Annotated in this window: 57 protein-coding genes and 2 pseudogenes (1 of these 59 only partly in view); 23 read left to right on the top strand and 36 right to left on the bottom strand. The window is 60.2% G+C overall.

Features of this window, described 5'->3' with window-relative positions:
* Together VE934_RS01340 and VE934_RS01335 are read left to right on the top strand one after the other, a co-directional pair.
* Window positions 1–112 carry the 3' portion of a helix-turn-helix domain-containing protein gene (locus tag VE934_RS01340; RefSeq protein WP_324883552.1) on the top strand. 491 nt of this gene lie to the left of the window's left edge, so 112 of the gene's 603 nt are visible here — the last part of the coding sequence; its start codon lies beyond the left edge, outside the window; the stop codon is at window positions 110–112.
* 210 nt (window positions 113–322) lie between these two features.
* On the top strand, window positions 323–1,240 hold the full coding sequence (locus VE934_RS01335) for an alpha/beta fold hydrolase (protein WP_324883550.1): 918 nt from the start codon (window positions 323–325) through the stop codon (window positions 1,238–1,240).
* On the opposite strand, the gene VE934_RS01330 is transcribed toward VE934_RS01335, so the two are convergent.
* From VE934_RS01330 to VE934_RS01265, 14 genes are read right to left on the bottom strand one after another with little or no spacing between them, the layout of a single operon-like run.
* The gene (locus VE934_RS01330; protein WP_324883548.1) at window positions 1,227–2,264 is read right to left on the bottom strand and encodes a tripartite tricarboxylate transporter substrate binding protein; all 1,038 of its coding nucleotides are present in this window, start codon (window positions 2,262–2,264) and stop codon (window positions 1,227–1,229) included. The two genes, VE934_RS01335 and VE934_RS01330, sit on opposite strands and share 14 nt — an antisense overlap.
* A 12-nt stretch (window positions 2,265–2,276) precedes the next feature.
* Complete coding sequence (locus VE934_RS01325) at window positions 2,277–3,242, bottom strand: hypothetical protein (RefSeq protein WP_324883546.1); 966 nt, start codon at window positions 3,240–3,242, stop codon at window positions 2,277–2,279.
* Window positions 3,226–3,837: a 2-dehydro-3-deoxy-6-phosphogalactonate aldolase gene (locus tag VE934_RS01320; protein WP_324883544.1), complete on the bottom strand. Its 612-nt coding sequence runs from the start codon at window positions 3,835–3,837 to the stop codon at window positions 3,226–3,228. The genes VE934_RS01325 and VE934_RS01320 overlap by 17 nt, the downstream gene beginning before the upstream one ends.
* Window positions 3,838–3,854: 17 nt before the next feature.
* Entirely contained in the window at window positions 3,855–4,802 is a 948-nt protein-coding gene (locus tag VE934_RS01315; RefSeq protein ID WP_324883542.1) for a 2-dehydro-3-deoxygalactonokinase, read from the bottom strand.
* Window positions 4,803–4,805: 3 nt separating this feature from the next.
* Window positions 4,806–5,780, bottom strand: a complete 975-nt coding sequence (locus VE934_RS01310; protein WP_324883540.1) for a tripartite tricarboxylate transporter substrate binding protein — start codon at window positions 5,778–5,780, stop codon at window positions 4,806–4,808.
* A 12-nt stretch (window positions 5,781–5,792) separates the two neighbouring features.
* Window positions 5,793–6,959, bottom strand: coding sequence for a mandelate racemase/muconate lactonizing enzyme family protein (locus VE934_RS01305; protein ID WP_324883538.1), 1,167 nt, complete (start codon window positions 6,957–6,959; stop codon window positions 5,793–5,795).
* On the bottom strand, window positions 6,959–7,846 hold the full coding sequence (locus tag VE934_RS01300) for a dihydrodipicolinate synthase family protein (RefSeq protein ID WP_324883536.1): 888 nt from the start codon (window positions 7,844–7,846) through the stop codon (window positions 6,959–6,961). The genes VE934_RS01305 and VE934_RS01300 overlap by 1 nt, the downstream gene beginning before the upstream one ends.
* Window positions 7,843–9,027 carry a mandelate racemase/muconate lactonizing enzyme family protein gene (locus VE934_RS01295; RefSeq protein ID WP_324883534.1) on the bottom strand — a complete coding sequence of 395 codons (1,185 nt, stop codon included), beginning with the start codon at window positions 9,025–9,027 and terminating at the stop codon, window positions 7,843–7,845. The genes VE934_RS01300 and VE934_RS01295 overlap by 4 nt, the downstream gene beginning before the upstream one ends.
* A 13-nt stretch (window positions 9,028–9,040) precedes the next feature.
* Complete coding sequence (locus VE934_RS01290) at window positions 9,041–10,117, bottom strand: sn-glycerol-3-phosphate ABC transporter ATP-binding protein UgpC (protein ID WP_324883532.1); 1,077 nt, start codon at window positions 10,115–10,117, stop codon at window positions 9,041–9,043.
* Complete coding sequence (locus VE934_RS01285) at window positions 10,104–11,072, bottom strand: dihydrodipicolinate synthase family protein (RefSeq protein WP_324883530.1); 969 nt, start codon at window positions 11,070–11,072, stop codon at window positions 10,104–10,106. The genes VE934_RS01290 and VE934_RS01285 overlap by 14 nt, the downstream gene beginning before the upstream one ends.
* Window positions 11,069–11,884 carry an SDR family NAD(P)-dependent oxidoreductase gene (locus VE934_RS01280; protein ID WP_324883528.1) on the bottom strand — a complete coding sequence of 272 codons (816 nt, stop codon included), beginning with the start codon at window positions 11,882–11,884 and terminating at the stop codon, window positions 11,069–11,071. The genes VE934_RS01285 and VE934_RS01280 overlap by 4 nt, the downstream gene beginning before the upstream one ends.
* Entirely contained in the window at window positions 11,881–12,720 is an 840-nt protein-coding gene (locus tag VE934_RS01275) for a carbohydrate ABC transporter permease (protein ID WP_324883526.1), read from the bottom strand. Before VE934_RS01275 ends, VE934_RS01280 begins: the two co-directional genes overlap by 4 nt.
* A 3-nt stretch (window positions 12,721–12,723) precedes the next feature.
* On the bottom strand, window positions 12,724–13,653 hold the full coding sequence (locus tag VE934_RS01270) for a sugar ABC transporter permease (RefSeq protein ID WP_324883524.1): 930 nt from the start codon (window positions 13,651–13,653) through the stop codon (window positions 12,724–12,726).
* Window positions 13,650–14,933, bottom strand: coding sequence for an ABC transporter substrate-binding protein (locus VE934_RS01265; RefSeq protein ID WP_324883522.1), 1,284 nt, complete (start codon window positions 14,931–14,933; stop codon window positions 13,650–13,652). The genes VE934_RS01270 and VE934_RS01265 overlap by 4 nt, the downstream gene beginning before the upstream one ends.
* A gap of 163 nt (window positions 14,934–15,096) precedes the next feature.
* On the opposite strand from VE934_RS01265, the gene VE934_RS01260 reads away from it, so the two are divergent.
* Window positions 15,097–16,845, top strand: a complete 1,749-nt coding sequence (locus VE934_RS01260; RefSeq protein WP_324883520.1) for an SMP-30/gluconolactonase/LRE family protein — start codon at window positions 15,097–15,099, stop codon at window positions 16,843–16,845.
* Window positions 16,846–17,061: 216 nt separating this feature from the next.
* Window positions 17,062–18,390 carry a solute carrier family 23 protein gene (locus VE934_RS01255; RefSeq protein WP_414693793.1) on the top strand — a complete coding sequence of 443 codons (1,329 nt, stop codon included), beginning with the start codon at window positions 17,062–17,064 and terminating at the stop codon, window positions 18,388–18,390.
* 6 nt (window positions 18,391–18,396) lie between these two features.
* On the opposite strand, the gene VE934_RS01250 is transcribed toward VE934_RS01255, so the two are convergent.
* Window positions 18,397–18,738, bottom strand: coding sequence for a hypothetical protein (locus VE934_RS01250; protein ID WP_324883516.1), 342 nt, complete (start codon window positions 18,736–18,738; stop codon window positions 18,397–18,399).
* 184 nt (window positions 18,739–18,922) lie between these two features.
* Window positions 18,923–20,206 carry an AsmA-like C-terminal region-containing protein gene (locus tag VE934_RS01245; RefSeq protein ID WP_324883514.1) on the bottom strand — a complete coding sequence of 428 codons (1,284 nt, stop codon included), beginning with the start codon at window positions 20,204–20,206 and terminating at the stop codon, window positions 18,923–18,925.
* A gap of 130 nt (window positions 20,207–20,336) precedes the next feature.
* Between VE934_RS01245 and VE934_RS01240 the strand changes: the two are divergent.
* Window positions 20,337–20,760 (top strand): annotated as a pseudogene (locus VE934_RS01240) (hotdog fold thioesterase).
* Window positions 20,761–20,840: 80 nt separating this feature from the next.
* On the opposite strand, the gene VE934_RS01235 reads toward VE934_RS01240, so the two are convergent.
* Window positions 20,841–21,407 carry a cob(I)yrinic acid a,c-diamide adenosyltransferase gene (locus VE934_RS01235; RefSeq protein WP_324883512.1) on the bottom strand — a complete coding sequence of 189 codons (567 nt, stop codon included), beginning with the start codon at window positions 21,405–21,407 and terminating at the stop codon, window positions 20,841–20,843.
* Between the two features lie 162 nt (window positions 21,408–21,569).
* Between VE934_RS01235 and VE934_RS01230 the strand changes: the two genes are divergently transcribed.
* Window positions 21,570–21,923 (top strand): EF-hand domain-containing protein, encoded by a 354-nt coding sequence (locus VE934_RS01230; protein ID WP_324883510.1) that lies wholly within the window; start codon window positions 21,570–21,572, stop codon window positions 21,921–21,923.
* A gap of 109 nt (window positions 21,924–22,032) precedes the next feature.
* Window positions 22,033–23,457, top strand: coding sequence for an FAD-binding oxidoreductase (locus VE934_RS01225; protein WP_324883508.1), 1,425 nt, complete (start codon window positions 22,033–22,035; stop codon window positions 23,455–23,457).
* 114 nt (window positions 23,458–23,571) lie between these two features.
* On the opposite strand, the gene VE934_RS01220 is transcribed toward VE934_RS01225, so the two are convergent.
* From VE934_RS01220 to VE934_RS01175, 10 genes are all read right to left on the bottom strand, one after another.
* Window positions 23,572–24,138, bottom strand: a complete 567-nt coding sequence (locus tag VE934_RS01220) for a hypothetical protein (RefSeq protein WP_324883507.1) — start codon at window positions 24,136–24,138, stop codon at window positions 23,572–23,574.
* Window positions 24,139–24,277: 139 nt separating this feature from the next.
* On the bottom strand, window positions 24,278–24,586 hold the full coding sequence (locus tag VE934_RS01215; RefSeq protein WP_324883505.1) for a hypothetical protein: 309 nt from the start codon (window positions 24,584–24,586) through the stop codon (window positions 24,278–24,280).
* 510 nt (window positions 24,587–25,096) lie between these two features.
* Window positions 25,097–26,023: a ParB/RepB/Spo0J family partition protein gene (locus tag VE934_RS01210; RefSeq protein WP_324883503.1), complete on the bottom strand. Its 927-nt coding sequence runs from the start codon at window positions 26,021–26,023 to the stop codon at window positions 25,097–25,099.
* A 24-nt stretch (window positions 26,024–26,047) separates the two neighbouring features.
* The gene (locus tag VE934_RS01205) at window positions 26,048–26,599 is read right to left on the bottom strand and encodes an RBBP9/YdeN family alpha/beta hydrolase (protein WP_324883501.1); all 552 of its coding nucleotides are present in this window, start codon (window positions 26,597–26,599) and stop codon (window positions 26,048–26,050) included.
* 86 nt (window positions 26,600–26,685) lie between these two features.
* The gene (locus VE934_RS01200; RefSeq protein WP_324883499.1) at window positions 26,686–27,471 is read right to left on the bottom strand and encodes a ParA family protein; all 786 of its coding nucleotides are present in this window, start codon (window positions 27,469–27,471) and stop codon (window positions 26,686–26,688) included.
* 31 nt (window positions 27,472–27,502) lie between these two features.
* Complete coding sequence (locus tag VE934_RS01195; RefSeq protein ID WP_324883497.1) at window positions 27,503–28,129, bottom strand: LysE family translocator; 627 nt, start codon at window positions 28,127–28,129, stop codon at window positions 27,503–27,505.
* A 71-nt stretch (window positions 28,130–28,200) separates the two neighbouring features.
* Window positions 28,201–28,866, bottom strand: coding sequence for a 16S rRNA (guanine(527)-N(7))-methyltransferase RsmG (rsmG, locus tag VE934_RS01190; protein WP_324883495.1), 666 nt, complete (start codon window positions 28,864–28,866; stop codon window positions 28,201–28,203).
* A complete protein-coding gene (gene mnmG, locus VE934_RS01185) occupies window positions 28,866–30,842 on the bottom strand; it encodes a tRNA uridine-5-carboxymethylaminomethyl(34) synthesis enzyme MnmG (protein WP_324883492.1) in 1,977 nt (658 codons plus the stop codon). The genes rsmG and mnmG overlap by 1 nt, the downstream gene beginning before the upstream one ends.
* A gap of 2 nt (window positions 30,843–30,844) precedes the next feature.
* Window positions 30,845–31,336: a type II toxin-antitoxin system VapC family toxin gene (locus VE934_RS01180; protein WP_324883490.1), complete on the bottom strand. Its 492-nt coding sequence runs from the start codon at window positions 31,334–31,336 to the stop codon at window positions 30,845–30,847.
* Window positions 31,330–31,572, bottom strand: a complete 243-nt coding sequence (locus VE934_RS01175) for a type II toxin-antitoxin system Phd/YefM family antitoxin (RefSeq protein ID WP_324883488.1) — start codon at window positions 31,570–31,572, stop codon at window positions 31,330–31,332. Before VE934_RS01175 ends, VE934_RS01180 begins: the two co-directional genes overlap by 7 nt.
* 101 nt (window positions 31,573–31,673) lie before the next feature.
* Here VE934_RS01175 and VE934_RS01170 point away from each other — a divergent pair, with 101 nt between their 5' ends.
* Window positions 31,674–32,264 carry an NAD(P)H-dependent oxidoreductase gene (locus VE934_RS01170; RefSeq protein WP_324883486.1) on the top strand — a complete coding sequence of 197 codons (591 nt, stop codon included), beginning with the start codon at window positions 31,674–31,676 and terminating at the stop codon, window positions 32,262–32,264.
* Window positions 32,265–32,376: 112 nt separating this feature from the next.
* A complete protein-coding gene (locus tag VE934_RS01165; RefSeq protein ID WP_324883484.1) occupies window positions 32,377–33,147 on the top strand; it encodes a class II aldolase/adducin family protein in 771 nt (256 codons plus the stop codon).
* Between the two features lie 24 nt (window positions 33,148–33,171).
* Here VE934_RS01165 and VE934_RS01160 read toward each other — a convergent pair whose 3' ends face one another.
* From VE934_RS01160 to VE934_RS01150, 3 genes are read right to left on the bottom strand one after another with little or no spacing between them, the layout of a single operon-like run.
* Window positions 33,172–34,017: a transglutaminase family protein gene (locus tag VE934_RS01160; protein ID WP_324883482.1), complete on the bottom strand. Its 846-nt coding sequence runs from the start codon at window positions 34,015–34,017 to the stop codon at window positions 33,172–33,174.
* Window positions 33,998–34,306 (bottom strand): hypothetical protein, encoded by a 309-nt coding sequence (locus VE934_RS01155; RefSeq protein WP_324883480.1) that lies wholly within the window; start codon window positions 34,304–34,306, stop codon window positions 33,998–34,000. Before VE934_RS01155 ends, VE934_RS01160 begins: the two co-directional genes overlap by 20 nt.
* 33 nt (window positions 34,307–34,339) lie before the next feature.
* Window positions 34,340–34,525 carry a DUF1328 domain-containing protein gene (locus VE934_RS01150; RefSeq protein ID WP_324883478.1) on the bottom strand — a complete coding sequence of 62 codons (186 nt, stop codon included), beginning with the start codon at window positions 34,523–34,525 and terminating at the stop codon, window positions 34,340–34,342.
* Between the two features lie 190 nt (window positions 34,526–34,715).
* Between VE934_RS01150 and VE934_RS01145 the strand changes: the two genes are divergently transcribed.
* Entirely contained in the window at window positions 34,716–35,960 is a 1,245-nt protein-coding gene (locus VE934_RS01145; RefSeq protein WP_324883694.1) for a YbfB/YjiJ family MFS transporter, read from the top strand.
* Here VE934_RS01145 and VE934_RS01140 read toward each other — a convergent pair.
* Window positions 35,942–37,047 (bottom strand): annotated as a pseudogene (locus VE934_RS01140) (alkene reductase). The gene VE934_RS01145 and the pseudogene VE934_RS01140 overlap by 19 nt on opposite strands.
* A 99-nt stretch (window positions 37,048–37,146) precedes the next feature.
* Here VE934_RS01140 and VE934_RS01135 point away from each other — a divergent pair.
* Together VE934_RS01135 and VE934_RS01130 are read left to right on the top strand one after the other, a co-directional pair.
* Window positions 37,147–38,463, top strand: coding sequence for a hypothetical protein (locus VE934_RS01135; RefSeq protein ID WP_324883476.1), 1,317 nt, complete (start codon window positions 37,147–37,149; stop codon window positions 38,461–38,463).
* A 266-nt stretch (window positions 38,464–38,729) separates the two neighbouring features.
* Window positions 38,730–39,272: a Spy/CpxP family protein refolding chaperone gene (locus VE934_RS01130; protein ID WP_324883474.1), complete on the top strand. Its 543-nt coding sequence runs from the start codon at window positions 38,730–38,732 to the stop codon at window positions 39,270–39,272.
* Between the two features lie 78 nt (window positions 39,273–39,350).
* Here the strand turns inward: VE934_RS01130 and VE934_RS01125 are convergent, their stop codons facing one another.
* Together VE934_RS01125 and VE934_RS01120 are read right to left on the bottom strand one after the other, a co-directional pair.
* Window positions 39,351–39,893 (bottom strand): hypothetical protein, encoded by a 543-nt coding sequence (locus tag VE934_RS01125; RefSeq protein WP_324883472.1) that lies wholly within the window; start codon window positions 39,891–39,893, stop codon window positions 39,351–39,353.
* A gap of 174 nt (window positions 39,894–40,067) precedes the next feature.
* Window positions 40,068–40,538 carry a hypothetical protein gene (locus VE934_RS01120; protein ID WP_324883470.1) on the bottom strand — a complete coding sequence of 157 codons (471 nt, stop codon included), beginning with the start codon at window positions 40,536–40,538 and terminating at the stop codon, window positions 40,068–40,070.
* A gap of 330 nt (window positions 40,539–40,868) precedes the next feature.
* On the opposite strand from VE934_RS01120, the gene VE934_RS01115 reads away from it, so the two are divergent.
* The 6 genes from VE934_RS01115 (at window position 40,869) to VE934_RS01090 (ending at window position 48,624) form a co-directional block, all read left to right on the top strand.
* Window positions 40,869–41,732: an endonuclease/exonuclease/phosphatase family protein gene (locus tag VE934_RS01115; RefSeq protein ID WP_324883468.1), complete on the top strand. Its 864-nt coding sequence runs from the start codon at window positions 40,869–40,871 to the stop codon at window positions 41,730–41,732.
* 134 nt (window positions 41,733–41,866) lie between these two features.
* Entirely contained in the window at window positions 41,867–43,153 is a 1,287-nt protein-coding gene (clsB, locus tag VE934_RS01110; protein WP_324883466.1) for a cardiolipin synthase ClsB, read from the top strand.
* Between the two features lie 7 nt (window positions 43,154–43,160).
* Window positions 43,161–44,171 carry a lysylphosphatidylglycerol synthase domain-containing protein gene (locus VE934_RS01105; RefSeq protein WP_324883464.1) on the top strand — a complete coding sequence of 337 codons (1,011 nt, stop codon included), beginning with the start codon at window positions 43,161–43,163 and terminating at the stop codon, window positions 44,169–44,171.
* 153 nt (window positions 44,172–44,324) lie between these two features.
* Complete coding sequence (locus VE934_RS01100; RefSeq protein WP_324883463.1) at window positions 44,325–45,791, top strand: putative DNA modification/repair radical SAM protein; 1,467 nt, start codon at window positions 44,325–44,327, stop codon at window positions 45,789–45,791.
* Window positions 45,782–47,428, top strand: a complete 1,647-nt coding sequence (locus VE934_RS01095; RefSeq protein WP_324883461.1) for a UdgX family uracil-DNA binding protein — start codon at window positions 45,782–45,784, stop codon at window positions 47,426–47,428. The genes VE934_RS01100 and VE934_RS01095 overlap by 10 nt, the downstream gene beginning before the upstream one ends.
* Window positions 47,429–47,673: 245 nt before the next feature.
* A complete protein-coding gene (locus VE934_RS01090; RefSeq protein ID WP_324883459.1) occupies window positions 47,674–48,624 on the top strand; it encodes a substrate-binding domain-containing protein in 951 nt (316 codons plus the stop codon).
* Between the two features lie 106 nt (window positions 48,625–48,730).
* Here VE934_RS01090 and VE934_RS01085 read toward each other — a convergent pair whose 3' ends face one another.
* Window positions 48,731–49,309 (bottom strand): NnrU family protein, encoded by a 579-nt coding sequence (locus VE934_RS01085; protein WP_324883456.1) that lies wholly within the window; start codon window positions 49,307–49,309, stop codon window positions 48,731–48,733.
* Between the two features lie 259 nt (window positions 49,310–49,568).
* Complete coding sequence (locus VE934_RS01080) at window positions 49,569–50,027, bottom strand: hypothetical protein (protein WP_324883454.1); 459 nt, start codon at window positions 50,025–50,027, stop codon at window positions 49,569–49,571.
* A gap of 176 nt (window positions 50,028–50,203) precedes the next feature.
* Here VE934_RS01080 and VE934_RS01075 point away from each other — a divergent pair, with 176 nt between their 5' ends.
* The gene (locus VE934_RS01075) at window positions 50,204–50,677 is read left to right on the top strand and encodes a MerR family DNA-binding transcriptional regulator (protein ID WP_324883452.1); all 474 of its coding nucleotides are present in this window, start codon (window positions 50,204–50,206) and stop codon (window positions 50,675–50,677) included.
* The gene (locus VE934_RS01070; RefSeq protein ID WP_324883450.1) at window positions 50,674–51,129 is read left to right on the top strand and encodes a PaaI family thioesterase; all 456 of its coding nucleotides are present in this window, start codon (window positions 50,674–50,676) and stop codon (window positions 51,127–51,129) included. Before VE934_RS01075 ends, VE934_RS01070 begins: the two co-directional genes overlap by 4 nt.
* A 118-nt stretch (window positions 51,130–51,247) precedes the next feature.
* Here VE934_RS01070 and VE934_RS01065 read toward each other — a convergent pair whose 3' ends face one another.
* A complete protein-coding gene (locus tag VE934_RS01065; protein WP_324883448.1) occupies window positions 51,248–52,486 on the bottom strand; it encodes a Fic family protein in 1,239 nt (412 codons plus the stop codon).
* Window positions 52,487–52,822: 336 nt separating this feature from the next.
* Here VE934_RS01065 and minC point away from each other — a divergent pair, with 336 nt between their 5' ends.
* The 3 genes from minC (at window position 52,823) to minE (ending at window position 54,769) form a co-directional block, all read left to right on the top strand.
* On the top strand, window positions 52,823–53,590 hold the full coding sequence (gene minC / locus VE934_RS01060; RefSeq protein WP_324883446.1) for a septum site-determining protein MinC: 768 nt from the start codon (window positions 52,823–52,825) through the stop codon (window positions 53,588–53,590).
* 85 nt (window positions 53,591–53,675) lie between these two features.
* The gene (gene minD / locus VE934_RS01055) at window positions 53,676–54,491 is read left to right on the top strand and encodes a septum site-determining protein MinD (protein ID WP_324883444.1); all 816 of its coding nucleotides are present in this window, start codon (window positions 53,676–53,678) and stop codon (window positions 54,489–54,491) included.
* Window positions 54,492–54,496: 5 nt separating this feature from the next.
* Window positions 54,497–54,769 (top strand): cell division topological specificity factor MinE, encoded by a 273-nt coding sequence (minE, locus tag VE934_RS01050; RefSeq protein WP_077592906.1) that lies wholly within the window; start codon window positions 54,497–54,499, stop codon window positions 54,767–54,769.
* Window positions 54,770–54,817 lie beyond the last annotated feature (48 nt).

Raw genomic sequence — 54,817 nt, 5'->3', positions numbered from 1 at the left:
CAACGCCCTGATACTGGGCTCATTGCACGATGCCCGGTTTCTGCGGGATCCGCGCGCTGCCGAGAGAGCCCAGGCCACCTGGCAGCGGCTGATGAAAAGTTACCAGACTTGATGGTTCACGTGATGCCCCACAAGGGCTTTTTGTTGGTCTATATTTCGCACGATCGTGCGAAGAAAGGAAGTTGACATGTTGCTGCTTATTTCCGGTATCGCATTGGCCGCCCTGGTGCGCGTCGTGCACGCCGCCATCCAATCTCTGAGTGCGCTGCCCAAAAGCAATCGGGACTGGATCTGGTACTGAACACCTTGCAGGAGAACCACCATGACACGAACCTCACTTGAGACAACCGCCGCATACTACGCGGCCAACCCCACGACCCGACTTTTCCGCTGGGGGCTGGGCGCCTCGCAGCGGCTTTGGCCCACGCTGGCTGTTCGCGCAGCATCGCGTCTGTTCGCCACGCCTTTACCGCCCAAATGGCTGAATCGCCGCCGCACCTGGGGGCCTGACTGGCGCATCGAAGCTTGGCCATTTGAAAACGCCAGCCTCACCATGTACTCGCGCCCCATCGCGCCTCACGGCCCGGTGGTTTTGCTGGTGCACGGCTGGGGTGGCCACGCGGGGCAGATGCTTGCACTGGCCGACAGCTTGCAGGCCAAAGGGCTGAGACCTGTGATCCTGGAGCTGCCAGCCCACGGCCGCAGCGCAGGCTCTATCAGCACATTGCCGCAGTTTGCGCGCGCCATTGAATATGCGGCGGCCCGCTTGACCCAGCAGGGGCACGGGCTTTATGGCCTGGTGGCCCATTCGCTTGCAGCCAATGCGACCGCCTACGCCGTGAGCCGCGGTCTGCCGGTGAGCAAGCTGGTGCTCATGGCGCCACCGGCGTCACCGTACGAATACACACGGCTGTTTGCCCATGTATTTGGTTTGAGTGAGAAGACACGCGCCGCCATGCAGCGGCGCGTTGAAGCACGCGAAGGCATTTTGATGCCGCTTTTTGAGCCAGCGGCAGTCGGGCCGCGCATCCAGCAACCCACGCTGGTGGTGCACGACCGGCGCGACAGCATCAACCGCTTTGCCGACGGTGAGGCCTATCGGGACGCCATTGGCAATGCGCAACTGATCGCAACAGATGACCTGGGCCACCGGCGCATCCTGAAAGATGAAACCGTGGTTGCGCAAGTCGCCGGCTTTATCAGCGACACCACCGGACAGATACCCGTCATTCAGCCTTGATGCCCGCCGTCTTGATCACGGACTTGTACAGCTCGATATCGTCCGCGATCACTTTTGCAAAATCCTTTGCGCCTGAGCCGACGCGAATGACGCCGCGGTCCCTGAGCTTGGCCTCGGTTTCGGGCTGACGAAGAAAAGCCTGGATCTCAGCGCTGAGGGTGGCGATGATTTTGTCGGGCGTGCCTGCCGGGGCCATCACACCGTGCCATGCCTTGACCTCATAGCCGGACACGAACTCGCTGATCGACGGCAGGTTGGGGGCGAAGAAAGCGCGCGTTGCGGTGGTAACGCCCAGCGCGCGCAATTTTCCGCTTTGAATATGCGGGCCTGACGTGGATTGAGCATCTAGCGCCACGTCAATCTGCCCGGCCAGCAAATCGTTGAGCATGGGCGCCGATCCTTTGTACGGCACATGAACCATGTTGGTACCCGTCTTGATCATGAACAACTCCATGCCGATATGCAGAGAGGTGCCCGTTCCGGACGAACCATACGAGACCTTGCCGGGATTAGCCTTCAAATACGCGACCAGCTCCGGCAGGGTTTTGGCGGCAATCTTGTCTGCGTTGACAACCAGCATGCTTGGCGTGACGCCGACAAGGCTGATGGGAGCGAAGTCATTGATGGGGTGGTATGGCACCGTCAGCGGCTGCAGAGCCGGAAAAATGGCGTTGGCCGCAATGTTGCCCATGCCGATGGTGTAGCCGTCGGGCTTTGCCTTTGCCACTGCACTCATGCCAATGCTGGTACCCGCGCCCGGCCGGTTTTCGACGACCACGGGTTGGCCCCATTTGTTCTGGAGATGTTCTGCCACCATGCGCGACATCACATCGGCCACACCACCCGGCGCCAGCGGGACAATGAACTTGATGGCGCGATTGGGGTAAGGCGCTTCTGCAGTTGCAGGCTGTGCCTGAGCGGCCCCCGCCAGGGCGCCAAAAGCGGCGACGCTGATTGCGTTGACAAGCAATCGGCGGCGGGCGACAGGGATAAGCTTATCAAGGGAGAAGTTCGAGAGGTTCATGAGATTTGCCTTTCAGTGAATTAACGCGCGTTGTGAGGGCTTGGGAGTTGAAGTAACCGAAATTTCCATCCAGGCCTCAAACATGGCGTCGGGCTCCAGAAGGCGTACGCCATTTCGCTCCTTGTGCAGCGGCGGCAGACTGAATGCACCGGTGGCGTGCGACACAGGTTCCAGACAGATCCACGAAGCGCCATTCGGTCGGTAGACCACAAGGTGATCTAGCGATTCAGACGCAGCCATGGACACCTGCACATTTTTTGAAAGCCGCCGCAGCAAGGCCGGTGACTTCCAGGAATCAATGCAATGGTTTAGCTCAATGGCGTTGGCCAGCAGCCCCTGCCTTACATCGCCATGCGTCAGGCTCGCAAGGGGCACCACCCGGGAGGGGACTCCTTCTGAATCCTGCGCCCAGACATCGCGCGCATCAAGATGGAGCGTGGTGTCGGCATCAGTCGCGAAGTATGGATGGAACCCCGCACCTACCGGCATAGGAAGAGCTGCGAGGTTATGTACTTGCAAATGGAAACGCGCTGTTGCGCCGCTCAGACTTATGGTTTGCACACATCGGTGCGCAAAAGGCCAGTGCGTGTCTGCCGCGTTGTCGTAAGCCAACCGCAGCTCGCAGGACTGCTGACTTACCACCTGCCAGGCCTTCCGCCAACCTACGCCATGTACCGGATGTACAACGCCCGGTCTGTTTAGAGGAATATTCATCAAACCTGCAGCACCCTTGTCCTCACCAACAAGAAGGTGCCCGCCAAAAAGCCGGTTGGAATAGGGAACCAGGGGAAAAGAGGCCGACAAAAATGGATCTGTGTTGCCACTCGCCGCTGGCCTGAGCACATCAACCACCGAGCCATCGGCATTCTTGAAAACCATGCGCTCATAGCAACCACCAACGCCCGGCCTCACGTCAAGCTCCAGCGCGACGCTGCTGAGCCTGAGCGTGCGGCCATGGGACTCAGAGAGGGCGTTCATTCTTCCAGGCATCGAGCAAGGCGCGCGCGCGTCGCCCAAGCTCGGGCAAAGACATCCCGGGAACATACAGCGCAGAGCCCAGCCCCACGCCCCGCACGCCGGCCAGACGGAATTGCTGCATGTTGTGCGTATCGACGCCCCCCACTGCGTAAAGGGCTGTGCCTGCCGGCAACACCGCATTCCATGCGCGTATGGATGCAGGGCCCAACACATCGGCTGGAAATACTTTGAGGGCATGGGCTCCGGCTTGAAGCGCCGCAAAGGCCTCTGACGCCGTCGCCACACCCGGCATGGAAAAAAGGCCGCGCGCGCGCGTTTGCTTGATGACGGCAACATCCATATTGGGCGACAAAATGAGCTGCGCGCCCGCCTCGGCAGCGGCATCCACATCACTAACTCCAAGCACCGTACCCGCACCCAGCACACAAGAATTGCAGATCTGATCGGCCAGTAGCCGGATGCTGGCCAATGCCTTGGGCGAGTTCAGCGGGATTTCGATGATGTCAATGCCTTCAGCCAACAGCACCTGTGCGACCTCAAGTACCTCGTGCGTCTGGACGCCCCGCAGGATCGCAACGGCGGGCTGAGCATTCATCCGTGCTTCCGCGGTGTTCATGACGCATCCCCCAACAGGCCAGCGGCCTGCGCAACAATCGTCTGGCCACGCGTGGTTGCATCGTCCGCTGCACGTGCGGTGGCGATGCCAATCAACTCAAAAGCCCGTTCGTATCGTTCGCACAGGCCGTCGTCGCCAATCAGGACGACTTCCCGCAACTCCGCGTCTTTGCACAAAGCCCTGGCTCCACCGAGCTCCAGCCCTATCAATACGCCCGAGAGATAGTCCGGCAAACCTTCGGGCGCGATACGTCCCATCAAGCCCGCCGTGCGGGCTGAAAAGATAGCGTGGGAAGCCTGTGCGTGTGCATTCACGCCAACCTTCACGCCGGCTACAAATGCATCAGGCCTGCTCTCACCAAACACCATGAGTCGCCCAAGAATTCCGTGCTTTGTGAGCAAGGCATACAACTCACCCGTCATGTAAGTCCTGAACCCGGTGATGGCCCCCTTCGCCCCCGTCCAGGCCCACTTGCTGTGCGTACCGGGCAACACTGCGACTGATCCGCTGGCCAGGCCGGCGCCCCAGATCTGTGTTTCTTCGCCCCGCATCACGTCAAACTGCTCACTCTCGTCCAGACAACGAAGACCGGGAACAATGTGCAACTGCCGGACAAGACCGCTGGTCTGCACTGCGGCGCCTTCAATATCAACGCTGACAAGCAGCCGGGCTGCCTCCCCGGCGCCAGCGGGACAGTCAAGATATGGGGCTTCCTTCCAGCCCTGGCGGCTGCCGATCATGCCGCTGGCAATTAGCGGGCAGGGATATTGCTGCATCCAGTCGGCACACAATGCAAGCAAGGCTTGCGAAAACGCGCCGTCGTTGACGGCCATGATGCCGCCGGGGGCGGAGCGCGTCTCCAGCGCGCTACCCTCTGCGTCAAGCAAGCTCGCACGAAGGTTGGACGTGCCCCAGTCAACGGCGATCAAAGATACCTGGCTCAAAATTTACTCCGGTTTGATGTTCAGATCCCTGACCATCTTGGTGTAGCGGGTCTCCTCGCGGCGCATGAGATCCGCGAGCTGTTCAGGAGTTGACGCCACTACCTCGGCGCCAAGTACGCCCAACCGCTCCTTGACTTCCGCGCTGTTGAGAATGACCGCACTTTCCTGGTTCAGGCGATCGATCACTGCCTTCGGCGTGCCAGCCGGTGCCAGCAGTGCACCCCAAGAGGTGGCCCCAAAGCCCGGCAACCCCGCCTCAGACACAGTGGGCACATCAGGAAGCAATCGTGAACGGGTTGCACCCGCAACCGCCAGCACTTTGAGCTTGCCGCTCTTGACGTGAGGCGATACGGACGCCAATGCATCAAACATCAACTGGGTGCGGCCAGCCATCAGATCTACGTGGGCTGCCGTACTGCCCTTGTAGGGCACATGCACCATATCCACACCAGCTGCCTGCTTGAACATTTCAGCAAAAAACTGCGGGTTGCTACCGCTGCCAGAAGACGCATAACTGAACGTGCCTGGCTTGGCCTTCGCCAAAGCAATTACCTCCGCCATGGTGTTGGCGGGCAAGATAGCCGGGACCACCAACACAAGTTGCACGTTAGCCGTGTGGATGATCGGGGTAAAGCTTTTGATCGGGTCATAGGCAAGCGCAGGAAACAGCGCCTTGTTCACCACGTGTGAGCTGGCCACGAACGCGAGCGTATAGCCATCTGCAGCCGCGTTGGCCACGGCCTCTGTGCCAATGGTGCCGCTGGCGCCCGCCCGATTCTCCACTGTGACCGGCTGCCCAAACTTCAGCGCCAGACGTTCCGCCAGGAGCCGCGCCGTGATATCCGAGGCGCCGCCCACTGTGTACGGCACAATAATTTTGATGGGGCGCTGCGGCCACGCTTGAGCAGTGGCGGCAAGTGGGGCCACGCAGCCAAGTGCGGTAAACAAAACTAAAAATCGGCGGGTGAAACCATGCATGGGATGCTCCGGTCAGTAAGAAGGTTTGGTAGAGAACCAGCCCGGTCGGGCACTGTCGAGGTAGGCACCACGAATCTCGCTGGCCTGGTAGCGCTCAATCTTGGTGAAATCGGGCGTCATGCCCAAGCCGGAACCTTGCGGTATGGCAAACACTCCGTTTTCTACACGCGGGGGCTCGCACACCACATCGTCAGACAGGTAATCCCGCTCCGAGTCAATGGAGATGGACATATTCGGAATACTTGCCGCAAGGTGGATATAAGCCGACTGCGAAAAGCCCAGCTCGCCCCCGCTGTGCAAGGTAACCGGAATGCCCACCGATTCAGCCACTGCAGCAGCCTTGATGGTTTGCCACATCCCGCCGATTTCGTGCGGGTCCAGCAAGATCACGTCGGCCGCTCCGCTGCGCACAATGTTGCCGACATCGGCCAGGGTGTATGCAGATTCATCAAGCGCAACCGGTACCGGCTGCATTTTTCGCAGCTCTGCGTGCCCTTGCACGTCGTCCAGTTCCAGAGGCTGCTCAATGTATTGCAGGTCATAGGCGCGCAGGCGCTCAAGCGTGCGGCGGGCTGTGCCCGGCGTCCATGCGCTGTTGACGTCGGCACGCAGGGGCATCGCCCCGACGGCCTTGCGTACGGCTTCGACATTGCTGATGTCCGAAGCGGCATCCATGCCAATCTTGACCTTGAAGCTGCGGTAGCCCGCGTCGGCAAACCGTTGGGCAGAAGCGGTCAGAGCGCTCGCATCGGTGCCAAACAGATACGCTGCCACCTCCACCTCGGACCGGAACACGCCACCCCATAAGGCAGAAAGGGTTTGACCCGCGACCTTTGCCTGCGCGTCCCACATGGCCATCTCTACCGCGGCCATGGCCATCACTGCGGCGCGCTTGTGGTGGTAGTAGCCCGCCCCAAACACGTGACGCGTGAAACGCTCCACATCTTGTGCGCGATGCTGCAGGGCTATCGGGAAAACGGTATGGACCAGTACCGGCTCAATAAATTCGAGCAGGCAAATCGTCTCCCCATAGCCCTTGACCCCATTCGCTAGCGTGATTTCGACCACCAGACGCGTGACCCCGGGGCGGCTCCCGGAGCCCCATTCCAAGGCCTGCCTGAAGGGCATGGCCACCTTCCAGTGGCGGCATTGAGTGATCTGCAGGGGATGCACGTCCATCAAAGCGGTCCCCAGCCTCGTGTCATGCGTTTGACCTCGCTGAGTCCAAACTCTGTCGGCTGGATTTCCGGGGCCCGTGCGTGCACCTCCTTGATGCCGATGCGCTCAGCAAAGAGTCGCTTGCCATAACAAAGCATGTTGGGCACCGAGTTCGTCATGAACAGGATCAGCGGCAACAACCGGGCGTGCAGCGCCTCGGCCTCTTCAACACGCCCATCCACCAGCAGCTGGTGCAACTTGATCTGATGCTCCAGGCAATCGGGCGCCGGCACCAAGCCGACGCAACCCGACAAGACATTCGAGATGTATTCCTTGCCACCATGCCCCGCAAAAACACCGTAACGACCTTCAGATGCCTTGATCACCTCGGCCACACCCAGCGCCGGACCCTCACCTTTGAGCATGGTGATATTCGGGTGCTCCGTACGCAGGCGCTGCAAACTGGCATTGGACAAGGAGACATCCATGTTCACCGGGTTGTTCTGAATCGCGACTGGCATGTCTAGGCCATCTGCCACCGTGCCGAGAAAGCGCACATATTCCGCCTCGGTGTAACCCTTGACGCCCGGAGGCTGCAGGATGACCCAGTCGGCACCGTGGTCCTTGGCCATCTTTGCAAATTCGCTCTGGCCGTGCAATGACAACTCACCCACGGTGACGGCATAAGGTACGCGGCCATTGATGGCCTGCCCCACCACTTTGACCAGGTGGGTGCGCTCATTGACGTCAAGCTTGTGAACCTCGGTAACCAACCCCAACACGGCAATGCCGTGTGCACCCGTGGCAATACATTTCTCGACCTGCAAACGCATCAGCCCATCGTCGAGCTTTCCGTTCTTGTCATAAAACGCATACAGGATCGGGTAGACGCCGGAAAACTGACTCATACAGACTCTTTCTTTTTAACAAATTGCCAAACACTTTCCGCGGGCTCAATTCCCAGACCAACCCCTTCCGGAAACACAAATGCCCCCGCCTCGCACCGCATCGTCGTTTTGACGTACTTGAGATTGCGGTCAAAGATCGAATGCTGGTACTCGTGCATCGGACAGTTGGGCAAGGCCGCTGTTGCGTGCAAACTGGCCGCCTGGAAAATGCCGATGCCAATGCTGGCGTGCGGAATCACCTTCATGTGAAACGCGTTGGCCATCCTGCAGATCTGCATGAACTGGCTGATGCCGATATGCCCCATCTCGGGCTGAATGATGGACATGGACCGGCGCTCCATGCGAGTGCGGTACTCGTAAACAGTGCGCCACTCTTCACCCAGGGCCAGCGGAACCTTGATGTTGTTGCCGACGTGTGCCTGTCCCTCGATATCTTCGGGCTGGCACGGCGCTTCCACAAAATACGGGCGGTAAGGCAGCAGCTGCTCAACCAGCTGAATGGCCTCTTGCGCGGTGAATTTCCAGTGCAGGTCCACCATGAGTTGGGCTTCGCTGCCAAGGCCCTCGCGCAGCGTGCGCATTTCGGTGACGATTCCGTCAAATGAAACTGCAGAGTGGTACTTGAAGGCGTTGAACCCACGTGCCTTGAAATCCCGGGCCAGCTCCAGCCGCGCGTCCAGCGTAGAGCCCGGCAGACCTGAGACATAGGCCGGGATGGACGTCATGCGTTGACCGCCCAACAGCTTGACGACAGGCTGACCGACCAGCTTGCCGAAAAGGTCCCACACTGCGATGTCGACGCCGGCAATTGAGTCGACGTAGTAGCCGCCAAAAAAGCCGCGGACACGCATCAGATCGTAAAGATCTTCCTGGATGACAACGGCATCACGGGGGTCGCGTCCCGTTATCACCGGGCCCAGAACGTCGTCAATGATGCTGGTCACGGCAGACGGTGCCACGATGCCGTAGGTCTCGCCCCAGCCCACCGTGCCATCCTCAGCCGTTATCTTGATCAAGACAGATTGATCGGTATCCGGATAGATGGATTTATTGCCCAAGCGGACGAGATAACCACGTGAGTTGATGCTCTCGCCGGGGCCCAGCGGCCCCATGTAAGGGGTATCACGCGGGATGGAAATAATGAAGGACTCAACCTTGCTGATTTTTGGAAAGTTTTTCATGAATGACATTGGATTAATTGAGCCGCCCGCCATCGGGTTCGAAAAGGTGCGCTTTGTCCGCGTCAAACCGGAGACCCACTCGCTCTCCCAATTCAACGGGTGAATCGCCGGGCGCTTTGGCGATGAGGGTCTTGTCACCGACACGGACATGAAAGTAACTTTCGCCACCGAGACGTTCGGCTACGACGACTTCCCCGGACAGCCCGGCGTCATGCTTGCTGCCGACGTGCAGATGCTCAGGACGCACGCCAACCACCACAGACTTGCCAAGTACGCCAGCGCTGGCACCAGCAACAGCGAGACGGGCTCCATCTTTCAGCAAAATTTCATGCTGCCCGGATCCGGATGCATGAGTGACACCCGAAAGGAAATTCATTTTTGGCGACCCGATAAAGCCCGCCACAAACTGATTGGCCGGTCGCGTGTAGAGGTCAAGAGGTTTGCCCACCTGCTCAATCAGACCATCCCGCAGCACAACGATCTTGTCCGCCAGCGTCATGGCCTCGACTTGGTCGTGCGTGACATAAACCACTGTGGTGTTCAGTTGCGACTTGATCTTGGCCAGTTCTATGCGCATCTCCACGCGCAGGGCAGCGTCCAGGTTTGACAGAGGCTCGTCAAACAGAAACATGCGCGGCTCCCGAACAATGGCCCGTCCTATGGCGACGCGTTGCCGCTGTCCGCCAGAGAGGTCTTTTGGTCTTCTGTCCAGCAGATGCTCGATCTGCAAGGTTTTGGCGGCCTTGGCCACTTTGTCCGAAATGTCTTTCTCCGGGACTTTTGCGATCTTCAAGCCAAAGCCCATGTTTTCCCGCACAGTCATGTGGGGATAAAGGGCATAAGACTGGAAAACCATGGCGATGCCGCGTTTGGCGGGCTGGTGATCCGTGACGTCTTCTCCATCAATCGTGATGGCGCCATCCGTGCACTCTTCCAGCCCCGCGATCATGCGCAACAAAGTGGATTTGCCACACCCCGACGGGCCTACAAACACGCAAAACTCACCGTCTTCCACGGTCAGGTTTACGCCATGAATGACCGTGGCATCCTGGAAGGATTTGACAATCCCCTTCAGCTCAAGCTGTGCCATTGGAAACTTTCTGTTGGTTAAAAATGCATGCGCGGGTTTTTGCTTCAGACAGCAAAAGGTCGCTCATGTCGTCCATAAAAAGGTCGACATCCTGTTGATCAATCTCATCAAGACGGGGGCCGGCCATGCGTTGATGACTGGATCCGATAAGGCTGCGCCGCAGGAGCACATACTTCGTGAGGGACCACCGAAAAATCGACTGAATGTTGAGAACCGGAAGCATCCGGCTGAAAATGTTGCGAACCTCTTCCAAGCGTCCCTGCCTGTGCGCGGCAAAGAGCGCCACATGGACTTCGGCCAGCTCGATGGCCGGCATGGTGCCGCAAGCCCCGCGCCTTAATTCGTCAGTGATGTAGCGTCCCCCTGCGCCGCCAAAAACGCCTGTGAGGGTTGAAGGTGCCCCGGCCCGGATGGCCGTCAGACGCTGGCCGCTGGGCAAGGTTTCTTCCTTGACATACGCAATGGCCGGGACTGCCTCCAAGACATCCACCACAGCCTGCGCTTCCAGCCCGGCGCCTACTGGCATAGGGACGTTTTGCAACATCAGCGGCACAGCCGGCACAGCTACTGCAAGAGCCTTGAAATAGTCAGCCTGCTGCGCTGTCGAGCCAAGATGTGGCGGCGCGGCCACCATCAGCGCGGCGGCGCCGTTTTTGACTGCGGCGCGGGCCAGGCGTTCGGTGACTGCCGCGTCACTCGATGACACACCCACAACAACCGGGACTCGCCCTGCCACCTCGTCCAGAACGACAGCGGTCAATGTTGACCGTTCATCTTCCGTCAGCGTGGAGACCTCACTGGCCACGCCGGGATAGGTCATGCCGTCCACTCCGCTGCTCAGCAGATAGCGCACCAGCGTTCGCAGGCCATCTGCGTCGGGCGTACCGTCTTCATGAAACGGCGTCGGCAAGACCGGGAAGACGCCGGTCAATGGGGGTTGTTCACGATTTGTCATGGCTTGTCGTTTTTTGAAAATTCCAGTGGCTGGCGCCCCCACCACGCACGGATCTTGGGCGACACCAACGCTGATGGTGAGAGAGAGGTCAGCCCCCCGTCTACAGGTAGATCAACGCCCGTCACAAATCCGGCCTCGTCAGAGGCAAGATAAACCGCCGCCATGGCCACATCCATCCCGACCCCCACCCGACCAATTGGATAAGCCTCCCGGTCCAGGCGCAGATCTGCTTCGGACCGACCTGCCAGGGTGCGTTCGGTCATGATTAGGCCTGGTGAAATGGCGTTGCAACGAATCCCGAAAGGCCCGTATTCAATGGCCATTTGTTTGGTCAGCGCATGTATGCCGCCTTTGGACGCGGTATACGCAGCCATGTTCGGGTTGGCCACGATCTGGTTGACCGAACATAAATTGACGATACTGCCGGCCCGCGCTTTCATCATGTGCGGGAGTACCGCGCGGCAGGCGCGAAACACCGAAGACAGGGCGGAGTCCACAGTGCTTTCCCACTCGTCATCCGTGCAGGCGTGCACAGGTCTTTCTGTATACGCAACCGCGTTGTTGACCAGAATGTCAATCGCGCCATAGCGTGTCATGGCCTGATTGACGATGGTCAGAATGGCTTTTTTGTCGGTGATATCGGCGACCTTGACCAAATGCTCCGGCAGCGCCTTGCGCAAGGCTGCGGCAGCGGCCTTGTCTTTTTCCACTGCCACAACCCTGCATCCATGCTCGGCAAAAGTTCTGGCAATGGCCTCGCCTATGCCGCGGCCGGCGCCTGTGACGATGGCAACCTTGTTGATAAGCCTCATGACTTGACTGCCCCGGCCGTCAGGCCCTGAATGAAGAACCGTTGCAGGAAGGCAAAGCCAATCACAATGGGCAAGGAGCTGACGATGGATGCCGCCATGGCCCCGCCCCAGTCACTCTTGCTTTCGCCGATGTAGTTCAGCAGCAGTCCGGGGCCGACGGTCCTGAGCTCAGGCGTGGTGATAAGCGTGAGCGAGAACAAAAGATCATTCCAGGCCCACATGAATGAATACAGACCCACCGTCACCAGAGCCGGCATGGCCAGTGGCAGGACGATACGGTGCAGGATGTAAAGCTCGCTTGCGCCATCTGCGCGGGCGGCTTCGATGATCTCTGTCGGAATGCCCACGAAGTAGCTGTAGAGCATGTAGGTGCCGCTGGGCAGAGCCAGGATCACATAGGCAATGATCAAGCCCACATGGGTATTGAGCAACCCGGCCCACTGGAGCAGCGGATACAGGCTGATCAACATCATGGCAAACGGAAACATCTGGGCTGAAAGCATCAGAAACATCAGTGATTTGCGTCCGCGATAGCGGAACTTTGCAAAGCTGTAAGCTGCATACGTGGCGAGGAACACCGTTAGCAGCGCGCCGCCACCTGCAGTGATCAGACTGTTTTTAAGCTGCACCAGAATGTCGCCGCGGCTGAACAGTTGCCGGTAGTTGTCCACAGTTGCGGAAAGCGGCCAGATCGTCGGAATCCGCACAAAAATTTCGCTCTCAGGCTTGATGGAAGTCAGCGCCATCCAGAGCAGCGGCAAGAACAGGAAGGCGGCGATCAGCGCAAAGATGGCCCAGAAAACCAGGCGCGCGCGCCATGTCAGAAGTATCAGCATTGCTCAGGCCTCCCGCTTGAAAAGAATACGCAGGTAGAACGTGGTCGGAATCGCGATCGTGATGAACCACAAAACGCCAACCGCGCACGCGGTTCCCATGTCCCAGTTCTGAAAGGCCTGTTTGTAGACTTCTACCGACAACATGGTGGTCGCCTTGATAGGGCCACCCTGTGTCAGCGCATAAATCACATCGAAGGTCTGAAGGTTGCCCATGGCGCCAAGAATGGTGACGATGATCATGGTCGGTGCCAGATGCGGCAGGATGACGTAGCGCAACACCCCAGCGTTGTGGCAGCCATCTACCCGTGCGGCATCCACCTGGTCTTGCGAGACGCCCTGCAAACCGGCCAGAAAGAAGGCCATGAAAAGCGGCACGGACAGCCAGGCTTTGGTGATGATCACGGCCGCCATGGCGCCGCGCTCTTCCGCAAGCCAGGTGATGGGCTCGCTGATCAGGCCAGCCTGTAACAGAGCAGCGTTAAGTACGCCGTATTGGCCGTTAAAAATCCACGCCGCAAGAAATGCCGTCACCGTGGTTGGCAACACCCAGGGCAAAAGAGATGCCGCCCTGATGAACACACGCCCCTTGAAGGTCTGGTTCATCATGAGCGCCCATGCAAGCCCCAGTACAAACGTCAACGCCGTGGTGACAACCACAAAGATGAGCGTGTTGAGCCAGACCGTCGCCGTGCCCGGATCGGACAACAGGCGCACAAAGTTTCCCAAACCGACAAAGACCGGCTGCTCCATGTCAATCGTGTACCGATACAGCGACAGACGCAGCGACTGCAGGAACGGAACCAGGATTACGGCTACGAACGCGATGAAGGCCGGCACCAGCAGCAGGATGCCGGTGCGTCGCTCATGCGCCTTCAAGCTCCTGCGTTGGGGCCGGGGCGATGCTTGCCCCACAGCCGGACTTTGTTGGTTCATGATTTTGCGGGGAGGACCATCTTGGCCTGCAGACGTTTGTCCATGGACTCAATTGCTGCCTGTGCCGATTTTTGACCCAGCAATGCACCTTGCACCTCTTCGCCCACGATGGTGGACAGCTCGGCAGAGTTGGGCCACATTGAAATTTCGTCGCGTGCGGCGTGGACTGAGCCTTTGACCCAGCCGGTGAGGTAGGAGTCGGTCATGAGCTTGGACAAGGCACTGTTTGTCACGGGGAAGAGCCCCTGCTCCTTGAAGTACTTGATCTGGCTTTCGTCGCTTAATGCCAGGTGGCTGACGAACCTGGCCTGTGGTGACTGCGCGTTGGGGACGCTCTTCCCGTCGCCCATCATGCTGAGCAGGTGGCCCCATGCAAATGCCTGAGGTGCATCGCCGGCACGAACCACTGGCGTGGCCATGGGCAGCACAAACTGATCAAAGTCCACGCCCTTGCCAGAGTTGTTGCGGGCAAAGCCGCGCGCCAACGGGGCATCCTGGTAGAAGCCGGTCTGGTTTTGCGCGTACATGCGCCGCGCATCTGGCCGGTCAATATCCTTGGCGGCCAACCCGTCTCGAACCAGATCCGTCATGAACCCGAGGGCGCGCACACCTGCAGCACTGTTGACGAGAACACGCCCCTTCTCATTGAAAAGGCGGCCACCGAACGTCCAGAGCCACACCTGAAAGTCAGGGCTCATGGAGTTGTTGTTCTTGGTGGACATGGCGTATGGGACGCTTTGCGGCTGCGACTTCTTGATCGCCTTCAGCGCTTCAATAAAGGCGTCGATGGTTTTCGGCGGTGCAGCGATGCCAGCATCTTTCAGAACTTTGGCGTTTGCCACCATGCCGATGGAGCCTGCAGTCCAGGGGATCCCCAGCTGCTTGCCCTTGTACTCACCCAGGCTCAAAACGCCGCCACTCATCTGTTTAGCCAGTTGCCCTTTGCCGTAGACCGCTTCGAGGTCCACCATTTTTCCGGTCGTCGCGAATTGCGGCAACCAGCGCTCGGCCAGTTGCACGACGTCCAGTGGCTGCCCGGAGCGCATGCGGAGCAGGATGTTTTGCTGCATCTGAGCCCATGGAAAACCGATGACCTCCAGCTTGGTGTCGGCGTTGGCCTTGCGGTAGGTCTCAAACATGGCGTCCAGCGTGGGCTTGCTGGCGGCTTCGTCCTGAGACCAGCCCACATAGGTCAGTGGTTTGGATTGGGCCCACAGATTGCGGCTTCCCACCAAAGATGTGGCGGCAGCGGCTTGGGTAAATTGACGTCTAGTTAGCATGCTTGTCTCCTATTTCTTCCATTGAATGGAACTTACTCGGAAAAGATATTGTGATGCCGAACATTTGTTCCACTTATTGGTACTAACCCTAGGCCATTGAAAGTTTTTTGGTTCCGTTTGTTGGTACTATTCCTCTCTGCTTAAAACAATTCGGGGCTCGACCTTGACAATCTCCACCCATTACGCCGAAAACTCCACGCCGTTCGCGCCAAGTAATGCAAGCGCCGCGGAGGCTGCCTCCGGCGCGGGTGTGGGTGTGCTGGAGAAAGCCATGGGCTTGCTGAACATCGTGTCGCTGGCGCCAGCTCCCATGACGTTCACTGAGCTGCTGAGGGCCGCATCCCTGCCGAAAGCCACGCTGCACCGGATCCTTGCCACGCTGATGCGGGAAGGCCTGCTGCGTCACGACCCCTACACCAAGAGTTACAAGCTGGGTTTCCGGCTGCTGGAGCTGGCGCACGAGGTGTGGAGCGACTTCGATCTGCGACTGGCTGCGCAAGATGAAATGGTGCGCCTGCGGGATTCGATTTCTGAGTCCGTCGTCCTGGCCGTTCTCGACGGTGAAAACATCGTCATCGTGACGTCCGAAGATGCCGGACGAGGATCCGGATTTACCTCCAAGGTCGGGCAGCGACTGCCTGCACACGCCACTTCCGCAGGCAAGGCCATCCTGGCGTATCTGGACCCCACGCGCCAGGCGGCCTTGCTGCAATCGCTCACGCTGACCGCATACACCAGCAGCACACTCACCACACTGAGTGCGCTGCGGGGAGAGCTGGACCTGACGCGCGCCAGGGGTTATGCCATAGATCGACTGGAGCACAACGAAAACGTGTTCTCGATGGCGGCGCCCATTTTTGATATTGAGGGCCGACCCTTAGGCGCAGTGAGCATCTTTTCAAGGCCCGACCGAATGAATGAGGCTCGCGCCCACGCGCTCTCGTCCAGCCTGATTGGCTCGGCTCGCACGATTTCGCACAACGCTGGCGGTCAATTCATGTCCATTGCACCCCGACCCACGCCGGAAGCGGAACGCCATTTCGACGTGGTCTGCGTGACCGAGACCCGGGCACTGCTGGGTGAGGGCCCCACATGGTCGCCGCGCGACGGGGCGCTGTTCTGGGTAGACATTCTCACCCCCGCCATTCACAGGTATGACGTGCAAACAGGCTCGGACGTCGAGGTCAAACTGGGCTCCATGGTCAGCGTGGTCATTCCCAAGGCCACGGGAGGCCTGCTTGTGGCAACCCCCACAGGCATCATGACTTTTGATGAGGCTTCCAAGTCACTCACATCGCTCTGCCACCCGGAGTCGGACCGGCCGACAAACCGCTACAACGATGGCAAGTGCGACCGGATGGGCCGCCTCTGGATAGGCACTCTTGACATGGGTACCGCCGCCAACCGGGGCAATCTGTTCCGGGTGGACCCGGATGGCACCTGGAAAAAAATGGACAGCGGCTTCACCGTTGCCAACGGACTTGGCTGGAGCCCTGACAACAAGCAGATGTACTTCACAGACTCGTCGCGGCGGACCATCTACACCTACGATTTCGATCTGCGGGCAGGCACCATCAGCAACCGCCGACCCCTGATCACCCTTCCCCCAACCGATGGCACGCCAGATGGATTGACCGTTGACGAAGAGGGTTGTCTGTGGGTCGCCATTTGGGACGCATGGCGTGTGTCCCGATACTCGCCCTCCGGCGAGGAACTGCTGAGAATCAGCATGCCGGTGCCGCGCCCCACCAGCTGCTGTTTTGGCGGCCCGCACCTCGACACGCTGTATGTGACCAGCGCGTCGGTCCGACTCAACGAGGAGGCGCTACTTGCCGCGCCATTATCCGGCTCGCTGTTCGCCATCAAGATACCAGGCATCAGAGGATTGCCGGACACCACGTTTGCCGGGTAGCGATCAGTTCCGGCACGCTGAAACATCAAATTGCCGTTTGCGCTGAGCCTGTCGAAGCCACCCTCAGGGCAAACGGATGAGAAACACGGACTTCACGGGGCCAAATCAATAACCGCACACCCCGGCTGAAACGCGGGAGGGACAGACCACCCCTTGTGTGGCACGTCCATTGCTCTTAGGATGGCGACACTTTACAAAGGAGGGGAACCCATGGCCATGCCTGAACCGACATCGACCTCAACCCAATCGCCAGAGCGAAAAGGCCTGTTTAACTGGACTGAGCGCAGCGGCGATGTGCTGCAGCAAGGCGGGGTCATCGGGCCCGACGAGCGGCTGCCCTGGCCGCAGACAGCGGTCATGGGCGTGCAGCATGTGATTGCCATGTTTGGTGCCACCGTGCTGGCGCCGATCCTAATGGGCTTTGACCCCAACATCGCCATCCTGATGAGCGGCGTCGGCACACTCATCTTTTTTCTGGTCACAGGTGGCAGGGTACCAAGTTATCTGGGCTCCAGCTTTTCGTTCATCGGCGTGGTCATTGCCGCAACCGCTTACGCGGGAAAAGGGGCCAATCCGAATATCGGCGTGGCGCTGGGCGGGATCATTGCGTGCGGCGTGCTGTACACCGTCATAGGCGCCATCGTGCAAGCTGTCGGCATCGGGTGGATCGAGCGCTTCATGCCGCCGGTGGTTACCGGCGCTGTGGTGGCGGTGATTGGCCTGAACCTGGCCACCATCCCGATCAAAAACATGGCAGCCAGCAACTTTGACTCATGGATGCAGGTGGTCACCTTTGTCAGTGTGGCGCTGGTAGCGGTGTTGACGCGAGGCATGGTGCAGCGGCTGCTGATTCTGGTTGGCCTGATTGTGGCCACCGTGATTTACGCCGTACTCACAAATGGTCTGGGTCTTGGCAAACCCATGGATTTGTCGGGCATCATGAGCGCCGCATGGGTTGGCCTGCCCGCATTTGCCGCGCCTGTTTTCAGCGCCAACGCCATGCTCCTGATTGCGCCGGTAGCGATCATTCTGGTGGCAGAAAATCTGGGCCACATCAAGGCCGTGACAGCCATGACCGGCAAAAACCTGGACCCTTATATGGGCCGCGCTTTTATTGGTGATGGCGTAGCCACCATGGTCTCCGGTGCGGCGGGCGGAACTGGCGTCACCACCTACGCGGAAAACATTGGCGTGATGGCCGCCACCAAAATTTATTCGACGGCGGTTTTTGTTGTGGCCGCCGTGATTGCGCTGGTGCTGGGTTTCAGCCCGAAGTTTGGCGCCTTGATTCAGGCAATTCCGCTGCCCGTGATGGGCGGGGTGAGCATTGTGGTGTTTGGCCTGATTGCTGTGGCCGGCGCCAAGATCTGGGTCGACAACAAGGTGGATTTTTCGGATAACCGCAACCTGCTGGTGGCGGCCATCACGCTGGTGCTGGGCACCGGGGATTTCACGCTGAAGTTTGGTGAGTTTGCGCTGGGCGGCATAGGCACCGCCACCTTTGGCGCCATCCTGCTGTACGCCCTGCTCAACCGCAAGCCCTAGGAGCCTTCAGCTCGGGGGCAACTGGTCCTGAGCTTCAACCAGTGCGGCCTTGGTCTCAGCCAGCTCGCGCTCAAGGCCTGCCCGCTCGTCAATCTCCTGCTCCAGCAGCTGATTGACCTGCGCCAGGTCATCCACCGATTCCTGGATTCTCGTTTCCAGCTCGTCGGTTCTTTGCAGAGCCTCGATCACTTCGCCAGTTTGCGCGTGGTCGGGGATTTCCTGTTTAAGAACAGTGTTGATCACCAGTAATTCATCTGCAGATTGCTTGACGGTTTCCCTGACCGCGTCGTTCTGGTCCAGCGCGGTCTCCAACGTTGACGGTACAGGCACGGTCTTTGTGAGCGACATGGCAAAAAGCCCAGGTTGAAATACAGTGATTACACCGCCCTGGCTTGCCTAACGCATGGCTTGGACGGAACTCCCTATGGTAACCATCTGTCCCCAAACGCGCTTGTAAAAATCTCAGCCCCGGGTCAATTTCGGGTAAAGAAACCCCTTGGTCGGCCCGGCCGGCGACCTCCCTCCCAGGCAATTAGCGGCTTGGCTTGTCCGAGGCCTTGCCCTTTGGAGCCGGTTCGGAGCTGAACAACTTGCCTATCGCCGCCCCAACTTTGGCGCCTATAGCGGTTCCCACGCCGGGCAACACGGCGGTTCCCACCACAGCGCCAGCGATGGCGCTACGGGGCACCGACACGTCAACTTTTTCCAGCGGGCCGCGAATCTCGATGGGTACACCTACCAGCCCGCTCACCAGATCGACGTCAAACGTCGCATCCACTTGGCGATTGGCGATTTTGGCTTGCCCCGTCGCAGTAAAGGCGCCCGATGTGGCCTTGACGCTGGTAAAAGTCACAACCATGCCGGCCGGCGTGTTTTGAGTGACAAGCTGGCCGGTCAGCGACTCCAATTGGGTTTTTCCCTGGCGCTCTTTGCCAAAGCTGCGGACCGCCTTGTCGATATCAACACGCAGGAATGCATCGCTGCCCATGGCGAAGCTGGTTTTGGTTTGCAGGGACTGGGCGATTTCACCCAGGGTGTCGCCGTTGGCAGACAAGGCAGTTTCGCCAGACGCCCTGCCCTCAATGATCGACCTGCGGTTGAAGGAGGCCAACGCATCGGCGACCTCGACCCCGCGCGGTTGCAGCTTGCCTTCCAGGCGGAGCCGGCCGTTGTCCCGGGTTTGCAGTTGCACCTCACCGTTGGCAGTACCGCCCCCTATGTTGATCAATGTGGTCCAGCGGTCCTCCTGGCCCTGGCGGGTCAGGGTCAAATCTGCCGGCGATGCAGCACCTGACCTGCGCACTTGCGCCAGGCGTGGACGCCAGTTGGGGTCAAAGTCGGCCTCTCCTTCAAACACAAGCTCCCTGCCGTAGCGTGAGACCCAGGTCACATCACGGAAAACCAGCCGTGCCAGCGGGATAGCAACGCCGTCCAGGGAGGCGGCGGTTTCCGGGTTTTTGTTCAGTCCCCTTAAAGAAAGCTGGGGCAACACGGCGCCATCCAGTTCGGCGCTGTCCACTTGCAGGCGCCCGTCCATAAGGGCCGCCACGCTGGGGTAAATGGTCAGTTTTTTGACTGAAATGGGTTTGGGTTGCTCGGTTGCGGCGTCTTGAAGCACCACGGCCGGGGTGGGGAACAGCCGCCAATTCACGGCTCCTACCTTGACGGGTACGCCGAGGCGGGTTTGCAATTCTTTGGAAGCCCGGCCCGCCAGGTCCTCGTTACTGGGCAGCAGAAGTGCGACAAGCAGCCAGAGCCCGGCAATCAAGGCCAGGAACACGCCCGCAGCCACCATCCATTTTTGTCCGCGTCGCATGCCCGCCTTTCGATTGTCTGCCGTCACCGGCTGTCACTTTGTTGTATTGCCAGCTTAGTCTCAACAGGCAACCGGACATGTAGGCGGCGTTCTCTTTATAGTCAGAGCATTCAAGCCAACTGGAGTCGCGATGTCGATCTGGAAAAAGCCCCTCTCTGTGGAAATTCTTTCCTCGATTCACAAGGACACGGCCGTCGCTCACCTGGGGATTGAGTTTCTGGAAGTTGGCGATGATTTCATCCGCGCCCGGGTCCCGGTGGATGAACGCACCCGCCAGCCGTATGGCTTGCTGCACGGCGGCGTCTCCGTGGTGCTGGCTGAAACGCTGGGCTCCTGCGGCGCGGCTTATGCGGCGCCCGAAGGACATCGCGCGGTGGGGCTGGACATCAACGCCAATCACCTAAGGGGCGTCACCAGCGGCTGGGTCACCGGCATTACACGGCCGGTTCACATTGGCCGCAGCACCCAGGTCTGGCAAATTGACCTGACCAACGGCGCTGGCGAGCTGACCCTGCGTGTCCCGCATCACCATGGCCATGTTGTTTCCCAAATAAGAGCCAAATCGGTCGTCTACCCAGCAAACACGAGGGCAGCATGCTATGATTTTTGTAGCAACGCCCGCTGAACGGCCAACCTAGTCGGCAGCGGCCCGCGCCATACGCTCACTCTTCCAGTAGACGTCGTCACCGCCGTTCACACGGTTAAGCACGCGCGACAGCACAAACAGCAAATCACTCAGACGATTCAGGTATTGCCGCGGCGACTCATTCAGCGTCTCCTGTCGGTCTAACGCAACCACCGCCCGCTCGGCACGCCGGGCCACCGTGCGGCACACGTGCGCTTGCGACGCAGCGCGTGTCCCCGCTGGCAGGATGAACTCTTGCAGACGCGGCAAATTCGCGTTGTACTTTTCCAGGGATGCGTCCAGCAAGGCCACCGCCTCCGGCTTGAGCAATTCAAAGCCCGGGATAGACAACTCACCACCCAGGTTGAAAAGCTGGTGCTGCACTTCAATCAACAACTCGCGTACCTCGGCGGGCAACTCTTCACACAACAGCACGCCGATGTGTGAGTTCAACTCATCCACATCACCCATCGCATGCACACGCAAACTGTCTTTGGAGACACGGGTGTTGTCGCCAAGGCCGGTGCTGCCGTCATCGCCGGTGCGGGTGGCAATCTGGGTGAGTCTGTTGGCCATAAATAGATGGTTTGAATAGGGATTCAGGACGGGTTACGCGCAGAAAGAAAATGTGTAAGAGCTGCACATGATGTTTATCAGGCAACACCATGCAAAAGTGCTGGAAGCGACCGCTTTGCTGCGGTGCAATAGCGGCTCTTCAACTTTAAAGGACATGTCTGCATGACATCCAAATCGCATTTTATTCCCAACTTTGAATTGCGCAGCATCACATTGATGGCAGCGTTGACAGTGGGCTCGGCGCTGGCCGCACACGCCCAATCCCCCGATGCCACAGGCACCAAGCCGGCTACTCCGATGGCCACGCCATCAACCCAGAGCACTCCCGCGGCCAAGGCTACGCCCGCTCAAACGACCGAGACCATCTTCGTTCGCGCTGATGCCAACAAGGACGGCAAGCTGTCCAAGCAGGAAGTTGCGCGCTTTCCAGCCATTGAGCAGCGCTTTGAAGAGATAGACGCCAACAAGGATCAGTTTGTCTCCCGCGAAGAGTTCGAGGCTGCGCTGAAGTCCTGATGCCCGCATTGCCAGAACTGGCTGCATAAACATGTGGGGGCACTCAAGCCCCCACTTCAAATACAACACGTCAAGTCGTAAACTGGGGTATTCCGTCAGGAGACCCCACATGAACGCGCCCACCCATCCCGATCATCTGCTGCCCCATCTGAACCTGCGCGCCGTGCCGCCCGCTTTGGTTGATGCGCTCAAAGCACGTTTTGCCGACCGTTGCTCTACGGCCCTGGTCGTGCGTGAGCAGCACGGACGTGATGAATCCTCCTTTACAGCGCCGCCGCCCGCAGCTGTGGTGTTTGCCGAAAGCACGGCTGACGTTGCCGATGCCGTCAAGCTGGCGCAAGCGCATCAGGTGCCGGTCATTCCGTTCGGCGTTGGCACCTCACTGGAAGGCCACTTGCTCGCCGTGCAGGGTGGCATCAGCATCGATGTGAGCCGCATGAACAAGGTGCTGTCCATCAACGCCGAAGATCTCACTGTTACCGTGCAGGCTGGCGTCACGCGCAAGCAGCTCAACGAAGAAGTCAAAAGCACAGGCCTCTTTTTCCCGATTGACCCCGGCGCTGACGCCACGATTGGCGGCATGAGCGCGACGCGCGCCAGCGGCACCAACGCCGTGCGTTACGGCACCATGCGCGAAAATGTTTTGGCCCTTGAGGTGGTCACCGCCAGCGGAGACATCATCCGCACAGGCACCCGCGCCAAAAAATCGTCCGCTGGCTACGACCTGACGCGCCTCATGGTCGGCAGCGAAGGCACGCTGGGCGTGATCACCGAAATAACCGTCAAGCTCTATCCCCTGCCCGAAGCGATTTCAGCGGCTATCTGCTCTTTCCCGAGCATCGAAGCCGCAGTACGCACCACCATCCAGATCATTCAGCTCGGTGTTCCGATTGCGCGCGTTGAGCTGATCGACAGCAACACCGTGCGCATGGTCAACGCGCACAGCAAGCTCGGCCTGCGTGAAGAACCCATGCTGCTGATGGAGTTTCACGGCTCGCCCAACAGCGTTAAAGAGCAGGCAGAAACCGTGCAGGAAATTGCAGCCGATCTGGGCGGCAATGCTTTCGAGTGGGCCAGCACACCAGAGGAGCGCACCCGCCTGTGGACCGCGCGGCACAACGCCTACTTTGCCGCCATCCAGTCGAAGCCCGGTTGCCGCGCCATCTCGACAGACACCTGCGTGCCAATCTCGCGCCTGGCCGACTGCCTGCTTGATTCAGTGAAAGAAGCTGATGCCAGCGGCATCCCCTATTTCCTCGTCGGCCACGTGGGCGACGGCAACTTTCACTTTGGCTACCTGATCGATCCCGACAAACCCGAAGAGCGCGAAAAAGCCGAAGCGTTAAATCACACCCTCGTGACGCGCGCCCTGAGCCTGGAAGGCACCTGCACCGGCGAGCACGGCGTGGGCCTGCACAAGATGGACTTTCTGGTGACCGAGACCGGTGACGGCGCCGTCGAGATGATGCGCGACATCAAACGCGCGCTTGACCCGTCCAACATCATGAACCCGGGGAAGATTTTTACCTTGTGAGTGGGGCGCAGTCCAGATACCGGATATACGACTGCAGACGCTTCCCCTACAGCCAAGCTATCCGTTAGTTTCTTGCGCTTGTGGGGGAGTGCATATATGACAGGTTAGATGTCGCTATTTGAACTGCGATTTTAGAAACCATACAAAAGCACCAAGGATGACCGCAAGTGGAATAACCTGTGCAGAGCTCAACATGAGAACGGAAGTGAAAGTTGAACCTGGCTCGAACGGAACGACCCTCAGAAAGCCAACGATCAATGCAAATACACCAATGAACGCTCCGAACAATGTGACGACGTTCGCCCAGTATGACTTTAGTCGTTCATCGAGTTTCCGCTCGGCATCAGTTTCAATTTGGAGAATGCGACGCGCGAGCACTTCGAAATAGATGTTTAGCTCCTCAGGTCGCGCGGTATCGTTCGCAAGTAGGCGCGGAACCTTGATGCCGTTGACACTCACGTACTCTCGCATCGGCAGTCCGACATAGGAAGGGAGGGCATAGTCTGGGTTCCTTGCGTGCTTCCGAACAACTACAAGACCTTCAGCCGACATGATCTCTAGTTCTTTCTGCAGCCCGTGGATATCCGCTAAGTCCAGCAGCGTGAGGATATTGGGAGCCGTCAGCGAATTCGGCGCTCGTTCGACTAGGCAGGTAAGAACTCTATTGCGAAGACTTTCCATCATTTCTCCTTAGAACCGAAGATCAGAGCAGCTTGAGCCATCTAACGTCGGAGCTGTCCGGCGCGCAATGCCGTTGCGTATCCGTGTCGGACAACCTGTTGGGCTGCATGCTTGGCAGCTGTCGATCGTGGCCAGCTAGTCATCGTTCTGAGGCACGCTTAATTATGCCGACGTCCGTTGCGTAGTGCCGGATCGGATCAAGCCGCCTGTCGCCAAGGATTTGCAAGAGGCGCTCGCATTCCCAGCCTTGCTTGGCGCGAATTTCTAGGCGCGTCGCCTGGCCTTGAGTGTCCAGCAGCGACAGCATCTCGTTCGAGAAACGCTGCGCCTCTGCAGAGCCTCCTTCCTGCTGCGCACGCGCGTACACGTTCGCGCGAAGCTCGTCCATGTACTTGTTCCGTTGCTTCCATGTCGCAAAGGGTTCTTTGAGTGCCTGACGCCATGCCATGTCACGAGATGAGCATTCCTCATGCCAAAGAACGAGAACGGACGCGTGCCCTGCCAGGAGTCCCACGAGCGTTTGACCTCTTGGTATGAGGGTCGACCTCCCCCTTTCTGGGCCATCCCGTCGGGAGCGTGAGCCAGTGCGAAGAGCATCACCAAACCAGCAGTAACTGTGGCCCTCATCAACATATGGCTCTCGGTGTATTCATGCGATCCGACTTAATGTAGAGAGCAACCTGCTCGATAAACTGACCCGTGCTCGATTTTCTGGACATCGACTTTCTCCTGAAGATGGCCTGCCAGTTGGATTTGCCTGAAAATTTATACAGGTATAAAAATACAACCAAACCCCGCAGCTGCAAAGCGGGGATTCTAAGCCGCCACCACGCCTCGGGTCATCCTCAAAACAGGGGAGGCTGCGGATTCTGAGGGGCCGAAGCCCTTCGACAAGCTCAGGGTGAACGGTTTATGTTTCAAAGAGGCGCACGGTTCATTTTTTACAGGGTCGGAAGGCTTATTTCCCGCCGCGCAACCGCTCAATCAAACCATTGAGCTCATCCATAGATCCGAACTGAATCGCAAGCTCGCCCACATCTTCGCGGCGACCGTGGCGTTTGACCTGCTTTTTGATGCGCACCTCGACCTCGGCCATCAGCAGGTCGGCCAGCTCTTCTTCAACGCGACGGGTATCCCGTGATTTTTCCTTGGTGGCTTTTTGCGGCTTCAATGAAAACTCGGCGCTGAGTTTTTTCACCAGGCTCTCGGTCTCGCGCACCGACATTTTCTTGGCGGCGATCTGGTTGGCCGCGGTGATTTGCGTTGCGCGGTCCAGGCCCAGCAAGGCACGCGCATGACCCATGTCGATGTCGCCAGCCATCAGCATGGTTTGAACTGGCTCGGCCAGATTGAGCAGGCGCAGCAGGTTGGACGCAGCGCTGCGTGAGCGGCCCACTGCTTGCGCGGCCAGCTCATGCGTGAGACCAAATTCTTTGACCAGCCGCTGCAGGCCATGCGCTTCTTCCAGCGGGTTCAGGTCTTCGCGCTGGATGTTTTCGATGAGTGACATCGCAGCGGCAGACTCGTCGGGCACGTCGCGCACCAGCACCGGCACACTGTCCAGGCCGGCCAATTTAGCCGCGCGAAAGCGCCGCTCGCCGGCAATGATTTCGTACTTGCCGTCATTGGCGCCGCTGGAGAGACGCCGCACCAGAATCGGCTGCATGATGCCCTGCACCTTGATGGATTCGGCCAGCTCGTACAGCGCGCCCTCGTCCATGCGGGTGCGTGGCTGGTACTGGCCGGCCACCATGTCGGTCAGCCGCAGCGAGGCGGGCAAGCCCGGGCTGGTCGCGCTGCTGTCCGTGTCAGAGGTCTCGCTGACCTTGGGACCCAGCAATGCTTCGAGTCCGCGGCCCAGGCCTTTGGGTTTTTTGGTGACCATGTTTGTCTTGTCTTTCGGGTAAGTTCAGGCGGTGGCGGTGCTGTTCATCAGCGCCAGTAGTTTTTGATGTGCTTCCGGCCAGTCGCCCAGGCCACTGTCGGCGTTGAGGTGGCCAAGCGGGCCGGCATCGACAAATTCAGAGCCCCAGGCGGCAGCGAATTCACGTGCCCGGTCAGGCCGGCAATAGGGGTCGCGGCTGCTGGCCAGCAACACGGAGCCGAAGGGCAGCTTGTTCATGGGCACTGGCGCCCAACTGGTCAGCAGCTGCCGCACTTCCTCTCTGTCCACGTCCGGTGGCGCCACAAGCAGCGCGGCCCTGACCCGGTGCGTGTTACGCGAGTGCGCTGCCCACGCGGCGGTCAGCATGCAGCCCAGGCTGTGAGCCACTAGCACGACCGGTTCGTCGCGGCCCAGCACCACGTCTTCCAGCCTCGCGATCCAGTCGCCGCGCAACGGCCGCATCCAGTCGTGCTGCTCAACCCGCGTATAGCCGTGCGCACTCTCCCACAGGGTCTGCCAGTGGCCGGGGCCGCTGTTTTGCCAACCGGGAAGAATCAGGACATTGCTGGGGTTCATGCTGAAGAGGTGTTTGCTATTGTTTTAATAGCTGCCCGCGCCCATGGAATAAGGACTCAAGGCCAATTTAATTAACAATCTCGGCATCACATGGCCTTGATGCGTTGGACCATCTCTTCTGCAAAGGTGATAAAAGCCTGCGCGCCTTTGGACGACGGATCAAACACGACGCCCGGTAAGCCGTAGCTGGGCGCTTCGGCAAGCCGCACATTGCGCGGGATCACGGTGTTGAAGACCTTGTCGCCAAAATGCTGTTTGAGCTGGTCGCTCACGTTTTGTTGAAGCGTGATGCGCGGGTCAAACATGACACGCAGCAGGCCGATGATGGCCAGGTCTTTGTTGAGGTTGGCGTGCACCTGCTTGATGGTGTTGACCAGATCGGTCAGGCCTTCGAGCGCAAAGTACTCGCACTGCATGGGCACGATCACGCCGTGCGCGCAGCACAGGCCATTGAGCGTGAGCATGCTCAGCGATGGCGGGCAGTCGATGAGGACAAAGTCATACTCCGCAGCAACCGCTTCGATGGCCAGCTTCAAACGCTTTTCGCGGCGCTCGATATCGACCAGCTCGACCTCGGCCCCGGCCAGCTCGCGATTGGCGCCCAGGATGTCGTAACTGCAGCCGCCGTCGATCAGCTTCTGGCTGGTCACCCGCGCCTCGGCAATCGAAGCTGATTCGAGCAACACGTCGTACACCGTGTGTTCAAGCTTGCGCTTGTCCACGCCCGAGCCCATGGTGGCATTGCCTTGCGGGTCCAGGTCGATCATCAGAACCCGCTGGCCGACCTTGGCCAGCCCCGCCGCCAGATTGACGGTCGTGGTGGTCTTACCCACCCCGCCCTTTTGGTTGGCAATACAAAATATCTTGGCCATGTTGTTTTTTTTGTTTTGTCAGCAAACGGGATTATTTGGAAACTGCGAGCTTGATGCCGAAGCCGATCAGGAAAACACCCGCCGCCTTGTTCAACCAGCTGGAAACTTTCGGGTTGGCGCGGATGCGCTCAGCCAGAAAGTGGGTGATCAGCACCGATGTCAGACCATACAAAAAAGTCAAGCCAGCAATCGTGACTGCCATCACCGCAAAAGTCTTCAGACCCTGGTGCTGGGCGGGGTCGACAAACAGCGGGAAGAAGGCCATGTAGAAAACAATCGCCTTGGGATTGAGCAAGGTGATCAGCAGCGCCTGGCGGAAGTAGTGCTTGGGCTTGATCTCCAGAATCGGGGCGTCGCCGGGTTTGGCCATCAGCATCTTGATGCCCAGCCAGGCCAGATAGACCGCGCCCGCCCACTGGACGATGTGAAAAGCGGTTGGGTACGCAACCATCACGGCAGAGACCCCTGCCACTGCAGCCCACAGCAAAACCTGGTCACCCGCGATAACGCCAAAGGTCGCGCCCATGCCGCCGGAGATGCCGCCCTTGCTGGTGGAGGTGATCAATGCCAGATTGCCCGGGCCGGGAATCAGCAAAAACACAATGATGGCGACGACAAAAGCGCCGTAGTCGGCTACGCCAACAAATGAACCCAGCATGGAAAACCTCCAGAAACAGAGGGCTTGAGTTTACGTCAGCAGGTGCGCTTGAAATTCAAGCGCACCTCTGATCAGGCGAGCTCCGTTGTGTTCGGGCGCATCCAGATGATGCAGCGCTCGGCATCCAGCCCCGGAACGACCAGTTGTTCCACGTGAAACACCTTCGCCGTCGCGGGTAGCACGACTATTTCATCGGCCGGGTGCTTGCCTTTCATGGCCATCCACACGCCCGTCGGCGCCAAAGCGCCTACCGACCACTGCGTGAAATCATGGAGCGAAGCAAAGGCGCGAGAGCAGATCACATCAAAAGGCTGAGTGATGGATTCCACCCGGGCGTGCAGTCCTGTCAGGTTGGGCAGCTTCAAAGCAAGCGCGGCCTGCTTGATAAACGCGGCTTTCTTGGCCACCGTGTCCACGCAAGTCACCTGCACGGAGGGGCAGCAAATGGCAATTACCACCCCAGGCAAGCCGGCGCCGGACCCGACATCCAGCAAGCTTGCGCCCTCCTCCAGCCCCGCTTTCTGCAAATGCCGGAGCAAGGGCTGAACAGCCGCGAGGCTGTCGAGCAAATGATGCGTCATCATCTCTGCCGGGTCACGCACCGCCGTCAGGTTGTACACCTTGGTCCACTTACCGATCAGCGCCAGATAGTCCAGCAACTGGCCAACGCGGTCATCATCCAGTTCAAGTTGCAGCGCCTTCAGACCAGCGCGCAAGTCTTGCTCTCCGTTGCGCATCAGGCTTCGGCCTGTGCGGCGGCGGGAAGAGTATTTTTCCAGAGGTTCTTTTTCAGATGGACCAAGAGCAAAGACACGGTCGCGGGCGTTATGCCGGAGATTCGCGATGCCATGCCCAGTGTTTCCGGCCGGTGCTTAGCCAGCGTTTGCCGGGCCTCAAAACTCAATGCCCCCACCTGCAGGTAGTCCAGGTCAGCCGGGAGTTTGAGGCTTTCGTAATGCGAGGCGCGCTCAACCTCGGTTTTCTGCAGGTCGATGTAGCCCGCGTATTTGACGGCAATCTCAATCTGCTCAATCACGCTGGTAGCCATGTCGGCTGCCTCTGTTTCACGTGAAACATCGGGCGCCAGTTCGGCGTTGGCATACTTTCCGCCGTCCAAAGACATCAGCGCGGCGTAGTTCACATCAGGCCGGCGCAACAGATCGAGCAGGTTGTACTCCCGCTCGATTGCCTTGCCCAAGACGCGTTCAGCGTCTGCCGCCGGCAGGCTGCGCGGGTTGACCCACGTTGTTCGCAGGCGCTCTGTTTCACGTGAAACAGCATCGCGCTTGCGATTGAAGGCGTCCCAACGGGCGTCGTCCACCAGCCCCAGCTCCCTGCCCTTTTCGGTCAGGCGCATGTCGGCGTTGTCTTCCCGCAGCATCAGGCGAAACTCGGCCCGGCTGGTAAACATGCGGTAAGGCTCGGTCACGCCCTTGGTGATCAGGTCGTCCGCCAGCACGCCCAGATAGGCTTCGTCCCTTTTGGGCAGCCACGCTTCTTTGCCCTGGCATTGCAGCGCCGCGTTGATGCCGGCAAACATTCCCTGAGCCGCCGCCTCTTCGTAACCTGTTGTGCCGTTGATCTGCCCGGCGAAAAACAGCCCGCCCACAGCCCGGGTTTCAAAGCTGGTTTTCAGCGCGCGCGGGTCAAAGTAGTCGTACTCAATAGCATAGCCGGGCCGCAGAATGTGGGCGTTTTCCATGCCGGCCATGGAGCGCACTAGGTCGTACTGAATATCAAAAGGCAAACTGGTCGAGATGCCGTTCGGGTAAATCTCGTGGGTGGTCAGCCCTTCCGGCTCCAGAAAAATCTGGTGGCTTTCCTTGCCGGCAAAGCGGTTGATCTTGTCTTCCACACTCGGGCAATAGCGCGGGCCAACCCCGTCAATCTTGCCGGTGAACATCGGGCTGCGGTCAAAACCGGAGCGAATGATCTCGTGCGTGCGCTCGTTGGTGTGGGTAATCCAGCAAGGCATTTGCTTCGGGTGCGCGATCTGCCCGCCCATGAAGCTGAACACGGGCACCGGCCCGGCGGTGCCGCCCGGCATTCCGTCGCCCGGCTGCTCGGTGCATTTGCTGAAGTCAATCGTGCGGCCATCAATGCGTGGCGGCGTGCCGGTTTTCAGCCGGCCCTGCGGCAGCTTGAGTTCTTTCAGCCTTGCCGAAAGCGACACCGCCGGCGGGTCACCCGCCCTGCCAGCCGAGTAATTCTGCATGCCCACATGGATCTTGCCGTCCAGAAAAGTCCCGGCGGTCAGCACCACCGTGCGCGAACGAAACTTGATGCCCACCTGTGTGACAGCGCCCACGACCCGGTCGCCCTCAACCATCAGGTCATCCACCGCCTGCTGGAAAAGCCAGAGATTGGGCTGGTTCTCCAGCTTCCGGCGGATCGCCGCCTTATAAAGAATCCGGTCAGCCTGCGCCCGGGTGGCGCGCACGGCCGGACCTTTGGAGCTGTTCAGAATGCGAAACTGGATGCCGCCCTCGTCGGTCGCCAGCGCCATCGCGCCACCCATGGCGTCTACCTCTTTCACCAGGTGGCCCTTGCCGATGCCGCCGATGGACGGGTTGCAGCTCATCTGGCCCAGCGTTTCAATGTTGTGCGAGAGCAGCAAAGTCTTGCAGCCCATGCGGGCAGAGGCCAGCGCGGCCTCGGTGCCGGCATGGCCGCCACCGACCACGATCACGTCAAATTCTTGGGGGTAAAACATGGTCAGGCTTCAATCAATTCAGTAGGCAAACCCATACCACGCGCGACTTGCGCCTGGCGCCGGTCGGCGGTCACAAACAGGTCCACCCGTGTGGCCAGCGCGCTGCCAACATGCAGCGCATCCATGCCGCGCAAAGGGCCCTGCTCCATTGAGGCAAAGGCATATCGCTCAACCCGCGCATCCAACGGTACCTGCGTCATGTCGGCAGCATCGCTTTGCGCGGCAGCCCAGGCGCGGTCAAATTCGGGTGCGGGCAAGCTGCCGTCACGGCGACGTCGCAGCAGTGCGGAGGCCACCTCAGTCTTGCAATGTGCGGCGACCAGCAACTCGCTGGCAGTCTCAAAAAGAGCCAACACGCGCTCGCGCCCGGCTTCACTGGCGTAGCGTTTGGTCAGCGCAGAAGCGTCAAACATCAGGCGGGCCTCTCCATCACGAGCCACCATGCGCCCTGGCGCCGGCGCCGCCGGGTAAGGGGCGGAGGTGCGTTTCACCATGGAGATTCGCTACGCTCATCGAGCACCGCCTGCGACAAGGACACGCCGGGCGGCAAAACTACCGGCTCAAAGGGACGCTTCCAGCTAGGCACCTTTGCCTGCTCTTCTGACTTCAAGGGAACGAGCTCCGCGACTGGCTTGCCGTGCCGCAAAATCCGCACGGTCTCACCCCGCTCGACCAGATCAATCATGGCTGAGGCTTGAGCGCGAAACTCGCTGAGGGCAATGGTGTGCATTTTGTACAAAATCGGTTATTTCGTACATTTTAGCTGGTTTCGGCTTGCAGGGCCGCTTTCACGCAGTTTTTCACCACGCAGCCTGTGGTGAAATCCATTGCATGAGCACTCCCTTCAAACTCCTCGTTTTTGCCGGCAGCACCCGCCAAAACTCGTTCAACCGCAAACTCGCTCATGCCGCAGCCGAACTGGCGCGCGCATCCGGCGCAACGGTCACCCATATCGAACTGGCCGACTTCGACATCCCGATGTACAACGCCGACCTCGAAGCCAAAGGCACGCCGCCCGACGTGATGAATCTCAAAAAGATCATGTTTGAGCACCCGGCTTGGATCATCTGTTCGCCCGAATACAACGGCAGCTACACCGCGCTGCTGAAAAACACCATCGACTGGGTCTCCAGCCCCGTCAAAAGCGACCCGGTTTGGCAAGAGGGTTTCAAGTCCTTCACCGGCAAGGTGGTGGGCATGCTCAGCGCCTCTCCGGGCGCACTGGGCGGGCTGCGCTCACAAAGCCACCTGGCCCCGCTGCTGCTCAACGCGCATTGCTGGGTTGCGCCACAGGCCTTCGCGCTGGGCCGCGCTGGGGATGCGTTTGACGTCGATGGCAAATTGGTCAACCCCGCCCATGTCAAGAGTGTGCAGGCCGTGATTGACCAGGTGCTGTTTGCAAGCGCGCGTCTGGCCGCCTGAACGATAGTCTGTCCCGGCGGATACACGCCCTTTTCCGCCAACTGCTGTACGCTGGTCCCCTCATGTTCTGCAGCCTGCAGAACAGCATTTCCAACGCTCCGGGAGACACCGCATGCACATCCCCTCATTAAAAGAACTGGTCAGTGCTGAAGAGTGGCAGCTGCGCTGCGACCTCGCCGCGTGTTATCGCCTCACCGCGCTGTATGGATGGAGCGATCTGGTGTTCACCCACATCAGCGCCAAGCTGCCAGAGTCCGTCGCGGGCGCGGGTGCCCACCACTTTCTCATCAACCCCTACGGTTTGATGTTCGACGAGATCACCGCCTCAAGCCTGGTCAAGGTGGACGAGCAATGCAACAAGGTGATCGACTCGCCCTTTCCGGTCAACCCCGCCGGATTTGTGATTCACAGCGCGGTGCACGAGGCGCGGCCTGACGCAGCCTGCGTGATGCACACCCATACACGGGCGGGCGTAGCGGTCAGCGCGCAGAAAAACGGCATCCTGCCCATCAGTCAGCAGTCAACCTTTGTACTTGCCTCGCTGGCCTATCACGACTACGAGGGGGTGGCTTTTCGCGACGAGGAAAAACCGCGTCTGCAGGCCGATCTGGGCCGGGCCAATTTCCTCATGCTGCGCAACCACGGCCTGCTGGTCGTCGGCAAAAGCATTCCCGATGCGTTTCTGAGCATGTACACCTTCGAAAACACCTGCCGCATCCAGATTGATGCGCAAGCCGGCGGCGAGCTTACCGAGGTCAACCCGCTAATTGTCAAAGGCGTATCTGAGGCGATGCGCGTCCAGACGGGCGGCATGGGTGGTGCATTTGTGTGGCCCTCGCTGATCCGTAAACTCGAACGACTCGACAACAGCTACGCGACCTGATTCGCGATCAGCCCTGACTGGAATTCAGGCTGTCTCTAGCGACAAATCCGTAGAAGGCTTTCCTGCGGCATGTCCTGGCAGCAGTTCACCCTGGTCGATGGTGAGTTCCTTCCGCACCATCTGCACCGAGCCAAAGATGGTGGCAAACGCAACGTCTTTTGCATCCCGTCCGGTGCCTATTCGCACCAGTCGCTCGTTGGGCGCCATGCGCGTGGGATCAAACAACACCCAGCGTCCGTCCAGCCAAGCCTCAAACACCGCGTGAAAATCCTCGGGAGGGTCATTGAAGTGCACATAACCAACCACCAGCCGCGCCGGTATGTTCAGGGCACGGCAAAAGGTAATGCCCAGGTGAGCAAAATCGCGGCAAACGCCGGCGCGCTGCACAAAGACTTCTTGCGCAGTCGTGGTTGAATTGGTGAACCCCGGCATGTAATAAATGGATTCGTGAATCCAGGCCTCAATGGCCCGTACACGCGACAGCCCCGGCGACAAATGGCCAAACAACTGCTGCGCCGCGCGGCTCATGATGTCGGACTCGCAATAGCGGCTGGGCATCAGATAACGCAGCACATCATCCGGCACTGCAGTCACAGCCATCTCCTCGAGGTACAGCGGCACGGGCGTGTGATGCAGCTCAACCTGCGCGTGGTAATTGACCGACAGCTGTCCCTTGGGCGCGTCAAGCCGGAAAAAACGGTTCCCCGTGCGCTCGTCGCAAAAGTGGCGCACCTTCACGCTTGGGGTGACACTCAGCCGCTCTTGCACCACCCGGTGGTCTTCATGAAAGGCAGCCTCAACGTTGAAACAAAAATGGGTAGGAGCCAGCACCTCGTAATCGAGGAGGCAATCAATGGTGGCGGTGTGCATCTTTGCTTTCTTTGCTTTCTTTGCTTATCCCGCAAACGTCCATCACATCCAGGACATTCTTTTCTTCTGTCTGCGCGTTCTTGGGGCCGGAAGAAAACCAGCTCTTGCAAGTCACCACAATGACCTGCGTCGCACGCTCAAGCAGGTCCACGGCAAGATCGCGGCGGTTGCGCGCGCGCAGTCTGGCCACCAGCAGCAATTGTGCAATGCTGGCGCGTTGCACAAGGTCACCCCTTGCGTGGCCCGGTGCCAATTTGTTGTCCGGTTTGCCGGGATCAACTGCAGACATGTAATTCGTTGCCAAAGCCGCCTGTTGAAGCATCTACTTGAGCACCTTTTTAACGGCTCCCACGCCCAGAGCGGCCAACACGATAAAGACCACCGCGAGGATCAAAAACAGGCCGAACAGAATCTTGGCAATACCGGCAGAGCCCGCAGCAACGCCGCCAAAGCCCAGAGCGCCGGCGATCAAGGAAATAATCGCAAAAATAATGGCGTACTTCAACATCATGTCTCTCCTATAGGCGGCGTGCCGCCAGATTTCTTGTACAAGTTATCTTAAAAAGACAGCGCTACTGCCTGAATCAGCAGCTCCCGCGAGGCCCTGTAGGACAAAGTGAGGCAGGCATAACCCTCAGGTTCCTTGATGACAACCATCTGGCGTGCGCAGTACGCGCATGACGCAAAATCAGCTCTTCATGCAGACAAGCTCACCTCCACTTTCGGCGCCATTGCCGTCACCCGCGCTACTAATCTGGCTGGCACTGGCTCTGTCACTGGGCGCGGCCATTTCCCTGGGAATCACGCGCTTTGCCTACGGCCTGTTGCTGCCGCCCATGCGCGCCGATCTTGGCTGGTCGTACACACTCGCGGGCGGCATGAACACCGCCAATGCCCTGGGCTATTTGCTTGGCGCGCTGTTGACACCGCGCCTGATGCGAACCTGCGGCCCCTCGACCTTGTTGTTGACGGGCGCTCTGCTGGCCAGCGTCTTCATGGGGCTGAGCGGATTTTTCACCGAGGCTGTGCCTCTGCTTGTTCAGCGTCTGCTTGCGGGTGTGGCCAGCGCTTTTGTTTTTATCGCAGGCGGCTTGCTCGCCGCGCGTCTGGGTTCGCTGCACGCTGCGCGCAGCGGTTTTCTACTGGGGCTGTACTACGGCGGCACGGGCCTGGGCATTGTGCTGTCAGCGTGGCTGGTGCCTGCGGTGCTAGATGCCGCTGCGCAGCGGGCACACGCGTGGGCTTGGGCCTGGTGGGCACTGGCGCTGGCCTGTTTTGCCGCAACCGCAGTTTTGCTGTGGCCCGCGCAAGTGCTGCGCCGCCTTGCTGCCAACACCGCAACGGGCAACACATCGCACCAACACGCCAACTTTTCGTGGCGGCCATTTGCTCCCGCACTTGCTGGCTACACCATGTTTGGCGTGGGCTACATCGGCTACATGACGTTTGTGGTGGCGCTGCTGCAAGAGCGCGGCAACAGCCCTGCATCGGTCACGCTGTTTTACGCGCTGCTCGGTGTTGCAGTGCTTGCGTCGTCCCGCATCTGGGCCGGCCTGCTGGACAGGCACAAGGATGGCCGCGCGCTGGCCAAACTCAATGCCCTGCTGGGCATGGCTACCTTGCTGCCCGCGCTGACGGGGCAGTGGCCACTGGTCTTTCTGTCTGGCATCGTTTTCGGCGCGGTGTTTTTATCGGTGGTCGCATCCACCACTGCACTGGTGCGTCACAACCTGCCGCCAGCGCAGTGGGCCGCGGGCATCAGCGCTTTTACCGTGGTCTTTGCGGCGGGCCAGATTGTCGGGCCCACAGTGGTGGGCTGGATTGCCGATGGCCCGGGCGGATTGCCGCGCGGCCTTGTATTTTCTGCCGCGGCCCTATGGCTGGGCGCAGCGCTGGCCTGGCGCCAGCGTGCGTTAAGTCAGCCTCAAGCCAGCGCAGGATAGTCGGTATAACCTTTGGCACCACCACCGTAAAAGGTTGCTTTGTCGGGCTTGTTCAGCGGCGCATCTTCGCGCAGGCGCCGCACCAGGTCCGGGTTGGCAATATAGGGCCGGCCGAAAGCAATCAGATCGGCCCCGTCTTTCACGGCTTGCTCAGCCAGGGCTTTGTCGTAACCGTTGTTCACCATCCAGGCACCTTTGCCACCCGCGTTGCGGTACGCGGCCTTGAGTGCGGCGTAATCAAACGGCCGCTCAGGCAGGTCTCGCGGCCCACCGGTTGCGCCTTCAATCACGTGGATATAGGCAAGGTTCAGCGAGGCCAGTTGTTGGACAACATAGTCAAACAGCGGCTGCGGATCGGCGTCATGCACATCGTTGGCAGGTGTGACGGGTGACAGGCGAATGCCGGTGCGGCCCCCACCCACGGCCCCTGTGACGGCGCGCACCACTTCCAGCAACAGGCGGGCGCGGTTTTCAATGCTGCCGCCGTAGTCATCGGTGCGCTGGTTCGAATTGCTTTTCAGAAACTGGTCGAGCAAATAGCCGTTGGCGCCGTGGATCTCCACACCGTCAAAACCCGCGGTTTCCACCGCGTTGCGCGCCGCAGTCTCATAACTGTGCACGATGCCGGGCAGCTCGCCCGCGTCAAGCGCGCGCGGCTCTGATGTGTCCACAAACACCGGCGCACCGTCCTTGATCAGCACCGTCTTGGTTTTGGCGGTGATGGCCGATGGCGCCACCGGCTTGCCGCCATCCGGCTGCAACTCCGTGTGCGACACGCGGCCCACATGCCACAGCTGCACCACAATTTTCCCGCCTGCGGCATGCACCGCCTGCGTGACGCCCTTCCAGCCGTCCAGCTGCTCGGTACCGTACAAACCAGGCACGTCAGCGTAGCCCTGGCCCTGGTGGCTGATGGCGGTGGCTTCCGTGATCAGCAGCCCCGCCGAAGCCCGCGCTGGGTGTAATAGGTTGCCATGAGCGGGGTTGGAATGGCCTCAGGTGCGCGGTTGCGCGTGAGGGGCGCCAGCACGATGCGGTTGGCGAGATCAAGGTCACCTGCTTGAGCGGGTTTGAATAGTGAAGGCATGGGCGATATTCCGAAAAGATGGAGACGCCCCAGTGTGGCCCGATATCAAAAGGCGTGCGCAAGACAGGATGCTGATTTTGTGCAAGCCACAATACGGCCATGTCCAAAACCCTGAAATGGCTGAGCGCGCTGGCGGTGGCCGGCGTGCTCTCGCTTGGCGCCCTGGTCCTTGTTTTGCAAAGCTGGGCCGGCAGCAACGACTTTCGCCAGCGCATGGAGGCGGAAGCGTCTGCGGCGCTGGGTCTGCCCGTGCAGCTGGGCAGCATCAAGGTGGCCGTGTGGCCAGTCCCCGCCCTGGCGCTGGAAAGCATCAGCGTGCAGAGCAAGCCAGCCCTGACACTGGGCCGGGTGGAGGTACGCCCGGGCTGGGCTACCCTGCTGCGCGGCAGGCTGGAAATCGCCACCCTCGTTTTGCGCGAGGTGGTGCTTCCCCAGCAGGCGGTCGACGCGATTTTGCTGGCGCTACAAAAAAAGAAGCAGATTCCGCCCGCAAACAAAGGGCAAACGCCCAATTTGATCAACAAACTGCAGCCCGATGAGCCACCGCAGACCACTGCCGTCACCGACTGGCTGCCGCGCCGCGCCCTGCTGGACCAAGTGACCTGGGTCAGCGCCAAAGGCGACAGCACCACGCTTAATGGCGAAATCCGTCTGGGCGCAGACAACCTGCCCGAAGAAGCATCCCTCTCAGTAGTCAAGGGCCATCTGGCAGGCCTCAACAGCTCCCTCCAGCGTGAAGAAGCCAACCAGTGGGCGCTGCGCGTGCAAATCGGCGGCGGCACCGTGGCTGGCCGCCTCACCATGCAACATACATCTGCAGCCCAAGGCGGACGGGCGCTGGAGGTGACGGGCCAGCTGGAAACGCGTGACGTGGAGGTGGCGGCCCTGACAGTGCCCAACAAACCCTTGAGCGGTCTGCTGGAGGCATCAACAACCCTGAGCGCCCGCGCGGCCACCACAGCAGGTTTGATCGACGCGCTGCAAACCGACACCAGCTTTACGGTGAAGAACGCCGTGCTGCACGGTTTGGACCTGGAAAAGGCCGTCAAAAGCGTGGGCATGAGCCGTGGCGGCCAGACACCACTGGACACGCTCGCGGGGCAAGTGCGAACCCAGGGCCGGACCGTGCACTTGAATAACCTCGTGGCCACGTCGGGCCTTCTGGGAGCCACCGGCAATGTCACCATCTCGCCCGCCAGGGAGCTCACCGGGCGCATCAGCGTAAACCTGGCGGACACCGTCGGTGTTCCGCTTGCTGTCGGCGGGACGCTGGACGCCCCTGAAGTCAGCCTCTCACGCGGGGCGTTGCTCGGCGCCGCCATCGGCACGGTGTTGATGCCTGGGGTAGGTACCGGGGCCGGCATTGAACTGGGCGACCGGGTCGGAGAAGGCCTGAAAAAGCTTTTTGGGAAGTGAGTGAGCCCCCACGCTTTTCACTTCGTGTAATGCGCTGCCCCCCGCAAGGGCCGCTGCGCCTGCGGCCCGGCGAAGCCGGTTCCGCGGCCCCTGCTTGACTTTGAGAGTCCCGTACTGCACGAAGCGCCCAAGCCTTTGGCGGTGAAAAAACTTTACCCCATCGTTATGGATGGCTTATGGACCGATTACATGGTCAGCGCAAACTTCCTTTCAACCTGCCAACCACTCCCGGCAACAGGTTTGCCTCACTGAAAGGACGCACCCTCATGACCTCTGTCTTCAAACCCCTGAAATCCGTCAACAGCCTGCTGCTGATTGGCGTCATGGCCACCATGGGTCTGGCCGCTACCGCGCAACCTGTGGTGCCGCCTGTCGGCGCCCCCGTCGCTGCACCTGCCAAAGGCAGTCATCATGCTGGCGAGCGCCGCCATGATCCCGCGAAAATGCAGGCACACATGGCCAAACGCCAGGCTGACCTGAAAGCCAGGCTCAAACTGACCCCCGCACAGGAAGGCGCCTGGACCAGCTACACCGCTTCCACACAACGCCCCGCCCGCGGCGCAAAACCCTCGGCAGAGCAACGTGCCGAGTTTGAAAAGCTCACGACGCCCGAACGCATCGACAAAATGCGAGCCCTGCGCGCCCAGCGCATGAGCGAGATGACCGTCGCCATGGACAAGCGCGACGAAGCCACGAAGACCTTCTATGCCGCATTGACCGCAGACCAGAAAAAGGTGTTTGACAGCCAGCGCATGGGTCCTGCCGGCCATCGCCAGGGCAAACACCACGGCCCGCACGACAAGAGCTGAACGGCAAATAAAAAGCGCCGGCTCCTTTTCAGGCGCCGGCGCCATCAACCCGGTAAACGGGCGTATACCAATTCGCTATTAGTTCTTGGCTTTGGCGTCGGTGGAGCCAGCTTTGTCCAAAGCGGGCGTCGCGGAAGTGCCGGAGGTGGAAGTTGCAGCCATGCGCGCATCACGCTTGGCCTTGCGCGCTGCCTTGCGTTCGGCGCGCTTGGCCTGACGCTCAGCAGTGGTAGCAGCAGTAGCAGAGCCGCCTTGCTCGCCGGACTTGACGCCACTGGCGGAGTTGTTGGCAGCAGCGGGTGAGGGAATGGCTGCGGTGGCACTGGATGTGCTCGTATTAGTCTGCGTCTTGGCGGCAGCGTTGGCGCCGCCCTGCTCACCAGTCTTCACACCACTAGCGGTGTTATTGGCAGCAGCGGGTGAGGGAATGGCTGGGGTGACACCGGATGTGCTCGACGTGGTTGGCGCCTTGGTGGTGGCGTTGGCACCGCCCTGCTCGCCAGCCTTGACACCACCAGCGCCCATGGTGGACGAACCGGCCGTGGGATTGGTTTGCGCGATGGCAAAGCCGGAAGTGGCCATCATGGCCGCGAGAATAATGGAGATGGTTGACTTGTTCATAGAATTTCCTTGATTAAGAGAAGAGGCGTGTGGAGAGGCCTCTTGAAGTTGGCCTCTCAGTAAAAGTAAGGTTTGCCCCCGCTCGATAACGTCGGTACGAGAGCCACCCCTTTGTAGGCGCGGTGCCCGCCCTGAGCTGAGCAAAAGCAAAGCCAGCAGGGTGAGGGCCTGGCTTTATTTCTGCTGGGTGCCTGTGCCAGCCGTCGCATCAACAGCTGCGCCAGTGGCGCCAGCCGGACCCTTGGTCCGCAATGCTTTGTTGATACCGACGTCAGCACGCGCGGCGCCGTTCTTGATGGCATTGCGCGGGGTCCGTGTCACACGTTCTGTTGCGGAGCCAACAGCTGAGCCGGCTCGGCCGATAGCGTCGCCAACGCGGTCGCCAGTCCTGGCTGCAGCGCCACGGACGCCAGGCGTGTTGGTGTTATCGACGCGCGCGCTCGTGTTCGTATTCGTATTGGTGTTCACGCTGGTGCTGGTGCCCACAGTTGCACCGCCGCCCATGGCGTTGGCACGCACATCGCTGCTGATATTCGTATTGGATCCGACGCGCACACCAGTATCGGTCTGTGCATGTGCAGAGAATGCCAACGCTGCAGTCAAAGCAACAGCGGCGGGGATGGATTTCATTGAGAACTTGTTCATTTCTAACTCCTTTAGAGATCAGACAAAACGGTCATGCGAGCGTTTGCCCTTACCTTTTCAACATCTGCAAATACCAAGGACAGAAGTCCGACATTCGCAAAGACCAGCCCAGATGGGTTTGGATGGTTTCAATTTAACTGCGGGTGCGTCAACTTCTTATCGGAAAGCCCCGTCCGCTAACGTAGGACATCAGCCTTTACAAAACCGCTACAAACGACACACTGAATGAGCGCTGGTGAAAGCCGGGTCGGCCAGCAAATGAGCTTGCTGTCCTACAGTCCCTGGAAACAGGCCCGAACAACAATATGACTTTGGTTTACCCTTCTCTTCATGCCCTCATCCGAATCTCCCATCAAAGTCAGTGACACCCTGATTGCACCCCCTGACTCAGCCATTGAGGCGGATGCACTGGCTGAAACGCAGCAGGCCATTGCAGCTGCTGCGCTCACCTTTTCCATCAAGGTGCTGACTGTCAACATCCACAAGGGCTTTACCTTCTTCAATCGCAAGTTCATCCTTCATGAGCTGCGCGAAGCGGTGCGCACGGTCGGCGCTGATGTGGTGTTCTTGCAGGAGGTCACGGGCGAACACGCGCGTCATGAAAGCAAGGTCGCCAACTACCCGGTGACACCTCATTACGAATTTCTGGCCGACACCATCTGGCCGCAATTTGCCTATGGGCGCAACGCGGTCTATACCAATGGTCACCACGGCAATGCGGTGCTCTCCAAATTTCCCATCGTGAGTTTTGAAAACCGCGACGTCTCCATCAGCGGCCCCGAGCGACGCGGACTGCTGCATTGTGTATTGCAGATACCCGGCCGGGACACCAACGTCCACGCCATCTGCGTCCACCTCGGTTTGGCAGAGTCGCACCGCCTCAAACAGCTGCATATGCTTTGCGACATGATCCACAAGGACATACCTCCCAGTGCACCGGTGATCGTCGCGGGTGACTTCAACGACTGGCGCCGCCGCGCGCACGACGTACTGGCCGAAGGTGCGGGCATGCATGAGGTGTTCGTGCAGGCCAACGGCAAGGCCGCGCGGACTTTTCCGGCGCGCTTTCCTCTCCTCCAGTTGGACCGTATCTACGTGCGCAACGCCATCGGCCATGCGCCCGTGGTGCTGCCCCTGCATCCATGGTCCCATCTCTCCGATCATGCGCCGCTCGCGGCGGAGATTGAGCTTTAAAAAATGGCCCCCACGCTTTTCACTGCGTGTAATGCGCTGCCCCCCGAGGGGGCGCTGCGCCTGCGGCCCGGCGAAGCCGGTTCCGCGGCCCCGGCTGGACAAGACTTGGCCTTCGCTGCCGGGCGGGAGACCGCATGAGCCGCTGGATTGGCGGGAACACCTTTCGCCTCCTTGAAAACGGCGAAGAATTTTTTCCGCGCGTTTTTGAATGCATCGCTGCGGCCAAACATGAGGTGCTGGTAGAAACCTTCATCCTCTTTGAGGACAAGGTTGGCAATGAATTGCACTCCGCGCTGTTGAAGGCTGCAGCGCGTGGCGTGCATGTTGATGTGACCATTGACGATTACGGCTCGCCCGATCTCTCGCATGAATTTATATCGACGCTGACCGAGGCCGGCGTCAGGCTGCACGCCTTTGATCCCGGTCCCAAGCTGTGGGGCTGGCGCACCAATTTGTTTCGGCGCATGCACCGGAAAATTGTGGTCATCGATGGCAAACGCGCCTTTGTCGGTGGCATCAATTATTCGGCCGATCACCTGGCCGATTTTGGACCGCAGGCCAAACAGGACTACGCGGTCGAGATGGAAGGCCCGATCGTCGGGACCATTCACACCTTCGTGAGCAAAGCGCTGGCAGCAGGCCAGCGCAATGCGGGCGTGACACTGACTGCGCGTCTGCGGGACAAGGTTTCTGCGCATGCGCATAACCTTGCGGAGAGCTGGCGCGGCGCCACGCCCGGCTCGACTGCGGACGCAGACAGTGGGGGCGCCGCCATTTTTGTCACGCGCGACAACCGCAAACACACCAACGACATCGAGCGCCATTACCGCATTGCCATACGCGCGGCGCAAAAACGCGTGGTCATTGCCAACGCCTATTTTTTCCCTGGCTATCGCCTGCTCAAAGAGATGCGCAAGGCCGCCCGCCGAGGCGTGGAGGTGGTGCTTATCCTGCAGGGCGAGCCGGACATGCCGATTGTCAAAACAGCCGCGAGCTTGCTGTACCACCACCTTCTTGACGCCGGGGTGCGTGTTTACGAATACTGTGAGCGCCCGCTGCATGGCAAGGTGGCCGTGTTTGATGACGAGCTCGCCACGGTCGGCTCCAGCAACCTGGACCCGCTCAGCCTGGCCCTCAACCTGGAGGCCAACGTCATCATCAAAGACCGCGCCTTTAACCAGCATCTGAGCGAGAGGCTTGAGCACTTGATGGCGAACAGCTGCAAGCAAATTGGCCATGAAGACCTGCCCCAAGCAGGGCGCTGGCACACCGTGCGCAACTTCTTTTTGTTTCACCTGCTACGCCGCTACCCGGCCTGGGGTGGCTGGCTACCGGCGCATGCGCCGCATATCACCCCGGCCTTTAACCGCCTGACCAGCCAGACCATTGCGAATGGGGCTGACAAAGTTACGCAGGCTTGAGCTCCCCATGGACAACAGCCGCGCCCTCAAGCAACCCACGCACTTGCGCGAGCACGACAGCACGCGCAAAAAATTTACTGACACTGCGTGGTGGCCCTGGCTAAAACGCGGAGCGACGGCAGTCTTTTTTGTTTTGGTAACCGTGCTGCTGGTGACCCAGGCGCGCACCATCGACTGGCAGGAGGTTTTGACCTCCCTGCAGGACTATCGCCTCTCAGAAGTGTGGGGTGCGGCACTGCTTGTGGTGGTCAGCTTTGTGCTCTACAGCACGTTCGATCTGATCGGGCGCCACTACACCGGCCACACGCTGAGCAAGGTGAGGGTCATGGCCGTGACCTTTGTCACTTACGCTTTTAACCTGAACCTCGGCTCGCTCGTGGGCGGCGTGGCCTTTCGTTACCGTCTCTACTCCCGGCTCGGCCTTGGCACTGGCGTCATCACACGCATCATGACCATGAGCATGCTGACCAACTGGATCGGTTATTTGCTTCTGGGCGGGCTGGTCTTCAGCCTGCAGCCGCCCACCCTGCCTGATGGCTGGAAAATTTCAACCGAGCATCTGCGCTACATCGGCTTCGTGCTGGTCGGCACCGCGGCAGCCTACCTTGCCACTTGCGCTTTTTCGCGCAAGCGCACCCTTAGCATTCGCGGCCATGAAATTGAGCTGCCTTCGCTGCGCCTGGCCGCGCTGCAAGTGGTGATGGGCGCCAGTAACTGGCTAGTGATGTCGGGCATTATTTTTATCTTGCTGCAGCAACGCATCGAGTTTTCTGCCGTGGTCAGCGTGCTGCTCTTGGCCGCCATTGCCGGCGTCATCACACATGTGCCCGCCGGGCTGGGCGTGCTGGAAGCCGTGTTTGTTGCCCTCCTTTCGCACCTGTTGCCTCAGCATGAACTGCTGGCGGCGCTGGTCGCCTATCGCGTTATTTATTACTTGGTGCCGCTGGCCGTGGCCACCGTGGTGTACTTGGTGATGGAAGCCAAAGCCAAAAAGCTGGAGTCGGCCCGGCCCGATTAGCAACCCCTTCATCTGTCATCCCGGACTTGAGGAGCCTGCCCCGGACTCCGATCCGGGGGGATCCATGCCTGCAAACCAATAGCCCCCGCCAAGAAACAGGCCCGCAAGCCCCTATTTACAACCAGGATTGGCAAAACACTGTATATTGATACAGTGAATACGCAGCAAAAACTCGCCATCCTGGCCGACGCCGCCAAATACGACGCCTCGTGCGCCTCCAGCGGCACAAGCAAGCGCAACTCAGTCGGCGGCAAGGGAATCGGCTCCACAGAAGGCTCGGGCATTTGCCATAGCTATGCGCCTGACGGGCGCTGCATTTCGCTGCTGAAAATCCTGTTCACCAACTTCTGCCAGTACGACTGCCTGTACTGCGTGAACCGCGTCACCAGCAATGTGCCGCGCGCTCGCTTCAGCGTTGACGAGGTCGTGCAACTGACCCTCGACTTCTACCGCCGCAACTGCATTGAGGGACTGTTTCTATCCTCCGGCATCATCCAGAGCCCCGACTACACCATGGAGCAGGTGGTCGAGGTGGCCCGCGTGCTGCGCGAGGAGCACGACTTTCGCGGCTACATCCATCTCAAGACCATTCCCGATGCATCGCCCGAGCTACTGGCTCGCGCCGGCCGTTATGCCGACCGCCTGAGCATCAACATTGAATTTCCCACGGTGCAAAGCCTGGAGTCGCTTGCGCCTGAAAAAGACAGCGGTGCCATTCGCCGCTCCATGGCACGCATACGGGTTCACATTGACGATGCCAAAGGCGGTGCGCATGAAGCAGCGCGCAGCAGTTCGGTCACCCTGCCGCGCGGCCTTGCCAAACGCGCGCAGGCGCCACGCTTTGCGCCCGCGGGCCAGAGCACCCAGATGATTGTGGGCGCCGACGCCACATCAGACAGCACCATCTTGGCGACCACCGCCACCCTGTACAGCGCCTACCGCCTGCGCCGCGTGTACTACTCCGCTTTCAGTCCTATCCCCGACGCATCCAGCAGCCTGCCCCTGCGCCAGCCGCCGCTGATACGCGAGCACCGGCTTTACCAGGCCGACTGGTTGATCCGCTTCTATGGCTTTGCGCACGACGAGATTGTGGTGCCCAGCAACACCGGCGCTAACTCCAGCAGAGCAGACGGCATGCTCGCGCTCGACATGGACCCCAAGCTGGCCTGGGCGCTAGGGCATCGAGAGCAGTTTCCAGTCGACATCAACAAAGCCCCGCGCGAAATGCTGTTGCGCGTCCCTGGCCTCGGGGTCAAAGCCGTCACACGCATCTTGCAGGCGCGCCGCGTACGCAAGCTGCGCGCGGACGACATGCTGCGCCTGCATGTTCCGCTGAAAAAAGTCATGCCCTTTGTGCTGCTGGCAGACCACCAGCCCGGTACCTCGCTTGACGCACTCAACCTCGCGTCGCGGCTGACCCCAGCCCCGCAACAAGCGGGCTTGTTTGACGAATGCGTGACAGCCCCGCCGCAAGAACAACACGCGCCCGCACTACTTTCTCCTATACCCACTGCTTCCCGCACCCCTTTGCTGACGGCACCTTTGCCTACACGTGCATTGCCAACGCTTGCAGCAACATCAGCGTTAAGTAGAGAAGTAAGGAGTGATGCATGGGTGTGATGAACGACCTGCTAACCGACGACCTCTTTCCCCAGGCACTGCTGCCCATTACGCTGCAGAGCCCGACGGACCTGGAGGGCTTCCGCCGTGCTTCCCGCGCACTGCTTGCACAGCAAATGCTGCCCGAGCAGGTGAGCTGGCACACCGTGGACGCGCCCACGCAAGATCTTTTTGCAACCGACGAGGCCAACACCCTGGTCGTCGTTCCGAACATCGTCTTTAGCGATGCGCCCCCCGTCAACGTGCCGCCCGAATATCTGGCACTCGCCGAAACCGCCATCCTGCACAGCGATCCCAACCGCTTTGGCCTGCTCTACCGCATTTTGTGGCGCCTGCAGCACGAGCCCGACCTGCGCCACGACGCGCTGGACGCAGACATGGTGCAAGCCCAGCACCTGGCCCAGGCGGTGCGGCGCGACATGCACAAGATGAAAGCCTTTGTCCGCTTTCGCACCGTGCAGGACGAGACCTTTCGCAACCATATTGAAGGCGGGCCTTTGCACGTGGCATGGTTCGAGCCCGACCATCACATCGTCGAAGCCATTGCTCCTTTCTTTAAGCGGCGCTTCACCCAGATGCGCTGGGCCATCCTCACGCCGGAGCGCAGTGTCGAGTGGGATGGCGCCACACTGCGCTTTGGCCCCGGCGCCCAGAAAAGCGATGCGCCTCCGGCCGACGCCGGCGAGAAACTGTGGCTCACCTACTACCAGCACATCTTCAATCCGGCACGCCTCAAGCTCAAGATGATGCAAAAAGAAATGCCGCGCCGTTACTGGAAAAACCTGCCCGAGGCCGAGCTCATCAGCGGCTTGAGTGCAGCGTCGGCAGAGCAACACATCACGATGATCGAGCAGCCCGCTACCACGCCGCGCCGGCGCATTCCGATCTTTCGGGCAGGTGCAGCAGCGGTCAGCCGCCAGCAAGGCGCGCTTGCGTTAAACAACCCCGGCCACCATCCACTGACATTGCCCGCGCTTAATGCCGCTGCACAGCGCTGCCGCGAGTGCCCCATTGGTGAGCACGCTACGCAAGCCGTGTGTGGTGAAGGCCCGGCTAACGCCCGCGTCATGATTGTTGGCGAGCAACCCGGCGACCAGGAAGACCTGCGCGGCCGCCCTTTCGTTGGCCCCGCTGGCCAATTGTTTGACCGGGCATTGCATGACCTTGGCTGGCAACGCAGCGCGCTGTACATCACCAACGCCGTCAAGCACTTCAAGTTTGAGCCGCGTGGCCCGCGCCGCATGCATAAAACGCCTTCGCAGCATGAGGCCGCCGCCTGCCTGCACTGGCTGGAGAGCGAGATCAGTCTGGTGCACCCGGACGCAGTCATCGCCCTCGGCGCCACCGCGGCTGCCTCACTGCTGGGCCGTCATGTGGCAGTGATGTCAGAGCGCGGCCAATGGTTCACGCGTGAAGACGGCTTGCGCGTTCTGGTCACACTTCACCCCGCTGCGTTGTTGCGCACAGAAGCAGACCCGGGCGGCACTGCCTATGCACACTGGCTGCAGGATCTGCGGCAGGCCGATGACTTGATGACCCCGCGCATGGCGACCACAAAAGCGCCAGGCAAGGGCGACAAGACGGGCAAAACCAAAGCGCCGCCCAGAACCGCACAACGTCGATCACTATTGATTTAATAGCGCCTTTTGCCCGTGGTTGCTGGGCAAAGTACCGTTTTGATTCAACAAAACAGCGCAGCAGGCCCCGAATAGCCGCCTGCACGTAGGCCGCAACATCCTCCTGAATTCCCTGACTGCCGCTCTAGCAGACAAGAAAACTTCGGCCAAATGATTGCCTAAGTTCGATCTTGTCCGGCTCAAGTGCCCCACCTAGTATTCAAAGCACAACAACGCCGGGCCTTCGCCTGGATAAGGAGACATTCATGAAACGCAGAATTTTTTGTTCGATGGCATTGGCAAGCACTGCCGCCGGCCGTGCACTGGCGCAGGCGCAAGCGCGGGTGCCATCGCCGGAACACACCATCGGTATGTCGTTTCCCGCCGCCACCCATGGCTGGATGGGTGCCATCATCAAAAACGCCGCCGACGAGGCAAACGCACGCCGGCTGAAGTACGTGATGACCACCGCTGACGACGCCGCCCAGCAAGCGAAGGACGTAGAAGCGTTGATAGCGCGCAAAGTCAGCGCCGTCGTGATGTTGCCGATCAGCACGCGCGAAATGGGCGACATCACCCAGAAGCTTCAGGCTGCGCGCATCCCCCTCATCCTGGTAGACCGCGAATTGGACTCCACCCTGTACGCAGCACTGGTCAAGGGCGACAACGTGGGCATTGGCACCAACGCGGCACGCTACATCGGCGGCGAGCTCAAGGGTCAGGGCTCTGTCATCGAGATCGTCGGTGTGCCGGCCTCCGTCACCGACCAGCGCGCCAAAGGTTTCCGTGACGAATTGACCCGGCTGTATCCATCGATCCGCATCCTGGACAGCACAACCGGCAGCTTCCAGCGGGAAAAGTCACGCACGGCGATGCAGGACATGCTGGATGCGCATCGCCGCATAGACGCGGTCTTCACGCACGATGACGAGATGGCGCTCGGTGTGGTCGATGCCATCACCCAGTCCCGCCGGAAAGACATCCGCATCGTCACCGGCGCCGGTGGCAACAAGGAGGTCTACCGGATGATCGGCCAGGGCGCGCCGTTGATGCGGGCGACCTTTGTGTATTCGCCACTGATGGCGAAAGATGCGGTGCGGGTGGCAAGCGAATTGCTGGAGGGCAAGCCGCCGCGCAGCAAAAACATCACCATACCCGCGTCAGCCGTGCATGCCGGAAACATCGCCCGCTTCTACGACCCGGCAGCCAACTATTGAAAGAACGAGCGGAGCCATCAGAAGGCGTTCAGGCATTGGACGCTATTAATTCAGTAGCTACTGCCGCTCACCAGTCATGGGCTAATGGCCGATTTGACAAGAAGAATCAGCCGATGGGGCGAATCCCGATCAAAGCGCCATGGGCCCAGAATGCAAACAGCGCCCAGGCCGCCACACCTACCAGCACCGTGGTTACCGTGCCCGCCGCAGTACCAGCCGCGTACACCGTGCCAGCCGCCCGATCACGCGCCCGCGCTGCGCGAAAGTTCAACACTGCCCAGACCAGAAAAGAACCAAACAGCACCACATGCGCAACATTGCCGTTGGCCAGCAGGTGCGCCAGCGCCCACACCTTGACGCTCAGCACCATGGGGTGATGCAGGCGCGCCTTGATGGCGTTGCGCGGCACATAAGCCGCTGCCAGCAGCACAAAAGAAATCAAGGTCAGCAAAGAAGCCAGGTGCCGCATGCCGCGCGGCGGCATCCACAGCTGCACGGGCTGCTGCCGCGCCAGACTGAAACCCCACACAATCAGCACAAAACCAATGATGGAGAGCACGGCAAAAACCGCTTTCCAAGGCAGTCCGCCCACACGCGCAATGGTGGCGCTGCGCCAACCGTCGGCCACGATGCGCACCGAGTGCACCCCGAGAAAAATCAGCAAGCCCAGCAGCAGAATCAGCATCGCGCGTCTCCTTGATGTAAATATGCGCAATTATGGGGGTGATGTCACGCAGCAAAGTCAGCGCAAAAAGGCTATCAAATCAGTAGCCGCTGGCGCCTGAATTCCCTCCACGCCGTTGTTGACCCGGCCTTGTGAAGTGTGAACTTCTAGATGCGTTCGCCCCGAACTTGTCGAAGGGTTTTCTTGCGCAAGTCAGGCTTCGACAGGCTCAACCCGAACGGAAAATGAATACGTCAACGCGCCGGAGCGGCGGCGTAAATCAGGGCCGCGCAGGCTCGCTGGCGGTGCCCGTGGGCATGGACGCTGCAGGCGCCGGGGGCGACACCACCAGATCCTGCGCGGGAGTCGCAGGCAGTAATTCAACCGGCCGGCTTGTTGAGTCACGAGGATCAACCGTCACAGCCGGGCCCTGCGTCAGGCTATCACGCACCACTGGGTTGCGCGGGCGCAATGGCTTCTGGCTGTTGGGTTGCATGCCGGGGCTCATCTCGGGCCGCTGCTCGGGCCGACCCTCTTGTTTAAGCTCTTCCGACTTCATGCGCGGTGTCAGTTGCGGCCTCGGTCGTGGCTTCATGTCGGGCGTCACAAAGGGGCCATTGCCGGGGTCTGCCAACAGGCGCTCCGCGGGTGCCGGCGCAGCCGTCTGCGCGGCGGCCAAAGTGCTCAACACTGTCAACGCGCCTAGCAGCGCGCACCGGACAAAAACTGCGTTGTTCATAAAGTCTCCTGAGTCATCTCGCCCTTACGCAAGGCCGCCATTTGACTATGCACCGCGCCACACAGGCTGATTATCGGCGCCCTGCCTGCATCACCGTAGGACCGGGCCCGCGCAGAGACGCCCGTGCGACACCGCGCCAACCTTCGCGCAGGACGAAGCTTGCTAATCTTGGCCGCATGCAGATCTCTGAACTTGCCCAACGCTCCGGCGTCTCCGTGCATGCGCTGCGCCACTACGAAAAACTGGGCCTGCTGACGCCCGCACGCCGGGCAAGCGGCTACCGCGAATACACCGAGGCCATGCGCCGGGAGGCGGTTTTTATCGCCATGTCACGCAAGGTGGGCTTCTCGCTCAAGGCGATTGCACTGCAGCTGCCCGCCTATCGCGCGGGCCGCCTCACCATCGCGCAGATGGTGGAGTCGCTGCAGACAAGGGTTGCAGAAATTGATGCCCAGGCCCAGCAACTGCAAACCCAGCGCAACGAAGTGGTGGAGCACATCGCCTGGCTGAAAAAGCAGGAGCGGACGCAGCAAGTCAAGAATGCGAAACAGCTCGCCGCACAAGAAAGCGGCAACCCCATCGCACCCTGGCCCAAGGTCAAGTCCCGTAAAGCAAGCAATACCACCTCAACAAAGAAAGCCACGCCATGAGCAACACCGCATCACCGCAAGCCGAACACTTCAACCAGCTTCAGGCCATCGTCCTCGCCATGCCCATGGCACGCACTCTGGGCCTGTCGTTCAAACACATGGCGCCCGGCAAGACCGAGCTGGAGATTCCCGTGCAAGACGCCTTCACCTTCCGCCCCGGCCAGCTGCAGGCCACAGCCATCTTCGCCATTGCTGACTTCGCAGCCGTATCGGCGGCCGGCACCCTGCTGCCCGCGGGTTGGGTCAACGCCACGATAGACGCCAACATCAAAATCGTCGCGCCAGCCTCAGGCGCCCTGCTGCGCGCACGCGGCCGCGTTATCAACGCGAGCAAACTGCTCACTGTCTGCGCCGCAGATGTTTATTCCGTCAACAGCAGCGGAGAAGAGACTTTGTGCGCCACGCTGCTCGGCACCGCGCGCAACATCGACACAGCGCCGCGTACGCAATGACGCTACTGCATTAATAGCAAACTATTGCCATGACTAAAGGGCAAAATGCCACTTTCACCACCGGTGAAAAGCGAAGCGGCCCGAGATGCAAATTTGGGCATCGCCCTTCAACGGTCTGTTAGCCCGGGCTCCCCGCCAGACCCCCGGCACGCACATCAGCCTCTGCTTCAGGCCACAGCCTCGGAAAGTAAAACCGAAGGGCGTGCTGCGGCACACCAAAGCGCAGCTTGCCGTGCGGGGAGTCGGTGACCAGCAAGCCGCGCTTGAGTAGCGCCGTCACTTGCGCCGTGGCCAGCCGCTCGCCCAGACCCAGCATCGCCTTGAATTCGCTTCGCTCCAGCTCCGACTGCGTGAGCAGGAGGTAGTGCAGCGCCCGCAAAGATTCGCCGCGCACACCGCGCTTGACCACACCTTCCTCAAAGGCGAGGCAGGCCGCAATACGATCCTTCATGCCAGCCATATCCAGCAGGCTGGCCATAAAGCGAACCTGGTCAATGCACAGCGTCAGCACATAGTCCATCCACGCGATCAGCGCGCGCTCTGACAGGTTGCCGCGCCCGTCCAGGTCACCGGCCCGCGGCTCGTCAGCGGCAGCCAGGTGCGCATAGTAAGCCTCGTGGCTACGCGCAAAGCCGCGCAAGGGCGACCACAAGCCATTGGTCAGGCCCAGCGAACCCAATGCCAGGTGCGTGTGCAGGCGCGCCACACGCCCATTGCCGTCCCGAAACGGATGAATCCACGCCAGCCGGTGATGCGAGGCGGCATCCGCCAAAATTTGCAGTTCGCCGCGCCGCACGCCGCCGTAAACATCACCCCAACGCTCCAGCATGGCGCCAATCGCCGTATGGGCCGGCGCCGCATGCACACCCACGCTCACATCCCGGTCACGCAGAGCGCCCGGCACCAGCACATCGCCTTCGGGCAACACCCGGTCGGAATCAGGCAGGCGGGCAAACAGGTCCTGGTGAATATCGCGCACCATCTGCGCCGACCACACCTGCCCGCTGGCCCAGCCCTTCCACCCGGCCTCCAGCGCACGCTCGGTTTCCATATGCGCCAGTGCCAGCCGCTGGCGCCGTGCCTTGTCCGCATCCTGCGAATAGTCGCTACGCAACGCGGCCTCAATCTCAAACGGCAACGTGTGCTGACCTTCAATCTTGTTGCTGTAGTAAGAGTTCATAGCCCGCAGCAGTTGCCGCAACTCGGCCGGCGCACCTACCCCCGCCAGGCTCTGCGCCGCCCGCTGCAGATCGTGCGCCTGCTCCAGCAAGGGCTGAAGCTGATGCTCGCCCGGCAACAGCGGCTCCATCTGCGAGGGGTGGTTGTATAGCGTGACTTTTTGCGACTTGGTTGGCATGCCTAAGTCTATGTCACACAACATATTTTGGCAAATAGTGCGGGAATTTTTGCGACTTTAATTGCGACTTTAAAACGTCCTCCCGCCAAGCGTCTGGCCACAGCGATACTTGTTATTCCACACTTCGCCGCCGCATCCCAAACCAGATCCGGGATCCATGCCCGACTACAAACAGAAGCCGCGCGCAGCACGGTGTTGCAACAGGTTTCATTCGCTCACAACTGCTGCCAGATGCGCCTTGAGCCGCTGTTAAGATGCGTCCCTTTCAAGCCGCTTCGCGGCTGATCTGCTCCTGACTTTTCTTCCCTATCCGCGACGCCGCGACGCATTTACCTCATGACCGTTGCCCTCCCGGCCAGCACCCCCGCCACTTTCGAAATCAAAAGCGCCAACCTGCCCCTGGTGGCGCTGCTGCTCAAGTCTCCTGACCTGGATGCGCTCGCGCGCGACCTGGCGCTGCGCTTTGGCGACATCCCCGACTTTTTCGACAACGACCCGATGGTCATCGAACTGTCGGCGCTGGCGGCCGATGAACGCGCCATCGACTTCACGGCACTGATCAACCTGCTGTGCAGCTACCGCGTGGCGCCCATCGCGGTGCGCGGCGGTAATCCGGCGCAGATGGACGCAGCGCTGGCCGTCGGTCTGCTCCCCGCGCCCGATGCGCGCATCACCGCCGCACGCACGCAGGAGCCGCAGATCACCCGCGTGCAGCCGCCGCCGCAAGTCGAAGCACCGGCCCTGGCCGCGCCACCGCTGGGCGCGCTGGTCATCGACAAGCCCCTGCGATCAGGCCAGCAAATTTACGCCCGCGGGCGCGACTTGGTGGTGCTGGCCATGGTCAACGCCGGCGCCGAAGTCATTGCCGACGGCCACATCCATGTCTACGCCCCGCTGCGCGGCAAAGCCATGGCCGGCGCACGCGGCAACACCGACGCACGCATCTTTGCCCTCAGCCTGGAGCCCGAGCTGCTGTCCATCGCCGGCATTTACCGCACCAGCGAGAACCCGCTGCCCGAAGGCGTGTGGGGCAAGCCGACGCATGTGCGCCTGGTGCACGGCCCGGAAGGCGACAAGCTTGAAATGCATCCCATCAAAACGTAACACCTATCGGTTTTCCTGTTCGCCCTGAGCTTGGGAACGGACACAGGAACAACCCCCCTCTTTCATTCTTAAGGACTTTTTACGCATGGCAAAAATCATTGTGGTCACCTCGGGCAAGGGCGGCGTGGGCAAAACCACCACCAGCGCCAGCTTTGCAACCGGCCTGGCACTGCGCGGGCACAAAACCGCCGTCATCGACTTTGACGTCGGCCTGCGCAACCTTGACCTCATCATGGGCTGCGAGCGCCGCGTGGTGTATGACCTCATCAACGTCATTCAGGGCGAGGCCAACCTCAACCAGGCCCTGATAAAAGATAAGCAGTGCGACAACCTGTTTGTGCTGGCCGCATCGCAAACACGCGACAAAGAAGCGCTTAGCAAAGAGGGTGTCGAGAAGGTGCTGAAAGACCTGGGCGACATGGATTTTGAATACATCGTCTGCGACTCACCCGCCGGCATTGAAACTGGCGCGCTGATGGCCATGCACTTTGCCGACGAAGCGCTGGTCGTCACCAACCCCGAAGTCTCTTCGGTGCGCGACTCTGACCGCATCCTCGGCATGCTCTCAAGCAAAACCAAACGCGGGATGGAAGGCGGCGACCCGATCAAGGAGCATTTGCTCATCACCCGCTACAACCCCAGCCGCGTGGACCAGGGCCAGATGCTCTCGCTCGAAGACATCAAGGACATCCTGCGCATCAAGCTCATCGGCGTGATCCCCGAGTCCGAGTCGGTGCTGCAAGCCTCCAACCAGGGCGTGCCGGCGGTGCACATGGAAGGCAGCGATGTCTCTGAAGCCTACAAAGACGTGATTGCCCGCTTCATGGGCGAAGACAAGCCGTTGCGCTTCATCGACGCGCCTAAGGTCGGCTTCTTCAAACGTGTGTTTGGAGGCAAGTAATCCGCATGGCTTCTTTCCTTTCCTTCCTGCTCGGCGAAAAGAAAAAAACCGCCAGCGTCGCCAAAGAGCGGCTGCAGATCATCCTGGCTCACGAGCGCTCCGGCCGCAACAGCCACGAGCCCGACTACCTGCCCGCGCTGCAGCGCGACCTGATTGCGGTCATTTCCAAATACATCAAGATCGACCCGAACGACATCAAGGTCAACCTCGAGCGCCAGGACAACCTGGACGTGCTGGAGGTGAAGATCGAGTTGCCCGAGGCAGCAGACAAGAAATAGATCGGGCGAATTGAGCCGTTGCTTAGTGATGTCATCCCCGACTCGATC

Source organism: Polaromonas sp. (assembly GCF_035638815.1).
Lineage (GTDB): Bacteria > Pseudomonadota > Gammaproteobacteria > Burkholderiales > Burkholderiaceae_C > Polaromonas.
The sequence above is the reverse complement of the archived record's forward strand: the minus strand, read 5'-3'. Positions and strand labels throughout refer to the sequence as shown.

What these genes read in the sequence shown, in the direction of transcription:
- VE934_RS01285 (WP_324883530.1), bottom strand. Translation starts at nt 11,072, where the DNA reads ATGACAAATCGTGAACAACCCCCATTGACCGGCGTCTTCCCGGTCTTG.
- VE934_RS01150 (WP_324883478.1), bottom strand. Translation starts at nt 34,525, where the DNA reads ATGTTGAAGTACGCCATTATTTTTGCGATTATTTCCTTGATCGCCGGC.
- VE934_RS01170 (WP_324883486.1), top strand. Translation starts at nt 31,674, where the DNA reads ATGAGCACTCCCTTCAAACTCCTCGTTTTTGCCGGCAGCACCCGCCAA.
- VE934_RS01115 (WP_324883468.1), top strand. Translation starts at nt 40,869, where the DNA reads ATGCCCTCATCCGAATCTCCCATCAAAGTCAGTGACACCCTGATTGCA.
- VE934_RS01175 (WP_324883488.1), bottom strand. Translation starts at nt 31,572, where the DNA reads ATGCACACCATTGCCCTCAGCGAGTTTCGCGCTCAAGCCTCAGCCATG.
- VE934_RS01065 (WP_324883448.1), bottom strand. Translation starts at nt 52,486, where the DNA reads ATGCCAACCAAGTCGCAAAAAGTCACGCTATACAACCACCCCTCGCAG.
- VE934_RS01095 (WP_324883461.1), top strand. Translation starts at nt 45,782, where the DNA reads ATGGGTGTGATGAACGACCTGCTAACCGACGACCTCTTTCCCCAGGCA.
- VE934_RS01160 (WP_324883482.1), bottom strand. Translation starts at nt 34,017, where the DNA reads ATGCACACCGCCACCATTGATTGCCTCCTCGATTACGAGGTGCTGGCT.
- VE934_RS01325 (WP_324883546.1), bottom strand. Translation starts at nt 3,242, where the DNA reads ATGAACGCCCTCTCTGAGTCCCATGGCCGCACGCTCAGGCTCAGCAGC.
- VE934_RS01130 (WP_324883474.1), top strand. Translation starts at nt 38,730, where the DNA reads ATGACCTCTGTCTTCAAACCCCTGAAATCCGTCAACAGCCTGCTGCTG.
- VE934_RS01245 (WP_324883514.1), bottom strand. Translation starts at nt 20,206, where the DNA reads ATGCGACGCGGACAAAAATGGATGGTGGCTGCGGGCGTGTTCCTGGCC.
- VE934_RS01255 (WP_414693793.1), top strand. Translation starts at nt 17,062, where the DNA reads ATGCCTGAACCGACATCGACCTCAACCCAATCGCCAGAGCGAAAAGGC.
- minD (WP_324883444.1), top strand. Translation starts at nt 53,676, where the DNA reads ATGGCAAAAATCATTGTGGTCACCTCGGGCAAGGGCGGCGTGGGCAAA.
- clsB (WP_324883466.1), top strand. Translation starts at nt 41,867, where the DNA reads ATGAGCCGCTGGATTGGCGGGAACACCTTTCGCCTCCTTGAAAACGGC.
- VE934_RS01305 (WP_324883538.1), bottom strand. Translation starts at nt 6,959, where the DNA reads ATGGACGTGCATCCCCTGCAGATCACTCAATGCCGCCACTGGAAGGTG.
- minC (WP_324883446.1), top strand. Translation starts at nt 52,823, where the DNA reads ATGACCGTTGCCCTCCCGGCCAGCACCCCCGCCACTTTCGAAATCAAA.
- VE934_RS01250 (WP_324883516.1), bottom strand. Translation starts at nt 18,738, where the DNA reads ATGTCGCTCACAAAGACCGTGCCTGTACCGTCAACGTTGGAGACCGCG.
- VE934_RS01275 (WP_324883526.1), bottom strand. Translation starts at nt 12,720, where the DNA reads ATGCTGATACTTCTGACATGGCGCGCGCGCCTGGTTTTCTGGGCCATC.
- VE934_RS01195 (WP_324883497.1), bottom strand. Translation starts at nt 28,129, where the DNA reads ATGCTGGGTTCATTTGTTGGCGTAGCCGACTACGGCGCTTTTGTCGTC.
- VE934_RS01155 (WP_324883480.1), bottom strand. Translation starts at nt 34,306, where the DNA reads ATGTCTGCAGTTGATCCCGGCAAACCGGACAACAAATTGGCACCGGGC.
- VE934_RS01320 (WP_324883544.1), bottom strand. Translation starts at nt 3,837, where the DNA reads ATGAATGCTCAGCCCGCCGTTGCGATCCTGCGGGGCGTCCAGACGCAC.
- VE934_RS01105 (WP_324883464.1), top strand. Translation starts at nt 43,161, where the DNA reads ATGGACAACAGCCGCGCCCTCAAGCAACCCACGCACTTGCGCGAGCAC.
- VE934_RS01200 (WP_324883499.1), bottom strand. Translation starts at nt 27,471, where the DNA reads ATGGCCAAGATATTTTGTATTGCCAACCAAAAGGGCGGGGTGGGTAAG.
- VE934_RS01165 (WP_324883484.1), top strand. Translation starts at nt 32,377, where the DNA reads ATGCACATCCCCTCATTAAAAGAACTGGTCAGTGCTGAAGAGTGGCAG.
- VE934_RS01215 (WP_324883505.1), bottom strand. Translation starts at nt 24,586, where the DNA reads ATGGCATGGCGTCAGGCACTCAAAGAACCCTTTGCGACATGGAAGCAA.
- VE934_RS01235 (WP_324883512.1), bottom strand. Translation starts at nt 21,407, where the DNA reads ATGGCCAACAGACTCACCCAGATTGCCACCCGCACCGGCGATGACGGC.
- VE934_RS01210 (WP_324883503.1), bottom strand. Translation starts at nt 26,023, where the DNA reads ATGGTCACCAAAAAACCCAAAGGCCTGGGCCGCGGACTCGAAGCATTG.
- VE934_RS01300 (WP_324883536.1), bottom strand. Translation starts at nt 7,846, where the DNA reads ATGAGTCAGTTTTCCGGCGTCTACCCGATCCTGTATGCGTTTTATGAC.
- VE934_RS01205 (WP_324883501.1), bottom strand. Translation starts at nt 26,599, where the DNA reads ATGAACCCCAGCAATGTCCTGATTCTTCCCGGTTGGCAAAACAGCGGC.
- VE934_RS01230 (WP_324883510.1), top strand. Translation starts at nt 21,570, where the DNA reads ATGACATCCAAATCGCATTTTATTCCCAACTTTGAATTGCGCAGCATC.
- VE934_RS01080 (WP_324883454.1), bottom strand. Translation starts at nt 50,027, where the DNA reads ATGAACAACGCAGTTTTTGTCCGGTGCGCGCTGCTAGGCGCGTTGACA.
- minE (WP_077592906.1), top strand. Translation starts at nt 54,497, where the DNA reads ATGGCTTCTTTCCTTTCCTTCCTGCTCGGCGAAAAGAAAAAAACCGCC.
- VE934_RS01085 (WP_324883456.1), bottom strand. Translation starts at nt 49,309, where the DNA reads ATGCTGATTCTGCTGCTGGGCTTGCTGATTTTTCTCGGGGTGCACTCG.
- VE934_RS01070 (WP_324883450.1), top strand. Translation starts at nt 50,674, where the DNA reads ATGAGCAACACCGCATCACCGCAAGCCGAACACTTCAACCAGCTTCAG.
- mnmG (WP_324883492.1), bottom strand. Translation starts at nt 30,842, where the DNA reads ATGTTTTACCCCCAAGAATTTGACGTGATCGTGGTCGGTGGCGGCCAT.
- VE934_RS01330 (WP_324883548.1), bottom strand. Translation starts at nt 2,264, where the DNA reads ATGAACCTCTCGAACTTCTCCCTTGATAAGCTTATCCCTGTCGCCCGC.
- VE934_RS01135 (WP_324883476.1), top strand. Translation starts at nt 37,147, where the DNA reads ATGTCCAAAACCCTGAAATGGCTGAGCGCGCTGGCGGTGGCCGGCGTG.
- VE934_RS01125 (WP_324883472.1), bottom strand. Translation starts at nt 39,893, where the DNA reads ATGAACAAGTCAACCATCTCCATTATTCTCGCGGCCATGATGGCCACT.
- VE934_RS01265 (WP_324883522.1), bottom strand. Translation starts at nt 14,933, where the DNA reads ATGCTAACTAGACGTCAATTTACCCAAGCCGCTGCCGCCACATCTTTG.
- VE934_RS01090 (WP_324883459.1), top strand. Translation starts at nt 47,674, where the DNA reads ATGAAACGCAGAATTTTTTGTTCGATGGCATTGGCAAGCACTGCCGCC.
- VE934_RS01180 (WP_324883490.1), bottom strand. Translation starts at nt 31,336, where the DNA reads ATGGTGAAACGCACCTCCGCCCCTTACCCGGCGGCGCCGGCGCCAGGG.
- VE934_RS01280 (WP_324883528.1), bottom strand. Translation starts at nt 11,884, where the DNA reads ATGAGGCTTATCAACAAGGTTGCCATCGTCACAGGCGCCGGCCGCGGC.
- VE934_RS01295 (WP_324883534.1), bottom strand. Translation starts at nt 9,027, where the DNA reads ATGAAAAACTTTCCAAAAATCAGCAAGGTTGAGTCCTTCATTATTTCC.
- VE934_RS01120 (WP_324883470.1), bottom strand. Translation starts at nt 40,538, where the DNA reads ATGAACAAGTTCTCAATGAAATCCATCCCCGCCGCTGTTGCTTTGACT.
- VE934_RS01310 (WP_324883540.1), bottom strand. Translation starts at nt 5,780, where the DNA reads ATGCATGGTTTCACCCGCCGATTTTTAGTTTTGTTTACCGCACTTGGC.
- VE934_RS01290 (WP_324883532.1), bottom strand. Translation starts at nt 10,117, where the DNA reads ATGGCACAGCTTGAGCTGAAGGGGATTGTCAAATCCTTCCAGGATGCC.
- VE934_RS01270 (WP_324883524.1), bottom strand. Translation starts at nt 13,653, where the DNA reads ATGAACCAACAAAGTCCGGCTGTGGGGCAAGCATCGCCCCGGCCCCAA.
- VE934_RS01335 (WP_324883550.1), top strand. Translation starts at nt 323, where the DNA reads ATGACACGAACCTCACTTGAGACAACCGCCGCATACTACGCGGCCAAC.
- VE934_RS01225 (WP_324883508.1), top strand. Translation starts at nt 22,033, where the DNA reads ATGAACGCGCCCACCCATCCCGATCATCTGCTGCCCCATCTGAACCTG.
- VE934_RS01075 (WP_324883452.1), top strand. Translation starts at nt 50,204, where the DNA reads ATGCAGATCTCTGAACTTGCCCAACGCTCCGGCGTCTCCGTGCATGCG.
- VE934_RS01220 (WP_324883507.1), bottom strand. Translation starts at nt 24,138, where the DNA reads ATGGAAAGTCTTCGCAATAGAGTTCTTACCTGCCTAGTCGAACGAGCG.
- VE934_RS01145 (WP_324883694.1), top strand. Translation starts at nt 34,716, where the DNA reads ATGCAGACAAGCTCACCTCCACTTTCGGCGCCATTGCCGTCACCCGCG.
- rsmG (WP_324883495.1), bottom strand. Translation starts at nt 28,866, where the DNA reads ATGCGCAACGGAGAGCAAGACTTGCGCGCTGGTCTGAAGGCGCTGCAA.